This is a genomic window from Sphingorhabdus sp. Alg231-15, assembly GCF_900149705.1.
Lineage (GTDB): Bacteria > Pseudomonadota > Alphaproteobacteria > Sphingomonadales > Sphingomonadaceae > Parasphingorhabdus.
Genome location: NZ_LT703001.1, coordinates 861,096 through 918,425, shown reverse-complemented (window position 1 = coordinate 918,425; position 57,330 = coordinate 861,096). Strand labels below are relative to the sequence as shown.

59 protein-coding genes and 2 tRNA genes (2 of these 61 running past the window's edge) are annotated in these 57,330 nt (G+C 51.6%); 22 read left to right on the top strand and 39 right to left on the bottom strand.

Annotated features, from left to right (window positions below; genetic code table 11):
• The 3 genes in view from DG177_RS04435 to DG177_RS04425 are tightly spaced (at most 54 nt apart) and all read right to left on the bottom strand, a layout consistent with a single transcriptional unit that may run on beyond the window.
• A protein-coding gene (locus tag DG177_RS04435; RefSeq protein ID WP_108810392.1) for an alpha/beta fold hydrolase crosses the window boundary here: on the bottom strand, positions 1-938 show its 5' portion. The gene continues 106 nt to the left of window position 1, outside the view; only the first 938 of its 1,044 coding nucleotides appear in the window; it begins with the start codon at positions 936-938; its stop codon lies beyond the left edge, outside the window.
• 48 nt (positions 939-986) lie between these two features.
• The gene (locus tag DG177_RS04430; RefSeq protein WP_108810391.1) at positions 987-1,601 is read right to left on the bottom strand and encodes a glutathione S-transferase N-terminal domain-containing protein; all 615 of its coding nucleotides are present in this window, start codon (positions 1,599-1,601) and stop codon (positions 987-989) included.
• Between the two features lie 54 nt (positions 1,602-1,655).
• Positions 1,656-2,315, bottom strand: a complete 660-nt coding sequence (locus tag DG177_RS04425; protein WP_108810390.1) for a redoxin domain-containing protein — start codon at positions 2,313-2,315, stop codon at positions 1,656-1,658.
• Between the two features lie 130 nt (positions 2,316-2,445).
• On the opposite strand from DG177_RS04425, the gene DG177_RS04420 reads away from it, so the two are divergent.
• The 4 genes from DG177_RS04420 to DG177_RS04405 all read left to right on the top strand — a co-directional run bounded on the left by DG177_RS04420 (position 2,446) and on the right by DG177_RS04405 (position 5,103).
• On the top strand, positions 2,446-3,345 hold the full coding sequence (locus DG177_RS04420; protein ID WP_108810389.1) for a LysR substrate-binding domain-containing protein: 900 nt from the start codon (positions 2,446-2,448) through the stop codon (positions 3,343-3,345).
• 159 nt (positions 3,346-3,504) lie between these two features.
• Positions 3,505-3,930 carry an MAPEG family protein gene (locus DG177_RS04415; protein WP_108810388.1) on the top strand — a complete coding sequence of 142 codons (426 nt, stop codon included), beginning with the start codon at positions 3,505-3,507 and terminating at the stop codon, positions 3,928-3,930.
• Between the two features lie 66 nt (positions 3,931-3,996).
• Positions 3,997-4,521, top strand: coding sequence for a DUF1330 domain-containing protein (locus tag DG177_RS04410; protein ID WP_337658499.1), 525 nt, complete (start codon positions 3,997-3,999; stop codon positions 4,519-4,521).
• A 63-nt stretch (positions 4,522-4,584) separates the two neighbouring features.
• Entirely contained in the window at positions 4,585-5,103 is a 519-nt protein-coding gene (locus DG177_RS04405; protein ID WP_108810387.1) for a DUF1330 domain-containing protein, read from the top strand.
• 39 nt (positions 5,104-5,142) lie between these two features.
• On the opposite strand, the gene DG177_RS04400 is transcribed toward DG177_RS04405, so the two are convergent.
• The 7 genes from DG177_RS04400 to DG177_RS04370 form a co-directional block, all read right to left on the bottom strand.
• Positions 5,143-5,931, bottom strand: coding sequence for a phosphoadenylyl-sulfate reductase (locus DG177_RS04400; protein ID WP_108810386.1), 789 nt, complete (start codon positions 5,929-5,931; stop codon positions 5,143-5,145).
• Positions 5,924-6,349 carry a DUF934 domain-containing protein gene (locus DG177_RS04395; protein WP_108810385.1) on the bottom strand — a complete coding sequence of 142 codons (426 nt, stop codon included), beginning with the start codon at positions 6,347-6,349 and terminating at the stop codon, positions 5,924-5,926. The genes DG177_RS04400 and DG177_RS04395 overlap by 8 nt, the downstream gene beginning before the upstream one ends.
• Complete coding sequence (locus tag DG177_RS04390; RefSeq protein ID WP_108810384.1) at positions 6,342-7,973, bottom strand: nitrite/sulfite reductase; 1,632 nt, start codon at positions 7,971-7,973, stop codon at positions 6,342-6,344. The genes DG177_RS04395 and DG177_RS04390 overlap by 8 nt, the downstream gene beginning before the upstream one ends.
• A 2-nt stretch (positions 7,974-7,975) precedes the next feature.
• Positions 7,976-8,272, bottom strand: a complete 297-nt coding sequence (locus DG177_RS04385; protein WP_108810383.1) for a DUF2849 domain-containing protein — start codon at positions 8,270-8,272, stop codon at positions 7,976-7,978.
• The gene (gene cobA, locus DG177_RS04380; RefSeq protein WP_337658498.1) at positions 8,269-9,072 is read right to left on the bottom strand and encodes a uroporphyrinogen-III C-methyltransferase; all 804 of its coding nucleotides are present in this window, start codon (positions 9,070-9,072) and stop codon (positions 8,269-8,271) included. The genes DG177_RS04385 and cobA overlap by 4 nt, the downstream gene beginning before the upstream one ends.
• 93 nt (positions 9,073-9,165) lie before the next feature.
• On the bottom strand, positions 9,166-10,581 hold the full coding sequence (gene astD, locus DG177_RS04375; RefSeq protein WP_108810382.1) for a succinylglutamate-semialdehyde dehydrogenase: 1,416 nt from the start codon (positions 10,579-10,581) through the stop codon (positions 9,166-9,168).
• 141 nt (positions 10,582-10,722) lie between these two features.
• On the bottom strand, positions 10,723-12,123 hold the full coding sequence (locus tag DG177_RS04370; protein WP_108810381.1) for a protein adenylyltransferase SelO family protein: 1,401 nt from the start codon (positions 12,121-12,123) through the stop codon (positions 10,723-10,725).
• A gap of 71 nt (positions 12,124-12,194) precedes the next feature.
• On the opposite strand from DG177_RS04370, the gene DG177_RS04365 reads away from it, so the two are divergent.
• The 7 genes from DG177_RS04365 (at position 12,195) to DG177_RS04335 (ending at position 18,120) form a co-directional block, all read left to right on the top strand.
• Positions 12,195-13,049, top strand: coding sequence for an alpha/beta fold hydrolase (locus DG177_RS04365; protein WP_108812764.1), 855 nt, complete (start codon positions 12,195-12,197; stop codon positions 13,047-13,049).
• Positions 13,050-13,082: 33 nt separating this feature from the next.
• A complete protein-coding gene (locus tag DG177_RS04360; RefSeq protein WP_108810380.1) occupies positions 13,083-14,222 on the top strand; it encodes a glycosyltransferase in 1,140 nt (379 codons plus the stop codon).
• Positions 14,223-14,320: 98 nt separating this feature from the next.
• Positions 14,321-15,724, top strand: a complete 1,404-nt coding sequence (locus DG177_RS04355) for a nitronate monooxygenase (protein WP_108810379.1) — start codon at positions 14,321-14,323, stop codon at positions 15,722-15,724.
• Positions 15,725-15,809: 85 nt separating this feature from the next.
• Positions 15,810-16,139, top strand: coding sequence for a PilZ domain-containing protein (locus tag DG177_RS04350; protein WP_337658497.1), 330 nt, complete (start codon positions 15,810-15,812; stop codon positions 16,137-16,139).
• A gap of 317 nt (positions 16,140-16,456) precedes the next feature.
• Positions 16,457-16,912, top strand: coding sequence for a GNAT family N-acetyltransferase (locus DG177_RS04345; protein ID WP_108810377.1), 456 nt, complete (start codon positions 16,457-16,459; stop codon positions 16,910-16,912).
• A gap of 12 nt (positions 16,913-16,924) precedes the next feature.
• The gene (locus tag DG177_RS04340) at positions 16,925-17,287 is read left to right on the top strand and encodes a hypothetical protein (RefSeq protein WP_337658496.1); all 363 of its coding nucleotides are present in this window, start codon (positions 16,925-16,927) and stop codon (positions 17,285-17,287) included.
• A 170-nt stretch (positions 17,288-17,457) separates the two neighbouring features.
• Complete coding sequence (locus DG177_RS04335; protein ID WP_337659019.1) at positions 17,458-18,120, top strand: FkbM family methyltransferase; 663 nt, start codon at positions 17,458-17,460, stop codon at positions 18,118-18,120.
• A 17-nt stretch (positions 18,121-18,137) separates the two neighbouring features.
• Here DG177_RS04335 and DG177_RS04330 read toward each other — a convergent pair whose 3' ends face one another.
• Both DG177_RS04330 and DG177_RS04325 read right to left on the bottom strand, forming a co-directional pair.
• Entirely contained in the window at positions 18,138-19,451 is a 1,314-nt protein-coding gene (locus tag DG177_RS04330; protein WP_108810374.1) for an ammonium transporter, read from the bottom strand.
• Between the two features lie 139 nt (positions 19,452-19,590).
• The gene (locus DG177_RS04325) at positions 19,591-20,604 is read right to left on the bottom strand and encodes an NAD(P)-dependent oxidoreductase (protein ID WP_108810373.1); all 1,014 of its coding nucleotides are present in this window, start codon (positions 20,602-20,604) and stop codon (positions 19,591-19,593) included.
• A 112-nt stretch (positions 20,605-20,716) separates the two neighbouring features.
• Between DG177_RS04325 and DG177_RS04320 the strand changes: the two genes are divergently transcribed.
• Together DG177_RS04320 and DG177_RS04315 are read left to right on the top strand one after the other, a co-directional pair.
• A complete protein-coding gene (locus DG177_RS04320) occupies positions 20,717-21,208 on the top strand; it encodes an SH3 domain-containing protein (protein ID WP_108810372.1) in 492 nt (163 codons plus the stop codon).
• A gap of 334 nt (positions 21,209-21,542) precedes the next feature.
• Entirely contained in the window at positions 21,543-22,232 is a 690-nt protein-coding gene (locus tag DG177_RS04315) for a PEPxxWA-CTERM sorting domain-containing protein (protein ID WP_337658495.1), read from the top strand.
• 76 nt (positions 22,233-22,308) lie between these two features.
• Here DG177_RS04315 and DG177_RS04310 read toward each other — a convergent pair whose 3' ends face one another.
• On the bottom strand, positions 22,309-23,499 hold the full coding sequence (locus DG177_RS04310) for an acetyl-CoA C-acyltransferase (protein ID WP_108810370.1): 1,191 nt from the start codon (positions 23,497-23,499) through the stop codon (positions 22,309-22,311).
• 151 nt (positions 23,500-23,650) lie between these two features.
• Between DG177_RS04310 and DG177_RS04305 the strand changes: the two genes are divergently transcribed.
• The 4 genes from DG177_RS04305 (at position 23,651) to DG177_RS04290 (ending at position 30,434) form a co-directional block, all read left to right on the top strand.
• Positions 23,651-24,412: a prepilin peptidase gene (locus DG177_RS04305; RefSeq protein ID WP_108812763.1), complete on the top strand. Its 762-nt coding sequence runs from the start codon at positions 23,651-23,653 to the stop codon at positions 24,410-24,412.
• Between the two features lie 92 nt (positions 24,413-24,504).
• Positions 24,505-24,589 (top strand) — tRNA-Leu (locus DG177_RS04300).
• Positions 24,590-24,781: 192 nt separating this feature from the next.
• A complete protein-coding gene (locus DG177_RS04295; RefSeq protein WP_108810369.1) occupies positions 24,782-27,340 on the top strand; it encodes a TonB-dependent receptor domain-containing protein in 2,559 nt (852 codons plus the stop codon).
• A gap of 223 nt (positions 27,341-27,563) precedes the next feature.
• On the top strand, positions 27,564-30,434 hold the full coding sequence (locus DG177_RS04290) for a TonB-dependent receptor domain-containing protein (RefSeq protein WP_108810368.1): 2,871 nt from the start codon (positions 27,564-27,566) through the stop codon (positions 30,432-30,434).
• Between the two features lie 230 nt (positions 30,435-30,664).
• Here DG177_RS04290 and DG177_RS04285 read toward each other — a convergent pair.
• The 7 genes from DG177_RS04285 to DG177_RS04255 form a co-directional block, all read right to left on the bottom strand.
• Positions 30,665-30,740 (bottom strand) — tRNA-Thr (locus DG177_RS04285).
• Positions 30,741-30,781: 41 nt separating this feature from the next.
• Entirely contained in the window at positions 30,782-31,654 is an 873-nt protein-coding gene (locus DG177_RS04280) for a hypothetical protein (RefSeq protein WP_108810367.1), read from the bottom strand.
• 84 nt (positions 31,655-31,738) lie between these two features.
• The gene (locus DG177_RS04275; protein WP_108810366.1) at positions 31,739-32,965 is read right to left on the bottom strand and encodes a mechanosensitive ion channel; all 1,227 of its coding nucleotides are present in this window, start codon (positions 32,963-32,965) and stop codon (positions 31,739-31,741) included.
• A 121-nt stretch (positions 32,966-33,086) separates the two neighbouring features.
• Positions 33,087-34,079, bottom strand: a complete 993-nt coding sequence (locus tag DG177_RS04270) for a zinc-binding dehydrogenase (RefSeq protein ID WP_108810365.1) — start codon at positions 34,077-34,079, stop codon at positions 33,087-33,089.
• A complete protein-coding gene (locus DG177_RS04265) occupies positions 34,076-35,425 on the bottom strand; it encodes a serine hydrolase (protein ID WP_108810364.1) in 1,350 nt (449 codons plus the stop codon). Before DG177_RS04265 ends, DG177_RS04270 begins: the two co-directional genes overlap by 4 nt.
• Positions 35,425-35,961 (bottom strand): hypothetical protein, encoded by a 537-nt coding sequence (locus DG177_RS04260; RefSeq protein WP_108810363.1) that lies wholly within the window; start codon positions 35,959-35,961, stop codon positions 35,425-35,427. The genes DG177_RS04265 and DG177_RS04260 overlap by 1 nt, the downstream gene beginning before the upstream one ends.
• Entirely contained in the window at positions 35,954-37,273 is a 1,320-nt protein-coding gene (locus tag DG177_RS04255) for an AAA family ATPase (RefSeq protein ID WP_108810362.1), read from the bottom strand. The genes DG177_RS04260 and DG177_RS04255 overlap by 8 nt, the downstream gene beginning before the upstream one ends.
• A gap of 136 nt (positions 37,274-37,409) precedes the next feature.
• Here DG177_RS04255 and DG177_RS04250 point away from each other — a divergent pair, with 136 nt between their 5' ends.
• Positions 37,410-37,850, top strand: a complete 441-nt coding sequence (locus DG177_RS04250) for a hypothetical protein (protein WP_337658494.1) — start codon at positions 37,410-37,412, stop codon at positions 37,848-37,850.
• Between the two features lie 5 nt (positions 37,851-37,855).
• Here DG177_RS04250 and DG177_RS04245 read toward each other — a convergent pair whose 3' ends face one another.
• Positions 37,856-39,037 carry a glycosyltransferase gene (locus DG177_RS04245; protein ID WP_108810361.1) on the bottom strand — a complete coding sequence of 394 codons (1,182 nt, stop codon included), beginning with the start codon at positions 39,035-39,037 and terminating at the stop codon, positions 37,856-37,858.
• A 64-nt stretch (positions 39,038-39,101) separates the two neighbouring features.
• Between DG177_RS04245 and DG177_RS04240 the strand changes: the two genes are divergently transcribed.
• A complete protein-coding gene (locus DG177_RS04240) occupies positions 39,102-39,764 on the top strand; it encodes an MOSC domain-containing protein (RefSeq protein ID WP_108810360.1) in 663 nt (220 codons plus the stop codon).
• Here the strand turns inward: DG177_RS04240 and DG177_RS04235 are convergent.
• From DG177_RS04235 to DG177_RS04185, 11 genes are all read right to left on the bottom strand, one after another.
• Positions 39,752-40,714: a hemolysin family protein gene (locus tag DG177_RS04235; RefSeq protein WP_108810359.1), complete on the bottom strand. Its 963-nt coding sequence runs from the start codon at positions 40,712-40,714 to the stop codon at positions 39,752-39,754. The genes DG177_RS04240 and DG177_RS04235 overlap by 13 nt on opposite strands.
• 21 nt (positions 40,715-40,735) lie before the next feature.
• Positions 40,736-41,245: an rRNA maturation RNase YbeY gene (ybeY, locus tag DG177_RS04230; RefSeq protein ID WP_108812761.1), complete on the bottom strand. Its 510-nt coding sequence runs from the start codon at positions 41,243-41,245 to the stop codon at positions 40,736-40,738.
• Positions 41,232-42,260: a PhoH family protein gene (locus tag DG177_RS04225; protein WP_108810358.1), complete on the bottom strand. Its 1,029-nt coding sequence runs from the start codon at positions 42,258-42,260 to the stop codon at positions 41,232-41,234. The genes ybeY and DG177_RS04225 overlap by 14 nt, the downstream gene beginning before the upstream one ends.
• Positions 42,260-43,597, bottom strand: a complete 1,338-nt coding sequence (miaB, locus tag DG177_RS04220) for a tRNA (N6-isopentenyl adenosine(37)-C2)-methylthiotransferase MiaB (protein ID WP_108810357.1) — start codon at positions 43,595-43,597, stop codon at positions 42,260-42,262. The genes DG177_RS04225 and miaB overlap by 1 nt, the downstream gene beginning before the upstream one ends.
• Positions 43,598-43,606: 9 nt before the next feature.
• The gene (locus DG177_RS04215; protein ID WP_337658493.1) at positions 43,607-44,407 is read right to left on the bottom strand and encodes a lysophospholipid acyltransferase family protein; all 801 of its coding nucleotides are present in this window, start codon (positions 44,405-44,407) and stop codon (positions 43,607-43,609) included.
• Positions 44,379-44,801, bottom strand: coding sequence for a transcriptional repressor (locus DG177_RS04210; protein ID WP_108810355.1), 423 nt, complete (start codon positions 44,799-44,801; stop codon positions 44,379-44,381). Before DG177_RS04210 ends, DG177_RS04215 begins: the two co-directional genes overlap by 29 nt.
• Before the next feature lie 115 nt (positions 44,802-44,916).
• Positions 44,917-45,330, bottom strand: coding sequence for a MucR family transcriptional regulator (locus DG177_RS04205; protein WP_108810354.1), 414 nt, complete (start codon positions 45,328-45,330; stop codon positions 44,917-44,919).
• A 126-nt stretch (positions 45,331-45,456) separates the two neighbouring features.
• Positions 45,457-45,969, bottom strand: a complete 513-nt coding sequence (gene rimI / locus DG177_RS04200; protein ID WP_337658492.1) for a ribosomal protein S18-alanine N-acetyltransferase — start codon at positions 45,967-45,969, stop codon at positions 45,457-45,459.
• A gap of 4 nt (positions 45,970-45,973) precedes the next feature.
• Positions 45,974-46,600 (bottom strand): tRNA (adenosine(37)-N6)-threonylcarbamoyltransferase complex dimerization subunit type 1 TsaB, encoded by a 627-nt coding sequence (gene tsaB, locus DG177_RS04195; protein ID WP_108810353.1) that lies wholly within the window; start codon positions 46,598-46,600, stop codon positions 45,974-45,976.
• Positions 46,601-46,617: 17 nt separating this feature from the next.
• The gene (locus DG177_RS04190; protein ID WP_108810352.1) at positions 46,618-47,211 is read right to left on the bottom strand and encodes a malonic semialdehyde reductase; all 594 of its coding nucleotides are present in this window, start codon (positions 47,209-47,211) and stop codon (positions 46,618-46,620) included.
• A gap of 33 nt (positions 47,212-47,244) precedes the next feature.
• Positions 47,245-47,817: a NifU N-terminal domain-containing protein gene (locus DG177_RS04185; RefSeq protein ID WP_108810351.1), complete on the bottom strand. Its 573-nt coding sequence runs from the start codon at positions 47,815-47,817 to the stop codon at positions 47,245-47,247.
• Positions 47,818-47,968: 151 nt separating this feature from the next.
• On the opposite strand from DG177_RS04185, the gene DG177_RS04180 reads away from it, so the two are divergent.
• The gene (locus DG177_RS04180; RefSeq protein ID WP_108810350.1) at positions 47,969-50,890 is read left to right on the top strand and encodes an insulinase family protein; all 2,922 of its coding nucleotides are present in this window, start codon (positions 47,969-47,971) and stop codon (positions 50,888-50,890) included.
• Between the two features lie 2 nt (positions 50,891-50,892).
• Here DG177_RS04180 and DG177_RS04175 read toward each other — a convergent pair whose 3' ends face one another.
• The 7 genes from DG177_RS04175 to DG177_RS04140 form a co-directional block, all read right to left on the bottom strand.
• A complete protein-coding gene (locus DG177_RS04175; protein ID WP_108810349.1) occupies positions 50,893-51,522 on the bottom strand; it encodes a redoxin domain-containing protein in 630 nt (209 codons plus the stop codon).
• A 66-nt stretch (positions 51,523-51,588) separates the two neighbouring features.
• Complete coding sequence (locus DG177_RS04170; protein WP_108810348.1) at positions 51,589-51,990, bottom strand: GFA family protein; 402 nt, start codon at positions 51,988-51,990, stop codon at positions 51,589-51,591.
• A gap of 29 nt (positions 51,991-52,019) precedes the next feature.
• Positions 52,020-53,321, bottom strand: a complete 1,302-nt coding sequence (hslU, locus tag DG177_RS04165) for an ATP-dependent protease ATPase subunit HslU (protein ID WP_108810347.1) — start codon at positions 53,319-53,321, stop codon at positions 52,020-52,022.
• Positions 53,322-53,378: 57 nt separating this feature from the next.
• The gene (locus DG177_RS04160; RefSeq protein ID WP_108810346.1) at positions 53,379-53,642 is read right to left on the bottom strand and encodes a hypothetical protein; all 264 of its coding nucleotides are present in this window, start codon (positions 53,640-53,642) and stop codon (positions 53,379-53,381) included.
• 18 nt (positions 53,643-53,660) lie between these two features.
• Complete coding sequence (gene hslV / locus DG177_RS04155; protein ID WP_108812759.1) at positions 53,661-54,227, bottom strand: ATP-dependent protease subunit HslV; 567 nt, start codon at positions 54,225-54,227, stop codon at positions 53,661-53,663.
• 136 nt (positions 54,228-54,363) lie between these two features.
• Positions 54,364-54,612: a hypothetical protein gene (locus DG177_RS04150; RefSeq protein WP_108810345.1), complete on the bottom strand. Its 249-nt coding sequence runs from the start codon at positions 54,610-54,612 to the stop codon at positions 54,364-54,366.
• 605 nt (positions 54,613-55,217) lie between these two features.
• The gene (locus tag DG177_RS04140) at positions 55,218-56,504 is read right to left on the bottom strand and encodes an MFS transporter (RefSeq protein WP_108810343.1); all 1,287 of its coding nucleotides are present in this window, start codon (positions 56,502-56,504) and stop codon (positions 55,218-55,220) included.
• 175 nt (positions 56,505-56,679) lie between these two features.
• Between DG177_RS04140 and pgsA the strand changes: the two genes are divergently transcribed.
• Both pgsA and moaD read left to right on the top strand, forming a co-directional pair.
• Positions 56,680-57,231: a CDP-diacylglycerol--glycerol-3-phosphate 3-phosphatidyltransferase gene (gene pgsA, locus DG177_RS04135; protein WP_108810342.1), complete on the top strand. Its 552-nt coding sequence runs from the start codon at positions 56,680-56,682 to the stop codon at positions 57,229-57,231.
• Positions 57,232-57,243: 12 nt separating this feature from the next.
• Positions 57,244-57,330: the 5' end (the start) of a molybdopterin converting factor subunit 1 gene (gene moaD, locus DG177_RS04130; RefSeq protein ID WP_108810341.1), read on the top strand. Its footprint extends 177 nt past the window's final position; the window shows 87 of its 264 coding nt (coding positions 1-87); its start codon is at positions 57,244-57,246; its stop codon lies off the right edge, out of view.

The following is a 57,330-nucleotide window of genomic DNA, read 5'->3' as shown; positions in this document are numbered from 1 at the left end:
ACGACCGCATTGGGGAAATTCTTTTTCATGTCCGACAGTCTTTTAGCCAAAATGGAATCCTGCATTCCCCAAACTATTTCCGTCGGAAACTCGCGTCCCTGATAATATTCTTCCAGTTCTCGATACTGTTTTGAACTGGGGTGATCCGGGCCGTCTGGGGACATGCGCATCATCGCCAATATGCCCTTGGCATTACCGCTATCCCGCACCGGTTTTTCATAAAGCTGGATGACGTCTTCCGGCATCGAGGCAGGGTCTGCCTGAAAGGACGGTAGTTGCCCAAATATGGATACAAGGCCCTCAAACAAAATCTCACCAGCCACAGGCGTATTCGCGACGACAAGAGGGGGCGCCAGATCTCGTTCTTCTTTAGCCGAATCGAGTACGGTATTCAGGATCACTGCGCCCTTCAATAATTCAGGAGAACGGGCAAGCGCGCCCATGCCAATGGGACCGCCCCAATCATGGCCGACAAAAATGGCTTCTTCGATCGCCAATCCATTCAAGGTCGCGTTCATCCAGCTGATATGATTCTCAAGCGTGTGCTGGCCGGCTGGAATCTTGCTTGAAAAACCCAGCCCGACGATAGTGGGCATGATGATACGGAATTGGTCCCGCGGCAATTCATCTGCAACCTTGCGATAAAGGAACCCGGATGTGGGAAGACCGTGCTGCATATAAACAGGATAGCCAGAGCCAACCTCCAACACGTGGACTTTGATGTTGGGCTCTACCTCGACGAAGTAGCTTTTATAGTCGTCTCCGACAAACTTGGCGGCATAGTCAGGCAAAGGAAATGCTTCAAAATTACCATTCTCTAAGGCTACCATGCCCTCTCCAGTAGGCGTTTTCAATTCTCCATCACGGGTTAAAACAATGCCCGCAATTGCCACGGCAAGAACAGCTATCCCCAATATACTCAGCAATATTTTCTTCACTATCTTACTCCCGTTTAGAATTGTCGCGCCACAATGCGCGAATATGAACTAGACGTCCGGAACCGCCATACCCGCCTGAACTGCTGGCCGAGCCGCCATGGTTTCATGCCAGGTTTCCAGATTTTTGAATGAAGTTCCGATTAAGGCTTTTGCACCGTCATAGGCGGCCGATGACCACGGATAGATGGCCATATCCGCAATGGAATAATCGCCTGCCACATTTTCATGCTTCGCCAGTTGCTTATCGAGAACACCAAGAAGTCTGATCATTTCATCCGAGAAGCGTTTTATCGCGTAGGGGAGTTTTTCATCGGCGACATTGAGGAAGTGATTTAATTGCCCAAGCATCGGTCCCAGCCCAGCTGTTTGCCAAGCAAGCCATTCCAGAACTTCTATCCTTGCAGGTGTATCGGTGGGCAAAAACTGACCTGTCTTCTCTGCCAGATATGTGAGGATTGCACCCGATTCAAAAACGCTCACGCCATTATCACTATCCACAATGGCTGGTATTTTGTTGTTTGGGCTTATTTTTAGAAAATCTGGCGCATACTGCTCATCATTTTGAAGGTTAATGGCGTGAACCTGATAAGGCAGCCCCATTTCCTCCAACGCTATTGATATCTTACGGCCATTTGGTGTCGTTGAAGTATATAGATCAATCATCGCATGCTCCCTTTATGTTATGCGTGATGATCATTGAGTAGAATTTGAAAGCATTCAAGCTGTTGCAGCGGTTAAGGACTTTAACGCGGCGAGTGCCTCCGATGGTTCAAGTCTGCGGGTATATTTTATATCAACATCGGCAAGAACTATCTGGCCATTGCCGCCCACTACAAATGTTGCCGGGATAGGAAGCGCCCAACCGGTTTCGGCATTTAGTCCATCCAGATTCATGCCAAAATTTGTGAATAGCTGCTGCAGTTCCGCGGGTAACTCGAATGCAATTCCTAGGGCTTTGGCAAGTCGATTTCCGGTGTCCGTTAAAACCGGAAATGTGAGAGCATTTTTTTCGATGGTCGTCAGCGAATTGTCTGGCTTCTCGGGTGAAATTGCAATCAGTTGACCGCCAAGGCCGGTGATCTCGCCAAGAATATTCTGATACGCCTTAAGCTCCAGATTGCAGTAGGGACACCATCCGCCTCGATAAAAGGTTATGATGAGGGGACCTTCCTCGTTGAGGCTAGACAATGAAACAGCGTTTCCAGTTGCATCACTGAGCGTTGCATAAGGCAGAAAATCTCCAACCTTTAGCGCATCTGCACCAACCTTCCGTTCTTTAAGTTCGTCGTCTGCGGCGCGCATGACCTCGAGTGCTTCAGGTGGGATTTGCGTGACAGAGTTTGCCATTTGCGCCTGAAGCAAGGATTGAAGCGACATGTTGGAAATTCTCCATAGGCTAATGATCTAGATCGTGCTGATATCGTTTCACCAGTGAGCCGTCAGCAATTCACATCGCACCTTGCTGTTGCATCAGATAGCCACTACGAGTTGCTGAGGGAGACAATGCATGCTGGGCGCACAACATCTGGATTGGGAAGAGGTGAAAAGCTTCGCCGTAGTTGCGGATGCTGGATCGGTCCGACGGGCTGCTCGGGCGCTTGGCGTTCATCATTCCACAGTGAGCCGCCGGATAGATAGTCTCGAATACGCACTGGGTACAAAGCTCTTTGATCGACAGCCTGAAGGCTTTGTCCTGAACGCCGCCGGCGAGGAATTTGTCACCGCTGTACAAGATTGCGGGGGGCGGCTGAATAGCGCCGAACGATCAATATCAGGGCAGGATGGCGATATGAGCGGTGTCGTGACCGTAACAATGGCGGAGCCGATTGCCGTTCATACATTTGGCCCCAGATTGTCAGAATTTACCGACATGCATCCGGGCATCGAAGTGCATATGATCGCGACGACCAGTATATTGGATGTTTCGAGAAGGGAGGCTGATATAGCGATCCGCATTGATAACAATCCACCGCAATCGCTCGTGGGAAAACGCATCATCACCTATAATCAAACCGTATACGCAACTCAGGAATATCTGGATTCTCAGGATTTCGAAAATGATCCGGAAGCTGCAAGATGGGTTGCGTGGGATGCTGATGATAACAAATTCCCGGAATGGACGAAGGAAACAGAGTTTAGCAAAGTGCCGATGTGGGGATGTTTTCCGGGAGCGGCGATGCAATTGTCAGCGGCTAAGGGCGGCCTAGGTCTAGCCATGATCCCCTGTTTTATAGGAGACCGCGAACCGCAACTGGTCCGGGCCACAAAAAAGAAACCGATCAAGGCACGTGATATCTGGCTGCTGACGCACAGTGATCTAAAGCGGACGGCGCGGATCAAGGCGTTCATGACTTTTGCCGAAAAGGTCCTTCGTGATGCCAAACATGAGTTCCTGGGGATCATTTAGATCAACGGCAAATAACGCTTGAGCAAAATTCAATGGCGCATGAGTAAGCCACCAAGTTGCACAACTACCAAATGACAACAGATTAGTGCACCGCCAATAACGGATGAACGATCCTCGGTGATCATTCAAATCAAACCACAAAAATGGCGGAGTACTAAAATGGTCTATCCTCTTACCACAGCAATGGCAGGCGCTTTCCTGATAATATTGCAGCAGTGTTTGATGATGAATGCGGGCTCGCACCGGGCAAAGGCCAAAATTGGTGTTGGCTATTCTGAAGACCGGGAGCTTGAACGGAAGGTTCGGCGTCATGGCAATCTTGCTGAGAATGGAGCGCTGTTTCTTGTCATCCTTGCACTGGTCGAAGGAATTACAGGCGGAGGCACCGCCGTGACTATTTTTGCGGCTATTTTTGTGATTGCACGCATATCGCATGCAGTTGGGTTCTCATCGCTTTCCGGCTCTCATGCCGATGGCAGTTCATTCACGCCATTTGTATTTTTCAGAATGATCGGTGCGATGGGTACTGGATTAACCGGCATCGCACTCGGTCTGTATCTTGCCTACCTTCTTGCAACACTTTGAAAACAGGCGTCATCAATAACCACAATTAGCAAGTTTTCGACCGAATTCTCTAAAGGTGCTCACATTATGAAATTCATCATCAAACTCATCACTTCGATCATGGCCTCCTCTTTGGTTCTATCCACTGCAGCACCAGCCGCTGCGGAACACCACCAGGCGGCAGCGAACCACGGTCATATCGATGCCAACCCAAAGGCGCTGGGCGAAATGTTCAAGCTGCCGATGGATGAAGAAATTCATATGCTCAATATGATCAAGCTAAAGGACAAAGCAGAATATCCGGATGGCAGTGAATTTGCGAAGAAAGGCTGGACTGGCGCTCAGGCCTATGCGGAATATCGCCGCCACGCAGGGCCAATTGTGGCGCGGCTGGGTGGCAGCACACACTATACCGGTGTACCGCAGCTTACTTTAATCGGCCCGGAAGACGAGCAATGGGACTCGATCTTCATCATCTACTATCCCGATGTGACCATTTTACAGGCTCTTTTTGAAGATCCGGAGTATCAGAAACATGCCTTTCATCGGAAGGCCGGGGTCGCGGATTCCAGACTAATTCGCATGGCTCCTGCGCCTGCTCCAAAACAGTAACTGCTTATTCTTTAGTGCAAGGGAATCGTCAATTCAGTCAAACATTTGAAAGGTATCTGAACCATGAAAATATTTACCGCCCAGGTCACATCCATTGTGACATTAACGATGGCCTCATTATTGGCCTTGCCCGTCGGTGCCAAAGACAATGAAACGGCACCCGCAACATACGTAAACTCCGATGCAAAAGCCTATGCTGCCATGCAGAAGCTTCCTGCAGATGAACCGCTGCACATGCTCAATATGATCCGGTTCAAAGACAAAGCGAGCTATGAAGACGGTAGCGCATTTGCAGTCAAGGGTTGGACCGGCCAGCAGGCTTACGCGGAATATAGTCGCCATTCAGGTCCTATTGCCAATCGGGCTGGTGGAAAGGTAGTGTATTTCGGAATGCCCCAGCTTACCTTGATCGGACCAGAACATGAAAAATGGGATGCAGTTTTCATTGTCTCTTATCCCAATCTTGCATCCTTTTTAGCGCTCGTCGGTGATCCGGAATATAAAAAACACGCCTTCCATCGTAGCGCTGCGGTTGCGGATTCACGGCTGGTGCGCATGGCATCTGCTCCCGTGCCCAATTAACGTCCGCTTTCGGGATGAAGCAGATGACAATCAATCCCACTAAAAGATCGGATCGTTTGCGCCACTTTCATCATCATCCGCGATTGGCAGAGGTGTGACTTCGTCATGAATACCACATTCGGTTTTGTCCCAACCGCGCCACCGGCCTGCGCGGGGGTCTTCGCCGGGTTTCACCTTTGAGGTGCACGGCGCACAGCCGACGGAGAGATATCCTTGCGCCTCCAGGGGGTGCCGGGGCAGGTCATGTTCTTCAAAATAAGCTTCGAGATCATCTTTGACCCAATCGCCCAGCGGGTTGATTTTCAGGCGACCGTCTTCGACTTCAAAGCGCGGCAGATTTTGCCGGGTGACAGATTGAAAAGCCTTGCGGCCGGAAATCCAGCTGTTGAGATCAGCTTTGGCGCGTGCCAAAGGCTCGACCTTGCGGATTTCACAGCAGCCATCCGGGTCAAATGACCAGCGTAATTCGTTCCCGTCCTTTGCGGCGAGAACGACAGGGTCGGGCTTCACCACATTTCCATTTTGAATGCCCAACGTCTTGATAAGAGTCTCACGATATTCCAGCGTTTCTGGAAACATCTTCAACGTATCGACAAAGGTCACGGGAATCGAAGGGTCGGCCGTTGCAACTAAGTGCAGCAGGACCGCGCTTTCTGTACCAAATGATGAAACAACAGCGACTTCGCCGAGATTGCCTTCCTCGAACAGCGTTTTGAGCATGGCTGATGCATGCACGCCTTCAAAGCGTGCGTTCAGCGCATCTGCATCCGCCTGCGTAAAGTCTGGACGTGCATCGATAATGTCAATTTTGCGAGCTGGTTCACCCATGGCGCAAATTCCATATTGGGGCACGGGAATCGGTTGTGCCCTGATAGACCTCATCATAGAGGTCCAGCGCTTTTTTCATGACCTTGGCATCGATCGGAGCATCAGGTGCGAACGCGTCAAAGCCGCAGCGGCGCATATAGGCGATCTGATCGACCAGCACGTCTCCGCTGGCGCGCAATTCTCCTTTATAACCTGCTTCGCGCAAAATCTGTGCTGCAGAATAGCCGCGACCATCACCGAAGACAGGAAAATCGATCTCTATTAGTGCCAGACGGTCTAGTAACGGCAGCAACAGCCGGGCATCTTCGCCGGCTTCGATCCGCACAGCGGTGGCATTGGATTGATCCAGAAAGGCATCCAGCGAAACCGCTGGCTCTTCGTGGACGTCGTCATCGCGAAAACGGATTGCCTCAACCATAAATAGCCTCCTTGAACGCTGCCATGCCAACACGCCGATAAGTGTCGATAAACCGCTCATCCTCCTGCCGTTCCTTCAGATACAAATCGGTCACCGTCTCGATCGCGTCGATCACGCCATCTTCGTCAAAGCCGGGGCCGGTTATTTTGGCAAGGCTGGTGTCTTCGGCAGCTGATCCGCCAAGCAGTAACTGGTAATTTTCTGTACCTTTCCGATCGACACCCAATATACCGATATGACCCGCATGATGGTGCCCGCAGGCATTTATGCAGCCAGATATTTTGAGTTTCAGTTCGCCCAGTTCGCGTTGGCGACCGAGATCAGCAAAGCGCTCGCTGATCTTCTGTGCCAGCGGAATGGAACGTGCATTGGCAAGGCTGCAATAATCCAGACCAGGGCAGGCAATGCTGTCAGTGATCAAATCGAGATTGGCTGGCGCCAGGCCCGCTTCATCCAGCTTCTGCCAGAGGGCATAAAGATCGCTCTTTTTGACGTGAGGCAAAACGATATTCTGACTGTGCGTAACCCGCATCTCATCAAAGCTATATTGTTCCGCCAGATCAGCCATCAGGTCAATCTGCGCAGAGGATGCGTCGCCCGGAATACCGCTTTTTGGCTTCAGGCTGATTGTAGCAATGGCATAGCCGGGCTGTTTGTGTGCGACCGTATTCTGGTCGACCCAAAGGTTGAAGTCGGGATCCGAGAGATCGAGATCATCGCTGGCGTCTTTGTCAAATGCCGGATCAGCAAAATACTCGGTGATCCGCGCAAGCTCTTCCACTGGCGGATTGAGGCCCAGCGTTTTCATATGGGCGAATTCTTCTTCGACCTGGCGGGTATATTCTTCCTTGCCGAGTTCATGGACGAGGATTTTGATCCGCGCTTTATATTTGTTGTCGCGCCGCCCGTAGCGATTATAGACCCGCAGGCAGGCTTCGGCATAGCTGATCAACTCGTCTGCCGGGACGAAATCACGGATTTCAGGAGCGATCATTGGCGTCCGGCCCATGCCGCCACCGACAAAGAATTTCGCTCCCAGTTCGCCGTCCTTGTGAACAAGCTGGATCCCGATATCATGAAGGCGCATCGCCGCGCGGTCTTCGTCGCTGGCAATGACCGCGATCTTGAACTTGCGAGGCAGGTAAGAAAATTCAGGGTGGAAACTCGACCATTGACGGAGGATTTCCGCCCAAGGACGCGGATCCGCAATCTCGTCAGCCGCCGCACCTGCATATTGGTCAGATGAGATATTGCGGATGCAATTGCCGCTGGTCTGGATTGCGTGCATTTCAACCGATGCCAGATCGGTGAGAATATCAGGCGCATCTTCCAGCTTGATCCAGTTATATTGAATATTCTGGCGCGTAGTAAAATGCCCGTAGTCGCGGTCATATTTGCGTGCGATGTGACCCAGCATCCGCATCTGCTTGCCGTTCAATGTGCCATAAGGAATGGCGACGCGCAGCATGTAAGCGTGCAACTGGAGATAAAGTCCATTCATCAGACGGAGCGGTTTGAACTGGTCTTCAGTCAGTTCACCGGCCAGGCGGCGTTCGACCTGATCGCGAAATTCCGCAACCCGTGTATCGACCATCTGCTGGTCATATTTGTCATATTGATACATGCTTATATCACCCAGTTTCCAGCCTCGGGATCGGCTGGCTTTAATGTTAAATCCGGTCTTACAGTCGGGCCAAGCGCTCTTACGCGGTCCTTGATATGGGCAGGGCGAGGGCCATCGTCGGTCATTTCCGCTTCAATGGCATAGGGAACGTTGACCCGGCGGGAGGCTTCCTCCTCATGCAGGATGGATTCGAAATTTTCACCCACATCAACAGCATCTTCGACATGGCGGGACCAGTCGTTTCCAGTCCACCAGGTTACATCACCTGTTTTCAAATCATTTCCAGTTAGTATCTTCAAAATTCCACTCCCGCCATTTGGGCATATTCACGAAACTTGTCATTTGCATTGCCGTAACGCGCGACCTCGCCGACGACCAACAGGGCCGGGCTTTTGACATTCTCACGCAGCACGAGATCACCGAGATCGGTCAACAGAGTCTGCAAGGCGCGAAAATTGTCTCGCGTCCCATTTTCCAAAACGGCAACCGGCAAATCTGGCGACGCACCGTCGGCAATCAATTTCTCAACAATCGCTTCGGCATTGGCGACACCCATGTAGATCACCAACGTTCTTCCTTTGCCGGCCAATCCTGACCAGTTTTGATCCGAAAGGCCTTTGCATTGACCCGCAACAAACGAAACCGCGCTGGATGCGTCGCGATGAGTGAGCGGCATTTTTGCCTGAGCAGCACAGCCTAATGCGGCGCTGATTCCAGGAACAACCTCGACTCTTATGCCCGCTTTGATGCAATCACTGGCTTCTTCTCCGCCGCGCCCAAAAATGAAAGGGTCTCCGCCCTTTAGGCGGACGACCTTATGTCCCTTTTGGGCTTCCGCAACCAGTAGCGCATTAATGGCGTCCTGCGCCATGCTATGTCGAGATCGCTGCTTGGCGACAGAAATTTTCGTGGTTGTTTCGGGTGCCATGGCCAGGATATCAGAGCTAACCAGTCCATCATGAACGATTATATCGGCCTCAGCCAGCAAGCGGGCAGCACGGAGTGTCAGCAGTTCCGGATCGCCCGGGCCGGCACCGACCAGATAGACAATGCCGCTATTCGGCATATTTTCGGTTGCAAGGTGATCAAATTTTTCCATGGCACCGATATGCGATGTTAAGGCGCCGTGATCAAAGCAGAAGTTTTTTCATCGACCTAAGATATACTATTCGCTTCTGATCCGCGGCTTTGCCTATTCTTCGTCTTTCAAGCCAACGCCTATTGATGCGCGGGTCTGTTCCGCTTCCATCGAAACGACTGGATAGGCACAATAATCGGCTGCATAATAGGCACTCGGGCGATGATTGCCGGAGAGTCCGATGCCGCCAAATGGTGCCTCTGATGACGCGCCGACGGTCATCTTGTTCCAGTTCACAATACCGGCTCTGCTGTTGGACCAGAATTGATCATATTGCGTGGCGGTGCCGCCAATCAGAGCGGCCGAAAGGCCATATCGGGTGTTGTTGGCTTCCGCGATGGCCGTTTCGAAATCTTCTACACGAATGATCTGTAATATCGGGCCAAATAATTCGATATCAGGCCGTTCTTCCATATCGGTGACATCGATAATGCCGGGTGTCAGGAACGGGCGATCATCAATCGGGCGAGCCATATGCTTGATAGGGCGGCCACCGTGGCTCATCAGTGCCAGGAAGCTTTCGGTCAGGCCATCCGCAACATCATTGTCGATGACCGGGCCCATAAATGGTGCGGGTTTGCTAAAAGGTTCATCGATGATCAAGCGATCTGAGATGCGTTTCACTTCCTTCACTACGCGATCGTAAAGCTCATCTTTTACGATCATCCGGCTTGCGGCGGAACAGCGCTGTCCGGCGGAGAGAAATGCCGATTGAACCACCAGCACTGCAGCGCTGTGGATATCATCAGTATCCCAGACAATGATCGGGTTGTTGCCGCCCATTTCCAGCGCAAGAATGACATCGGGCCGCGCCGCGAACTGGCGATTGAGCGCAATGCCGGTCTGCGCTGACCCGGTAAACAGAACGCCATCAATGTCTTGATTGGCGGTCAATTTTTTGCCAACTTCTGGACCGCCATGCAGGATGTTTACAACCCCATCTGGCAGGCCGGATTTGGCGAGTGCATCAACGAGAAACTGCCCAACAGCGGGCGTTTTTTCGGAGGGTTTGAAAACAACCACATTACCCGCGATCAACGCCGGAACGATGTGACCATTTGGCAGGTGGGCCGGGAAATTATAAGGCCCTAGCACGGCCATTACACCGTGGGGTTTGTGTCGCATCGCCGCCCGCATGTTAGGCTGGCTTGATAGTTGCCGCTGTGAGGTTCGTTCAGCATAAGCTTTGATCGAAATATCGACCTTTTTGATGACCGCTTCGGCTTCGGTTCTCGACTCCCAGATCGGTTTTCCTGTTTCTCTGGCGATCAATTCGGCCAACTGTTCGGACTTGGTTCTAATGCGATTGGCATATCGGCGCACCGCTTCAATCCGTTTGGTGAGCGGCAGGGCGGCCCATGTCGGCCAGGCTTTTCGTGCTTTGGCAACGGCTGCATCTGCATCGCCGGCATTGCCTTTCCATAAAGTCGCACCGGTTGCCGGTTCTATCGAAATTAGTTGTGTCAAAATTGGTCCGTTATTTTAGTTGTCTGAGTCCAGCCCACATAGCGCTCTTGTCAGTTCAATCCTAACTAGCTGATACAGCTTAAAAATCCAGTAACTATAAAGTCCTTTTCTTATGTTTATCCTCTTACTGGGCGTTACTTTTTGTTACAAATTCCTGAGTGCCTGACCCATATTTCTGATTGCCTCAATCTTTCTGGTTAACGGTTGCCAATCATCATCACGGGCAATCGCATCCCAAATTGCTTCGACTTCTTCGATATGCATCGAACAGGGGGCTTTTGATCGCCAATAGTCGTGTTTTGACTGTCTTGCACGCTTTCGTTGACTTATCTCTTTGGCAAAGGCGTCGAACTCATCTGACTCGTAACATTTCATGTTGGTCGGCGTGCCGCAACCCCAGTCGAAAAAGAACTGGTCAATAGTGACTGTTTTCAGGCTCAATGCCTGTTCAGCAGCGACAACAAGCGGTTTGTCCTTTTCAAAACCTTCGCTTTCGACTCCCAACCGCCAGCAGAAATGTTCGGTAAAAGCTTCGCCATATGACCTAGGAAATCCTTCAAGCGTGGTGACTAACGGATCACTGTCGCAAATCAGCCTTAACGCGCTGGCCAACTGCGCAAGGTTCCAATGCAAAGCTTCTGGCTGCCTGGCAAAACAGTAAAGGCCTTCCTGATCAAAATAGGCGGCCGTAAAGCCGGGTTCCCAATAAGGCGTGAAGCGCCAGGGTCCGTAGTCAAAACTTTCACCGGTTATGTTGATATTGTCTGTATTCAGTACACCATGAACAAAGCCTGCCGTCATATAGCTGGCGGCCAGTTGTGCGGCTTTCTTGGAAACATGCTGGAAAAGCTCAATAGCGGGATTGTCGGTTTTTGCGCCGCCGTAAAATTGGGTCAGACAATAGTCCACCAGCGCATGCATCAGTTCCTCATTCTGTTCTGCTGCGATCCTTTGGAAAGTACCAAACCGGATGTGACTATGGCTAAGCCGCGTCATGACCGCGGATCGCGTTGGGGACGGTTCGTCACCACGTTCCAATGCCTCACCCGTTTCAACGAGCGCAAAGGTTTTGGATGTATCGACGCCCAGCGCTTCTAGCATCTCTGTGGCCAGAACTTCGCGGACACCGCCTTTCAGAGTCAATCGCCCATCGCCCGATCGGCTCCAGGGCGTAGTGCCGGAGCCTTTGGTGGCCAAATCCATCAATCGGTCCTCATGATCACGCATTTGGCCAAACAGAAAGCCGCGGCCATCACCGATTTCTGGATTATAGTTGCGAAATTGATGGCCGTGATAGCGCAGGGCCAGAGGCGGATCCAAATTGTCCGGTAAAGGGGCGAAACGGCCAAAATGATTGAGCCATTCTTCGTCGCTCAGATCAGACAGACCAACTGTCTGGCCCCATCGATCATTGCGGAAGCGCAAGATATGTTCGGGAAATTGTGCTGCCTGAACCGGATCGCCAATTTTCTCTCCCAGATCAGTTATCTTGACATCCGCACGATAGGGTGATGGGACGGGTTCGGCTTGCGGTTTATATGGCATTTTCTGATAGTGGGGACTAATCGGGTTCGCGGCAAGTCAGAACCGGGGGATGAATGACAAATATGACCGAAGTGAAAAACTATCAGGATCAATTTTGGCAGTCAGAAGATGACCTGAGTCTGCATTATCGGGATTACGCTTCCAATAGCACGAAGACGCCGATCATTTGCGTACCAGGTCTGACGCGCAATAGTCGGGATTTCGAACATCTGGGTGCGCTGTTATGCGGCGATCGCCGAGTCATCATGGTCAACCTGCGCGGTCGCGGCCAGAGCGACTATGCGAAGGATAGCACAACATATAATCCGAAAACCTATGTAGCGGATATTGTCCGGCTCATGGACGAAATTGATCTGCCGAAAGCTGTTTTTTTTGGAACGTCTCTGGGCGGTATTGTGACGATGCTGATGGCGTCCATGCATTCAGGCCGTGTTGCTGGGGCGTTGCTGAACGATATTGGGCCCGAAATAGATCAGCGCGGTTTAGACCGGATCGGCGAATATGTGGGGCAGGGGCGCAGTTTTGACACATGGGCACATGCTGCACGTGACCTTGCCGAATCCAGCGCTAACATCTTCCCTGACTATACCCTGAAAGAATGGATAAGCTTCGCCAAGAAACTCTATCGGATGAACAGCTCCGGTCGGATCAAGCTGGATTATGATATGAAGATATCAGAGCCATTTGATCGCAAAGGGAATGGCAGCGATGCCATGTGGCGGGCGTTGGAAGCCTTCAAGGACCTGCCAACACTGATCTTGCGGGGGGAGACATCAGACCTGTTTAGCGAAGCGACAGCAACAAAGATGTTAGGCATGATGCAAAACGGGGAGCTCGTGACCGTGCCGCGTGTCGGGCATGCTCCCACATTAGAAGAACCCCAATCGCTTGACGCAATTGCCGCATTGCTTCAACGGGTCGAGTAATTATTCCATATTTGAAATAGCCGAATATATCCGATGAAATCTTCCAAAATCCTGCATCTGCACAGCACGTTCAATCTGGGCGGAAAAGAAGCGCGCGCCGTGCGTCTGATGAATCATTTCGGTGATCAGGCGGAGCACACGATCCTGTCTGCAGAGCCGCAGAGCCTCTCGGCGCGGGATGCCATTGATGGCAAAATCAAAGTAAATTTTCCTGATGACGCTCCATCCCTCGCTGGCAAGCCTTCATTGGGTCGGTATAAGGAACTGGTCTCCTATTTTCGGCAGTTCGACCTGATCCTGTCCTACAATTGGGGCTCGATGGATGGGGTGATGGCACGAACCTTGTTTTCCCGGGTGGAAGGATTGCCGCCGCTTATTCATCATGAAGATGGATTCAATGAAGACGAACGCAAGAAACTAAACTGGAAACGAAATTTCTTCCGAAAATTCGCATTAGGCGGCAGCCAGTCGCTGGTCGTTCCCTCTGAGCGTCTGGAAGATATTGCGACATCCGTCTGGAAACAACCGGCTGAGAAGATTCATCGGATTCCCAATGGTATTGACGTGAAGCTGTTTGAGAAAAAACCGCAACGCGGCGCGCTGACGGGATTCAAGAAAAACAAGGGTGAAGTTGTCGTCGGAACTCTGGCAGGCCTGCGAGCGATCAAGAACCTACCACGTTTGGTGCGTGCCTGTGCAGCGGCCGGAGATAATGTCCGGCTGGTCATTGTTGGCGAAGGGCCGGAAAAGGAAGCGATCCTGTCCGAGGCAAAAAACTGCGGTATGGAAGATCGCTTGTTGATGCCGGGTTTTCTAGCAAGGCCATCGCGATATGTCGGTCTTTTCGATATTTTTGCGCTCTCTTCCGATAGCGAGCAATTCCCGATATCGCTTATCGAGGCGATGGCGGCCGGTTTGCCGGTAGCCGCGACCGATGTCGGTGACGTAAAATCTATGGTATGTCAGGCCAATCACGGCCTGATTAAGCCCGTGGATGACGAAGCGCAGTTTACTGAAGCACTGACCACATTGGTCCAACATGAACAGCTTCGAGAGGAAATCGGCACACTGAACCAGATGAAAGCGCAAGCAGAGTATAATGAAAACAAGATGTTGGCACGTTATGCTTTACTATATGGTCATGCCCTTGGGCGACCAAAATTTGGTCAGTAGTTAGCGACTCAAAATAGTTTGAATATTTACAGATTTTTTTCGCACAAATTTGCCATGCGCTGTCTATAAGGCAGACTTGGGGTCTATAGGAGAGTATATTGTTTAAAGGGGTGAAGCCAATCCAGTATAACGGTCGCGAAGTCTGGCCGTTGATAGAGGGTGGCAAAGGCGTTGCTGCGACCAATCATGCCAGTTCCGGTGCATGGGCAGCTGCTGGTGGTATCGGCACAGTTTCCGCCGTCAATGCGGACAGTTATGACGCCGAGGGTAACGTCATCCCACAGATTTATCACGGCAAGACCCGTGGTGCCCGGCATGAAGAACTCGTCAAATATGCAATTGATGGGGCGGTAGCGCAGGTTACTCGTGCCTTTGAAATGTCCAATGGCAAGGGTGCGATCAACATCAACGTTCTTTGGGAAATGGGCGGTGCCCAGCAGGTCTTGCACGGTGTGCTTGAGCAGACCAAGGGTATGGTAGCTGGTGTTACTTGCGGCGCTGGTATGCCGTATAAACTGTCTGAGATTGCCCAGCAATATGGTGTGAGTTACTTACCGATCATCAGTTCGGCTCGGGCGTTCCGTGCCTTGTGGAAGAGAGCCTATCACAAGGTTTCGGATCTCATGGCAGCCGTCGTCTACGAGGATCCGTGGCTTGCCGGCGGGCACAATGGACTCAGCAATGCCGAAGATCCGCGTAAGCCGGAAGATCCCTATCCTCGCGTTAAAGCCCTGCGCGACACAATGCGCGGCGAAGGCATTGATGACAGCGTGCCAATCATCATGGCTGGCGGTGTCTGGGCATTGAAGGATTGGGACAACTGGATCGACAATGACGAGCTTGGCCAGATCGCCTTCCAATTTGGCACACGCCCCTTGCTGACCAAAGAAAGCCCGATCCCAGACAGCTGGAAAAACGAGTTGACCAAGATCAAGGAAGGCGATGTGCTGCTGCATAAATTTTCGCCGACCGGTTTCTATTCATCCGCTGTCCGCAACGAGTTTCTGCGTAGTCTCGAAGCGCGTTCGGAGCGTCAGATACCTTACTCCACTGAAAAAGCAGGAGAGCACACCCATCAGCTGGATGTCGGTGTAAAGGGCAAGAATTTCTGGGTAACGCGCAACGATTTGTTACGCGCACGCGAATGGGATGGTCTTGGCTTCACCATGGCGCTGAAAACGCCGGATAACACAATAGTGTTCACAACGCCGGAAGAGGCGAAGATGATCCGCAAGGATCAGGCTGACTGCATGGGTTGTCTTTCCCATTGCGGATTCTCTTCGTGGAAAGACCATGATAATTACAGCACCGGGCGGCTCGCTGATCCTCGCAGTTTCTGCATTCAAAAGTCCTTGCAGGAAATTGTCCATGGTTCGCCAATCGAGGAACATTTAATGTTCGCCGGACATGGCGCCTATAATTTCGGTAAAGATCCATTTTATTCCAATGGCTTTGTGCCAACCGTGAAGCAGTTGGTGGATCGTATTCTGACTGGCGAATAGACATGCTTTCGTGCCGTTAACCTTTTGATACCTTTTTCCATTTACTTGTCGATACAGGTGGGTTGATATTAGGCAGGAGGTAGGCGTGGCGTTGAAGTCGACAAGATACCGCAAAGTGGAGCCAGCAGCATTGAACCGGCGGGCGGTTCCGCGTCATGAAGTGACCGTGTCCAGCGCATCTTTAAAACGCCGAGGCGATAAATCCATAGTCGCCACATTGCTGGATATTTCGATCTACGGGTGCCGGTTTGAAGCAGACGCTGTGTTTCAGGAAGGCGAAAAAGTCACCGTCACCGTCAATCAACAGGCGCCTATGAAAGCGACATTGGTCTGGCAAAAAACAAAGCAGGCCGGTTGCCGCTTTGCCGACGCTCTCGATACCGAGATATTACGGACTCTGACACTGGCTTCCTAAGACGGATCAACCCGATCCGCTTTCAAAGTTCACATGGTTCACATATGATCTTTGCTGATCATGCTATCAAAATGACAAGAGCTGAGCGTTCAAAGTTCACACATATCATACTGTCTTTTTGTCGATCATAAGAAGACGTCTTCCGTTACTCGGCTTTCCAAAGTTCACACAAATCACACGCGCTTTTCGCTTCTCGTGGCGCAAAGCGGCTCGTGTTCGCGAACATGGTGTAACAAACAGATAGAAAAGATTTAAATTGTCAAAGAGCCAAGTCGACATATAGCATCTTGGGAGGGCTGTAGGAAAGAGCAAGGCCGATGGATATTCGATTAGATGATCTCACCGGTAAACCGGTTCAGGCGCTACTGGCCGCTCATCTTTCCGGCATGCAGAGCAATTCTCCGCCCGGAAGTGTTTATGCGTTGGACCTCTCCGGACTGAAGACACCCGATGTCTCTGTCTGGACTGCTTGGGACAGCGGTCATCTGATGGGAGTTGGGGCGCTGAAACAACTGTCTGATACGGCCGGTGAAATCAAATCCATGCGCACCGATTCGGCGCATCTGCGCAAAGGTGTTGGCCTGTCAATTCTCAACCACATAATTGAGGAGGCGCGGCGGCGAGGATATAAACGGATAAGCCTGGAAACAGGGTCAGGTGATGAATTCGAGCCAGCACTTCGCCTTTACCGCAAGCGCGGTTTTGAAAATGGTGAAGCTTTTGGCAATTACGAAGCGAGTGCATTCAACCAATTTCTGCACAAGAGCCTTTGACGAAGGGGATATATGATGGGGGAGCGAATTTGCTGGATTATTCTGGGACTTATTCACCTGCCGCCTTTTGCAGCATTTTTTGTGCCGTCGCTGATCACTCGTCTCTATAACGTAGCCTCTGATGATGTGAATTTTGCGCTTCTGCAGCACCGTGCCGCTTTGTTTGGGGTCGTCCTCATCGCTTGCCTTTGGTCAGCTTTTGATCCGAGTACACGCAAGCTCGCGGTTACGATTGTTGCGCTCTCCATGATCAGCTTTCTTCTGATATTTGCTCTATATGGACAGCCCGTTTCCTTGCGCTCGATTGCCGTGGCAGATCTTGCGGGATTGCCGTTCCTGGCTTTTGTCGGATGGCGGGCCTTTCTCGCCAGCTGACGCCGCCGTCGCTGGTTTCCTAACGAAGATGGTTACAGGATTTCAGTTTGTTTGACAGCTGTAGCATTTCTCGCAATAGCCCGAACATGTCATCGCCTTCCATAGCTCAACGCATTATCGGCCGTCTGTTTCGGACGGGTTCGCCAACTCTTCAAAGGCATGTGGCCGACATGGTTGCACGGGCTTCTGAAGAAATTGTCTATCACCGCCTGGTCGAAAATGGTTTCAAGCCAGGTGCAATTATTGATGTGGGTGCCTTCAAAGGCGATTGGACACGGCTGGCAGGACAGATTTTCGGTCCCATGCCGATGCTGATGGTGGAAGCGCAACCATCGCTGCGTGCTGGCCTTGATGCGCTGACGCAAGAATTGCCGCATGTTAAATGCGAAACAGCGGTTCTCGGTGCAAAAGCAGGGCAGGAGGTTACCTTTTACGAAATGGGAACCGGATCATCCTTCATGCCCGAGGCGAGCGATGCGCCGCGCAAGGAGCTGAAGCTGCAAACGCGGACGCTGGACGACGTGGTTGACGAGCATCTCGAACCCGCTGATGATATCTTCCTGAAAATAGACGTTCAAGGAGCAGAACTTCAAGTGTTGCAGGGTGCCGACAAGGTGCTGGAGCGCGCTGGTTTAGTGCAGCTCGAAACCGCGATGCTGCAATATAATGAAGGCGCACCTCTGTTGCCGGAAGTCGTTTCATTCATGGCCGAACGCGGGCTCTATCCGACCGAAGTGTCCGGTTTCAGCCGACCACGCAATCATCTGGTGCAAATTGATCTGCTCTTTGCCCGTGCCGGATCAGTGCTCCGGCCGGAGTTTTTCAACTTTTAGACGTTGGTTTCAGGCCGCTAGTCTAGATCCCATGCCCGTTCGCCATGGCTGGCAATGTCCAGGCCATCACGTTCATCATCTTCATTGACCCGCATCGGCAGGATGAAGCTGATACCATAGCCCAGAATTGCCGTCGCAACCGCGGACCAGATGGCTACAGCGCCGACACCGATGAGCTGCGCGACAAACTGGCTACCAAAGGCCATGCCTTCGGGATAGCCGGTGCCTTCGAAGCCTTCGCTGATGAACAGCGCGAGCAGCAACGAACCAAGCATTCCTCCGACACCGTGCACCGCAAAAACATCGAGGCTGTCATCAATCTTGAAGCCATTTTTGACCAGTCCGACGGCAAAGAAACAGACGAGACCGGCAACACCGCCGATAATGATAGATGCGCCAGGGCCAACAAATCCGGCCGCAGGCGTGATCGTTGCCAAACCTGCAATAGCGCCAGTTGCAACGCCCACCGCGGTTGACTTCCCAACCTTAATCCGCTCGATCAAAATCCAAACCAATGCGGCCATGGAGGCGGCAATATGGGTGTTGATGATTGCAGATGAAGCGTCATCGGTTGCAGTTAGGGCTGAGCCACCGTTAAAGCCGAACCAGCCGACCCAGAGCAGGCCTGCACCCGCAACGGTCAGGGCAGGGCTATGAGGCAACATAAGCGTCTTGGGCCAGCCGATACGCTTGCCCATCATCATGGCCACGACAAGTGCGGATACACCGGCTGTGGTGTGAACGACAATGCCGCCAGCAAAATCGAGAACACCCATGCTGGCAAGCCATCCACCGCCCCATACCCAGTGGGTTACGGGCGCATATACGACGAGCAACCAAAGCGAACAGAAAGCTACGACCCAACCGAAGCGGGCGCGGTCTACCCATGCGCCCACCATGAGAGCGGGGGTGATCACAGCAAAGGTCATTTGGAACATCGCAAAAGCGGATTCGGGAATGGTCGTATCTTCACGAACATTCCCAAGATTCTGGAACATCCAGTTGATTCCATTACCTAATATACCGTTGGTAACAGTTCCGAACGCCAATGTGTAACCAACCACAACCCACAGGACTGAGGCGATCGCGGCAACGGCCATGCATTGCACCAGCACCGAAAGGAAGTTCTTGGAACGGACCAGGCCGCCGTAAAACAGGGCAAGGCCGGGAAGGGTCATCAGCAGCACCAAGGCGGTTGATGTTAATATCCAGGCGGTGTCACCGCTATTGGCAACATCCGTGGTTTGATCAACTACATCCTGCGCGGTGGCGGGTACCGATGCCAATATCGCAACACTGATAGTGGCAAGAAACTTACTCAGATATTTCATCAAATCCCCCGAGGATATAATTATATTACGCATGAACGTCTGGACGAATCATATTTTGGCGGGTTTCTAGTCGAGAGCCGCTTGAGACACAACCGGCAACCCGTCGCTTATACGCTGAGTTGAGCTTTAGTGGCTATTCTCAGGCCCAGCCTTCCAGCACTTGATCCGGGGGGCGGTGTCCGTCGGCCCATACGCGTATGTTGGCGATGACCCGCTCACCTGATGCTTCGCGTCCTTCAAAGGTGGCGCTGCCCATATGCGGCAGAAGCACAACATTTTTAAGCTTGAGCAGGCGTTCGTCTACTGCCGGTTCATGGGTATAGACATCCAAGCCGGCTCCACCGATCTTCTCCTGCTGCAATGCTTCGATCATGGCATTCTCATCGATCAGTTCACCGCGTGCTGTGTTGATCAAATAGGTAGACGGCTTCATCATCTCGATCCGCTCGGCGTTAATCAGCTCATGGGTTTCCGGCGTATGCGGACAATGGATAGTGATGATATCGCAGGTCTGGATCAGCTCATCCAGATTTTCAATATAGCTGGCGTTGAACGATTCTTCGACTGCGGGAGGCAATTGCCGCCGGTTATGATAAACAATCGAAAGGCCGAATCCCGAGGCGCGGCGCGCGACGGCCTGACCGATGCGGCCCATGCCGATTATGCCCAGTTTCTTTCCGCCAATACAGTGGCCAAGCATGCCAGAGGGTTTCCATCCTTCCCACTGACCAGAGCGCATCAATTTCTCGCCTTCCGCCAAGCGGCGTGGAACCGAGAGGATCAGTGCCATGGTCATATCGGCCGTGTCTTCAGTGAAGACGCCAGGTGTGTTGGTCACCAAAATTTTGCGTGCGCGCGCAGCAGCAAGATCGATATGATCAACGCCTGCTCCAAAGCTTGCAATGAGCTTCAATCGGTCTGGCGCACCGGCGATCATCTCTGCATCAATATGGTCGGTGACGGTGGGAACGAGGACATCGCAGTCAGCCATGGCCGCTATCAAATCATCGCGAGAAAAGGCGCGATCGGTTAAATTTGGTACGACATCAAACAGTTCACCCATCCGATCATGAATGGCATCCGCCAGCTCTCGTGTTACGATGACGCGCGGTTTCGCCGGGCGATCTTCTTCAGGTCGGGGTGTTTCAGCCATGGGGGATTGCTATGCCTGAATTTTACATCAGGTCAAGCAGGTGGCGCTTGATGCGCTCTTGGCTTTCAGTTTATGGCTTTGTGTTGTCGAGGGAATGAATAAGTTTTGAAATATGTATAAAAATATATCCGAAATAATCGCGTCTTTTGCTTTTGTGGTGTTCATTTTGACCGGTACTGCTCCCGCTATGGCACAGCAGGACCCGCCTTATTGGGCTTCGATCGATGAACCAGAGGCGCGGATGCGGACCGGACCGAGTACCGAATATCCGACAATGTGGATTTATAAACGGGAGCGTTTGCCGATTAAGATTTTGGCGCGTTACAAGGCATGGCGCAAGGTTGAAGATCCTGATGGCGCGCAGGGCTGGATGCATGCCCGGCTGTTAAGTGCAACGCAGACCGCGATGGTGCTTGGGGAAAAGGGATTAGCGCAACCGCTGCGATCCAATCCACAAAGTGATGCCAGAATTATCTGGCGCGTGGAGCCTGGAGTGGTTGGCAAGATCACACAATGTGAAGATAGTTGGTGTTTGCTCGATGTCACCGGAAGACGCGGATATATTGATCGGAAACTGATTTGGGGTGATGATCCGCTGAAATAGCGATCTGCACCGTTGGATATCAGGGTGCATAGTTAATAGCGGCTGTGTCAAAATGACACATGCGGGGTCATGGACGCCAGACGGTGTAGCGCTTTTCGGTGATGTTAATGTCAATATTGGTAAATTTTGCAGATTTCAGCCGATAGGCATTTGCCTGGAAGGTTAACAATGTTCTAATATCCCCTCGGATCGGTCGCAGGAGTGAGTTTGCGATACGAACAGGCGAAAGCCTGATGAAGTCTGGATCCAATCTTTAACATTCCTGGAATGTTGTTGATAGTCGCAGCATTCGCTGCTTCGGGGCCGGGTCCGCATGAATATTGGGGCAATTAGAATGAAGAATATCAAGAATTTGACGATGTCTGCTTTGGCATTGGCTGCATCGGGGATGATGGCAACCACTGCATCTGCCGAAATACTGGTTTTCAACGCAAGCAACTACACCAGCGGCAACAATAAGCACGGCCTTTGGACAAACAATACGAATACCGGCTCAGACCGTTTCTATGCATTTCAAACGGGCACAATCTTCACTGTCGATACGACGGCGGGTACCGCAACCCTGACCGGCACCGCAATTAACGGATCGAACAATGTTGCTGACATCAACCTGAGCTTTGGCGGTTTTCTCGAAACAACCCAAGGATCTGCCTTCACCTATAAAAAGGAAGGTGGCTTGGCTTATGATCCGCTGACCGACACGCAGGACGTGGATTTTTTCACCACCGCGACCGGATCCATCGCGATTGATGGCTATTCCTATATGCTGCAATCTGATCCTTTTGCTGGCAATCATGCGTTTCAATATGGCGTAGGGGCAAATGCCAAAAACGGAGCCTTCGGAGCGTCATCTTGGCTGCTGGTTGAAGGCGAAGGTGGCGAACGGCCGCGGCACTGGGATATCAATGTTAATCTGGCAGCTGTGCCAGAGCCAGCCACATGGGCCTTCATGATCTTTGGCTTTGGCGCTGTTGGCGGCGCCTTGCGTCGCAAGAAGTCCCGGCAAGCGGTTAGTTTCGCTTAAGCTGCATTGGAAATACAAAAAGGGGTCGGAGAGCATTGCTTCTCCGACCCCTTTTTTTTGATTTTAATGGCTTGATCTAGTCAGCAAGCTCGACAGCGACCGCTGTTGCTTCACCGCCGCCGATGCATAGCGCTGCAACGCCTTTCTTGAGTCCCTGCTTCTTCAAGGCAGCGATCAGGGTGACCATGATCCGTGCACCACTGGCCCCGATAGGATGGCCTAAAGCAGTGGCGCCGCCATTAATGTTCAGCTTGTCTCGCGATATGCCAATATCCTGCATCGCAAACATGGCAACACAGGCGAACGCTTCATTGACTTCCCAGAGATCAACTTCGTCAACGCTCCAGTTCGCTTTCTCGAGAACTTTCTGGATTGCCGAAACCGGCGCAGTGGTGAACTTGGCAGGCGCATGGGCATGGGCGGCATGGGCTACAATATGTGCAACCGGCTTCAGGCCCTTGGCATCGGCGACGCTGGCGCGGGTCAGGACCATTGCTGCTGAGCCATCGGAGATAGAGGAAGCATTGGCTGCCGTGATGGTGCCATCCTTGGCAAATGCAGGGCGCAATTGTGGAATTTTGTCCGGATTGCCTTTCAGAGGTTGCTCGTCTTTGTCCACAGTGACGCTGCCCTTGCGTGTTTTGACTTCAACCGCGACAACCTCGTCATTAAATGCATCACCTTCGACCGCAGCTTTGGCCCGGGCGAGGGATTCGATCGCATATTCATCCTGCGCTTCGCGGGTCAACTGATACTCGCCAGCGGTTTCTTCAGCAAAGCTGCCCATGGCCCGGCCTTTATCATAGGCATCCTCCAGACCATCGAGAAACATGTGGTCCATGGCCTGTGCATGCCCCAGTCGCGCACCGCCACGCATTTTTGGCAACAGATAGGGCGCGTTGGTCATGCTCTCCATCCCGCCAGTGACGATGATATCAACCGAGCCGGCAGCCAGCGCTTCTGCGCCCATGATCGCGGTTTGCATGCCTGATCCACACATCTTGTTTACAGTCGTGGCTTCAACCGATTCCGGCAGACCGCCCAATATCGCGGCCTGGCGGGCAGGGGCCTGACCTTGTCCGGCGGACAGGACATTGCCCATATAAATGCGTTCAACGTCAGCGCCGTCAATACCTGCACGCTCAACTGCAGCGCGAACCGCCACGGCACCGAGGTCCGGTGCGCTCACATCACCCAAGGCGCCTTGCATGCCGCCCATCGGCGTACGGGCATAGGACAGAATGACGACGGGATCGGTTTGAGACATTAGGCTTACCTTTCAAAGGATATCTGGGCCGCATTGGCATATTGAATCTTGGTTCTCCACATAGTGGTGGCCGGCTGCTTTTTCAATCGCAGCATTGAACATCTATGCACACCATGCCAATCGGCTTTCTTGTGTTTTTCCGGAGCTGATATTGCCAGATCATGTCTATCCTCTTGTTGGTGCCATTTTCGGGCTCATAATCGGTAGTTTTCTGGCAACTATTGTTGTTCGATGGCCGAAGGGTCAATCAGTGATGTCAGGGCGTTCGCGCTGCGACAGCTGCGATCAGCAGCTCCGGGCGATAGATCTGATCCCAGTGATCAGCTATTTGCTGCGTTCTGGAAAATGCGCCAGATGCGGCGCCACAATAAACCCCGATCATTTGATGATAGAGCTCGGTGCTGCTTTGATTGGTGGTCTGGCTTTTCTGGTCGACCCTGGAAGTGCAGGATTGGTGGGCGCGATTTTTGGCTGGCTTTTGATCGCATTGGCAGCGTTGGATGCACAGCATCACTGGTTGCCGGACCGGCTTACTTTGACATTGGCAATAAGCGGCTTGGCCGCATCATTTTTCATTGATACCCCCGATATTATTGACCGGTTGATTGGCGGTGCTGCCGGCTTTGCAGCGCTTTTTATCATTGGTTGGAGCTATCGGTTGCTTCGCGGCCGCGAAGGTTTGGGGGGCGGTGATCCGAAAATGCTGGGGGCTATTGGCTGCTGGCTGGGGTGGTCAGCGCTTCCATTGGTGATTTTGGGGGCAGCGCTGGTCGGATTGCTGTCTGCGTTGACCATGCGCGTCCGCGGCCAAACGGTTACGACAGATAGCGCTCTACCGCTTGGTAGCTTTATGGCGATCACTGCCTTTCCTTTGTGGATCGTCCAGACAATGATGGGCGGAAATCTACTCTAGCAGGAAATGGCACGCAGAGGGTTGCCAGCAAAATTTTACTCCGCTAACAGAGCGTCGATTTCGCAAGTGCCAGTCTGCGGCAACGCAAATCAGCCCCTGTGGTGGAATTGGTAGACGCGCTCGACTCAAAATCGAGTTCCGCAAGGAGTGCCCGTTCGAGTCGGGCCAGGGGCACCATTCCTTACATTCACGTGCCATCTGTTGCTTGGTTGCAACGTTTTTGGGCCCTTTCGTGCAATAATAATACTTACTGGTCTGTAAAGCATGAGAAGCGGTGGACTAATGCCATGAATTCTCTCAATGCGGGCTTAGTTGGAGGGTCGTTCTAGTTTACTAGATCTCCGCACTAAAAGTTTTCGGGAGTAGATAATGAAGATAACCAAATTTTTGACCGCTACCGCTCTAGGTGGCCTGATGTCTGCTGTGCCTGCTTATGCGCAGGACGTGCAAGACGAAGAATTCGTTGACGATAATGTCATCATCGTGACAGCGACCAAACGCGCGCAGTCGCTGCAAGAGACCCCGATTTCGGTCTCGGTAACAACCGGAGAAACGCTCGAAGCTGCGCAAATCCGAGATGTGCTCGACCTGCAGACAGTTACGCCTTCACTGCGCGTCAGCCAGCTCCAGACCTCTTCGGCTTCAACCTTCATCATTCGCGGTTTCGGTAATGGCGATAACAACTTTGGCATCGAGCCGTCAGTTGGTGTCTTTATCGATGGTGTTTTCCGCTCACGTTCGGCTGCTGCTTTGTCAGATCTTCCCAACGTCCAGCGCATCGAGGTTCTGAACGGCCCGCAATCGACGCTGTTTGGTAAGAACGCATCCGCAGGCGTTATTTCGGTTATTACGCGTGAGCCACAATTTGAATTCGGCGGTGCGGTTGAGGCCAGCTACGGTAATTTCAATTCGGTCGTCCTTAAGGCTGATGTAACCGGCCCTATCACCGAAAACATCGCATTCTCTGTCGACGGCAGCTATAACCGCCGCGACGGTTACTCCACCATCATTAATCTTGATGAAGAGCAGAATGATCGCAACCGCTGGTCCGCACGTGGACAGTTGCTGATTGAGCCAACGCCAGATTTACGTATCCGTGCGATTGCAGATTACTCGCGTATCGATGAGGTCTGCTGTCAGGTGAGCACGGTTGTTTCCGGGCCTGTTACCGGCGCACTCAATCTAGTGGGCGGACAGCTAAACACTGATTTCTTTAGTGATGAAGTGTTCCTCAACTTTGTGCCGACCAACGAAGTCGACAATTATGGCGGTTCGATACAAGTCGATTGGGATACCGGCCCGATCTCGGTTACATCGATCACCTCTTATCGTGAACTGAAGAACTTCTTCCTGTCAGATATTGATTACACCAGTGCTTCCCTCGCGACGGAAACGCGTGATCAGGATGTCGAAACCTTCACACAGGAAATCCGAATTACTTCGGATTTCGATGGTCCGATCAACTTCCTGCTTGGTGGTTTCTATTTTGATGAGTCCATTTCACAGGACAGCGCTATTCAGAACGGCAGCGATATCCGCGACGTGTTCGAAATTCTCGCTGGCGGCAACCCTGCCGACGTGCTGGCCGGCCTGCCATCCGTGTTCAACGGTGTAGAAGCTGGTCTCGGCTTGCCACAAGAGAGCATCTTCAACACGCCTCTGCTGACTTCTGAGCAGTTCAGCATGGACAACACCTCTTGGTCGATCTTCGGTACAGTCGATTTCGAACCACTTGATGGCCTCGTGTTTACCGGCGGATTTAACTACACCGACGATTCAAAGGACTTCGCGCTTGCGCAGCAGTCTTTCGACCCGCTTGGTCAAGTTAACCTGGTTGATGCCTTTATCGTTGGTGCGACTGCTGGCGCCGTCACTAATCGTGACCAGTTCCAGGCATTGCCGGCTGCGAACCAGGCCGCTCTGCTTGCTGCGGCAACCGATCCAACCGTAAACCCGTTGATCGGTCTTGCGGCATTCCAGTTCCAGCCGCCATTTGTGACCATTCCAAACGCGGTTGAAGATGGTCGGACAAACGACGACAAGTTCACATACTTGCTGCGCGCTTCTTATGAAATTTCACCGGAAGTGAACGTCTACGCCAGCTATGCGACCGGTTTTAAAGCGAGCTCGATCAACCTGTCGCGCGATAGCCGTCCGTCGAATGCAGACTTCACGGCGGGGCCGGGTGGATCAACCTTCGCGGCTCCATCGTCGCCAATCCTGGATGCGGGCTTGGCAGTACCAAATCTGGTCACGGGTTCACGCTTTGCCGGGCCAGAAGAAGCCGAAGTCTATGAAGTCGGCATCAAGGCGCAATGGCCAGGAATTGGAGTCAACCTTGCTCTGTTCGATCAGACAATTGAGGGCTTCCAGAGCTTTGCTTTCACCGGAACCGGTTTTGCGCTGCGTAACGCTGGTGAGCAGTCGGTGCAGGGTTTTGAGCTGGATGTTAACGTTCAGCCAACCGACGGTCTGGTGTTTACATTCGCGATGACCCACCTTGATCCGTTGTTCGATGATTTCCCAGGCAGTGTGCTTGGTGATCTTACCGGTGCACGCCCAGGTGGTATTCCAGCGTGGGCAATCGCAACTTCGGCGACATATACCCACGAATTCGGAGCTTCGGGCAATCGTCTGATCACGCGCGTGGACTTCAATCACGAGAGCAACACGGATATCAACAACGGTTTGCCAGAGTTTAATACGAATGTGGGCAACACCGAGATCTTCCGCCGCGAAGTAAATCTTGTGAATGCTTCGATGACGCTTGCTCTCGACAATGGTCTTGAAGTTGGCGTGTATGCGCGTAACTTGCTCGATGACCGGTATATTGCGACGGTATTCGATGGTGTGGCACAGTCTGGTACCGTCTCAGGTTACCCAAGCCCACCGCGCACTTACGGCGGTGTTGTTCGCTTTAAATTCTAAGCGAAGCCAGAATCCAAAAAAGAGCCCTGCCAGGAAACTGGCGGGGCTTTTTTTATGTTTAATTTCCGCCAATTTCAGAAATATAGGTGCAAAAATGTAACGTGCTGGTGCAATTTTATCATTTCAGTCTGGACTTAATCGATCGATTAGTTGAAGATTAGGACATCTGGGGGGATGAGCAAAAGCTTCACTCTCCAGAATGATGGTTCGGGATTGGGAGAGAATGATGCGTAAATCGTTACTATTAGCCGCCACAGCTATATCTGCTGTGGCTACACCAGCATGGGCGCAAGCAGATCAGGCGAATGATGACTTTGATGACAATGTCATTATCGTGACCGCACAGCGTCAGGCGCAAAGCCTACAAGAAGTACCGATTGCTGTTTCGGCATTTGACTCAAAAGCGCTCGAGGCACAGCAGATCGAGAATGCATCGGATCTACAACTAACGCTGCCCAATGTCTCGTTCACCAAAAGTAACTTTACCGCGTCGAGCTTTACCATCCGTGGTATTGGCGACCTTTGCGTCGGTGTGTCCTGTGACTCCGCCACGGCGATTCACTTGAATGATTCGCCGCTGTTCAACACGCGATTGTTCGAAACCGAATATTTCGATCTTGAACGGGTTGAAGTGCTGCGCGGTCCGCAAGGCACGCTATTTGGACGCAACGCTACTTCGGGTGTGGTCAATGTTGTGACCGCTAAGCCTGACCTCAGCGAATTCGGCGCGTCGGTTGATGGCGAATATGGCAATTTCCAGTCAATCAAGCTGAAGGGCATGATCAATGTACCGCTTGGGGACACGCTTGGCGTTCGGGTTGCTGGCTTTTACCTGAACCGGGACGGCTATACTGAAAACCTGTTCGACAACAGTCGGATCGACGGGCGTGACATGTACGCTGTGCGCGCATCAATAAAATGGGAGCCAACGCCTGATACCTCTATCGACCTGATGGCATATTATTTCCGCGAGGATGATGACCGAGCCCGTATTCAAAAGCAGCTGTGTCAACGTGACCCGACCGGTGTGCTTGGTTGTCTCAACTCGCGCCGCGACTTTGACAAGGTCAATACCAATGCAACCTTCACCGGGACGCTCGGTTCTGCTGAATTTTTCGCCATTAACGGTTTGCCTGGCGCACTGGGGCTGAACAGTCTTTACGGTCCCGATGGCCATGCTGGATTTGTTGAACCTAATGACGTTCGCCAAGTCCGGACGGATTTCACGCCGGAATATTTTACTGACGAGCTGCAGTTGCAGGCCCATTTCGAGCATGATTTTGGCCCGATCAATGTTGCATTAACCGGCACCTATCAGGAAACTGAGGTCGACTCCCGGCAAGACTATAACACTTCGGTCCTGACCCGGACGGACATTGATGCTGCCCTAGCGACTTTTAATGCACTGTCTGCCGGCGGCGCCGGACCACTGGGTGCATTTCAGCCAGTTCTTGATGCGGTGACCTCTGGTACACAGCTATGTACTTCGGATACTGACCCAACCGGTCTAGGCAGTTTCGGCGGCAACCGTATATGTGCCGATACGCCGATTTCGCTCGACCGGTCTGATCAGGACAATACGTCATGGTCGGTTGAGGGCATTGTCAGTTCCGATCTTGATGGCCCATTTAATTTCCTTCTTGGCGGGATTTATGCGGAGAATGATCTCGGGCAAAACAGCTATTATGTGAACACATTTGCGATTGACTATATCTCTGGTGTTCTTGGTGGCGGAGCCGGATATCTTGGTACACCGTTCTTCCGCAACAACACCCAGGACTTCAGACTAAAATCTTACGGTATTTTTGGTGAGGCCTATTTTGATCTGTCCGACACACTGAAAATTACTGGTGGTTTGCGTTATAATAATGACAAGAAATCGGTCACGGCACGCTCGACACTAGCCAGCTTCCTGGTGCCTTTTAACCAGACCGGAGATGTCTTTGATTCGCCTTTCGTCGGGGCCTTTGATGCGGACCCGGGGACACCGGGCAATCAGCTCGTTCAGTCACGCAACGTGTCCTTCGATGAGATTACTGGCCGTTTCGTTGTCGATTGGCAATTCTCGCCGGATAACCTGATCTATGCATCCTATTCTCGGGGCTATAAGTCCGGCGGTATCAATCCGCCGCTGCAGCCGATTTTCGCGGTGCCAGAATCATTCGATCCTGAGCAGATTGATGCTTTTGAAATCGGTTCGAAAAACACCATCGCAGGTGGTATGCTCCAGCTGAATGCGACTGCGTTCTACTATAAATACAAGGACTTGCAGCTGAGCCGGATTATCGCAAGGACATCGGTCAATGACACAATTGATGCCGATATTTACGGTGTCGAGATTGAAGCGATCGTGCGGCCCGACCCTGACTGGGTGATCAATATGGGCTTCAGCTATCTGAACACCGAAGTGAAGGGCGATCAGCTGTTTTCAAACCCACGTGATCCAGGCGGTGGCCGAGCAGATGCCGTGATCATCAAGGATATCACCAATGGCGCAAATTGTGCGGTCGTGCCTGGAACGGCAGGCAATAGCGCTGGTACCAATGCCTTCGTCAATGCCATTAACGGCGGACTTGGGCTACAACCAACCACGCCTTTCCCGACAGATGGCGGGATCGCATCTACTGGTGCGTTCGGCATTTGCGGTGTGTTGGAAGCTCAGGCTGCCGCGATCGGTGCTGGTTTTGATGCTGCCGGCATTCAGGTGCTGAGCCCTGGTGTTCAGGTTAACCTGCGCGGCAATGATCTGCCACAGGCTCCGAATGTGAAGGTATCGGCCGGCGTCCAGTACACGCATAACTTTGACAGTGGCTGGACCCTCGTTCCGCGCGTCGATATTGCTTATACCGGTGATCAGACGGGCAGCGTCTTTAACGGTAATGTCAACAAGATCGAAGGCTTCACCCAAGCCAATGCGCAGATCCAGCTAAATGGTGGGGATGACCGCTGGTATGTCCGGGCCTTTGTCCAGAATATCTTCGACAGCAACTCGACGACAGGTCTCTATCTGACTGATGCGTCTTCGGGATTGTTCACGAATATCTTTACGCTGGACCCACGCCGCTATGGCATTGGAGCTGGCATCAGGTTCTAAAGAGATCGTCACGTGGAAAGGAGCCCTGCCGGGAAACTGGCAGGGCTTTTTTTGTGGGTGCGGTGAGGTTATGGCGAGTTTCATCTGGAAACTGAATGAGATGTTGAGGAGGGTGTTCAGGCCGCTCGGGGAGGTTTTGGCGGTCGTTGCTGTTATTTGCGGCCACCCTTGCTTATGCTGCGGGGTTTTTGCGGGCGTTCGTCCCCCGGACGAACTTTGATCCGCAAAAATGGTGCCGAATATCCGACTCGAACGGATGACCTACCGCTTACAAGGCGGTTGCTCTACCAGCTGAGCTAATTCGGCGCTGGTTTGATGGCCTTAGCCACGAACGAGCGCTCTTTGCTTCAAAAAACACCAAAGGTCCAGCCCTCTTTTTGCGCTATTTCATCTGTCAGCTTTGGTGGGCACCACAAGCGCCTGTCTGCACTGGCATTCTTCATCCATGCCGCAGTTATCAGTGCGTCTGTACTATGATCATCATAGCGTTCCAATTTGGCCGGTAACTGTGTTGCCAGATTATGTAGAGCTGTCTCCAGTCCCTCGCGATCCCGTATCTTGCTTTTTCCTTTGGGCAATCCAGCGGCCAGCGCCGCAATGGTCGTGTAAATCTCGACAATCATTGGTCCGCTTTGCGGTACCGGATCGAAAGGCCAGACCGGTATGACGCGATTGAGCTGATTCAGCATCCGCATCCCGGTAAGGCTGGATTTGCCAACTTGTGCCGCGCCAACCAGATTGAAGCAACTGGCGCTATTGGCTTGACCGGTTTCGCGTTGATGGTGCTCAACCACGCGTAGTCGTCCCGTCCCGCCAGTAAATAAGTCGCCAACATGGTCACGGCTGTGGCGGAAATGGCGCGCGGCTTGCGGGTGTTCGAGAAAGGAGAGAATATTCAAATGCGGATCGGTAGCGGACAAGCGCTCTACCAATTTCCACAATTCAGATGCATCGGAGGGACTGTCATCCCATTGCGGGAAATAGCCGCCAATGTCGTGAAAAGGCAGAGCCATGGACAGGTCAAATCCGATCAGCATGTCCTGCTTCGCAGCGGCAATCTGCAGCAACCAGTCGCGTACATCTGCACGAGACCATCTCGGTTCGGGGCGGAGAAGGGCAGGCGGTCCCTCCGGTCCAATAGTGGCGGCGGCAATGCCATTGGGCCGCTCGGTCTTCGCGCCAGACCAGTCAACACAGGTAAAATGAGTGAAACGGCGCATGGATATTCTCTAACCCATCAACTGGACAAAAGAAAAGGGCAGGTCCAACCGGACCCGCCCTTGTTCTTTACGGTCTGCGTTGGTTTATTTGTCAGCCGCAGGCTTCCGCGCAGCGCTTTTCCGTGCCGCTGGCGCTTTTGGCTTATTGGACCGCATATCTTCCAGCGTTTTTGCTGCTGCGTCGCGTCCGCCCAGTCCGAAGGCCAGGGCTGCAGCAACGCCGCCGCCAATGACCAGTGCACCGAACGCCATATTGATGATGCTATCAGCGAGACCCATATATTTGAGGCCCATGGCGACGAACAGGACGATTGTCGCATATTTGACAATCTGGCTACCCATACTGCCTTCAGATGCACCGCCGACTATTCTTGCCAATATGTTGGCGATCATGAAGCCGAGGCCAATAATCACCCCACCAAATATGACCTTGCCGCCAAGCGCCAATACCTCGTTCAGGATGTTGGTCAGTTCTGGGAATTGCAGCATGCGTGTTGCCGCGATCGCCGCGAAAAGCATGATCGCAATGATCACAACTTTTGAAACGACGGATGAAACGGTTGTCTTCTCGGGAAGAATTCCAAGCGCATCAACCGAACGGTCAACACCAAGACCAGGCAATACTTCTTCAATCAAACCGCCAACCCAGCGGGCAATCATATAGGCGATGCCAAGCAATATTGCCGCGCCGATAACCAGTGGAATTGAGGTGAAGATTGTATTGAGCAGCGATGTCGCTGGCTCGGTAATGCTCGACATGTTGAGTGCATCCAGCGCCAATATGGCGATCGGAATGATGATCAGTACATAGACAATCGTACCAATAGTCTTGCTGATGGTACTGTTACCGGTAACCTCTTCAGCACCGGCTTTATTAGCCCATTTGTCCAGATTCACCGTCATCATGGCAGTTTCAACAATCTGCTTCACGATGTTCGCAACAATCGAACCGACAAAGAAGATAATACCTGCACCAATAATGTTAGGAATAAAGCCCATCACATCATCCAGCAGGGTTTGCAGGGGTTCAATGACGCTGTTCAGTCCAAAGGTGGAAAGCACCGCAATGAGACCGAAAAGCCAAATGAGTAGCGAAACAATCTTACCCAGCGACATGCCAATTGACTCGCCAGAGCCGGTGTCGCGTTGCAGTAAGCTGATGTTATCGACAAGTTTGGCAAAAGCCCATTTGGCGGCTTTCGCAACGATCCATGTGAGCAGGAGAATGATAAGCGCAACGCCGATCTTTTCTCCCCATTCCATCATAAGCTCTGTATCGAGCGCATAGTTGCCTATTCTCAATCCATCCATTTTGTTTCCCCTATTGTGAACAATTATGAGTCCACCGAAGGTTAACACGTTCCCTATGTGAGATATAGAGTGGAGTGGCCGTTATTCAGCGCAATTATGTAATCATGTGTAACGCAGAAAGTCAGAGCGTCATGTCAATGACAGCTCGACCAATAACAGCACGCTGTTCGAGCACCTTCAAGGCAGCTGTTGCATCATCCAAAGCAAAGCTATGCGAGATATGCGGCCGCATCACGCCTTGTTCGGCCAAGCCGCGTAGTGCCTGTTCACCGCGTTTCGCCAGTTCCGGATCACGCCGCGCACTTTCTCCAGCGCGCAATCCGATAAGGCTATAGCCTTTTATCAACGCATGATTGGCCGGGAAGGAAGGTATATTACCGCTGGCGAAACCGACGATCAGATAACGACCGCCCCAGCTAATGGACCGGGTTGCGGTTATTGCCAGTTCGCCGCCGACCGGATCAAACACAACATCGACGCCCTTGCCATCGGTCAGCGCTTTTACTTTGGCGGCCAGTTCTGAGTCGGCGGGGTCCAGACAATGGTCAGCGCCTGCATTCTGAAGCGCCTGGCGCTTCTCTTCACTGGAGCCGGTAGCGATCACGACCGCGCCTTTGTGCTCTGCCAATTTGACGGCAGCCATGCCGACGCCGCCGCTGGCACCAAGGATGAGAATGCTCTCGCCCTGCTGCAGCATGGCTTTGTCGTTCAAGGCATGCCAGGCGGTTATTGCCGCACCATGCCAGCAGGCTCCTTCAGTAAAGGACAAGGCTGCGGGTAAAGGTCTTACAGCTGTGTCGGGCAAGACTATCTGCTGCGCAAAACCATTTCCTTTGCTGCCACCCATGACGCGATCTCCGGTTGAGAAAGCGGTCACGTCTGGTGCAATCTCGATGATCTCCCCAGCAACTTCGAGCCCAGGGATGAAAGGCGGGTCGGGACGAAATTGATATTTGCCATAGGTCATCAGCAGATCAGGAAAGTTAAGACCCGCAGCTTTTGCCGCGATACGAATTTGACCGGCTTGTAGCGGTTCTGCCTGTTTCTCTTCCAGACGAATTGAATCCGGTCCGGTCAATGCCGTGCAGACAGCTGCGCGATAGAAATTGCTCATTCTGCAGTGGCTTTCAGAACATCACGCGTAAAGGCCGAGATATCAAAGCGATTTTCGCGGGTGTCATAGCCGCGTCTGACGATCACCAGATCGCGGGAGGGGATGATCACGAGATATTGACCACGATTACCGAAGGCGGCAAATGTGCTGGCCGGAACGCCGTCGGTCTTGTTCATTAGCCAGAAGGTTGCGCCATAGCCAAACTCCCGGTCCGGCTGCGGTCCGGATGGCGTGCTGACATAGTCACGCCAGTTTTTGGGAAGCAAGCGCTCACCATTCCAGACACCATTGTTGAGATAGAGCATGCCCATGCGGCCAAGGTCGCGGGCTGTTGTCCATACTTGACTGGATAATATATAGTTATCCTGCCAGTCGGTTTCTGCGTAGGTCCTAGTCATACCAACTTTCTCGAAGAAAAAATCGGGATTGAAACGACCAGAACGCGTGGCATGGATTGCCAGAAGCGTGTCATTATTGGCATAGCGAAACCGCGTACCCGGCTTGTAGAGTAAGGGCCAACTGGTGGTGCGCTCGGTCACGCTGGCACCGCCCATATAGATGGGATCAGTTCGATTTCCGGCGGTATCGCTTGTCAATCCGCTGGACATCCGCATGAGATGATCAAGTGTTATGCTGCTGCGTGGGTCGCCAAATTTCATCCATTCTAGGATTTTGGCCGGGGCATTCACGTCGGAAAAACCCTCCTGAACGCTGTGTCCGATAAGCGTGCCAGCAATCGATTTGGCAACCGACCAGGTGCGTTGAGCGGTGTGAAGATCATGCCCATTCTTGTATTTCTCGGTCAGTATCTTGCCGTTCTTGATCACCAGAACCGCGCTGGTTTTACCTCCATATTGGCTATTATCTGACGCACGCGACGTGATCTGTTGCAAAGCCTCGTTTGCTGCAGCTTGTGTCAGGACTGCGTTGCGGTCTCCCATAGGCCATGGCAGATCATCTTTAAACTCACGCAATTTTACGGGTTTGCCAATTTTTATTCCGGTAAAACCAATAGGCATTGAAGTGCAACCGGTCCGGCGGTTCCAAATCGCCGTGCGTGGCGGCATGCCGTCAGTATAGCTGACGCGGACCTGCCGCTCTTCCTCATCAATTTCAGCTGCCAATGTGGGGACAAGTTTTCCGATACGATCATAGATGCCGCTTAACTCATCCGCCTCGATGTCCTGCAACGACTTTCCGCCATTCCACAGTCCCGAACAGATGAACTGGGCTTTATAGCCGGCCGCCAACGCCTTTTCATACTCACTGGGTTTGTCACTAATCTGCGCCGCAACCGGAGCCGACAGCAAGGTAAAAGCGATCGCTAATAGGGTTCGAAAATTCACTATTTGCTCCAATCTGCGCTCAGGTAAGCTTTGAGCGATGTCAAAGGTTGAATATGACCGGGAAATTCTTGCGAGCCAAATTGCTTGTCGGGTTCACAGACAAATCTGAAAACACTAACATATCCGGAATTTGCATAAGGTAGTATCCATTTTGTAGATTCCCTGGACTGGGTCTCTGATCGGATCAGGGTCTCGTTTCCGTCAAATTCGGAAAGCTCCGTGACGCCATAGATATGCCTGTTGCAATCAACCAATATTATCGAACGAATATCTCTGATCTTGGAGATGTCGTCAGCACCCTTATTGGATTCAGCCAAGACGATCTGAGAGATGGAAACCGAAACGAGGTCATCTATCCTCTCAATACTGGTTTTGTCTGCAAAGAAGATGTCCGAGCGATAGTCCGGGGCTTCATCCACAATGACTTCGTCAACGAGATACCAGTCGGGTGAATTGGTTTTGTCTTTTGCTTTTGCAGCTTGAGTGAAAGACAACGCAAATATGATCAATGACAGAAATACGAGATATCTAGTCATTTTTCTCACCTCTCAGTTGCTGCCAATAGTCCAATCGTTCCCGAATTTTATGCTCAAAACCACGATCGACTGGTTGGTAGAATAGTTCAGGATTCATCTCTTCCGGCCAATAATTGTCCCCGGAAAAACCTTCGTCACTTTCATGATCATAGCTATAGCCTTTGCCATAGCCGATATCTTTCATCAGGGCAGTGGGTGCATTGAGAATGTTCTGCGGAGGCATCAGCGATCCGGTTTGCTTTGCCGATTTCCAGGCGGATTTTTGCGCCTTGTAGGCTGCATTGGATTTGGGGGCGGTGGCGCAATAAAGGCAAGCTTGTACTATCGCCAATTCGCCTTCCGGACTGCCCAGAAAATCATAGGCGTCTTTGGCGGCCAGCGCCTGTACCAGCGCCTGGGGATCTGCCAGACCGATATCTTCGCTGGCAAAGCGGACAATGCGCCGCAGGACGTAGAGCGGTTCTTCGCCTGCCACCAACATCCGGGCGAGATAGTAGAGCGCAGCCTGAGGATCCGATCCGCGTAGTGATTTATGCAGGGCTGATATTAGATTATAATGTCCCTCCCGATCCTTGTCGTAAACGGCCATGCGCCGATGAAGCAGTTTCGCCAAGGCAGCGGAATCGAGCGGTTCGGCAATATCCAGTGAAAATAGCGTTTCGGCCTGATTGAGCAGGAAGCGTCCATCACCATCGGCGCTGGCAATCAATGCCTCGCGCGCTTCGTCGGTGACCGGCAGCGGGCTATCCTTCAATGCTTCTGCCTTGATCAACAGCTGATCCAATGCTGCGCTATCCAGGCGATTGAGTATCAATACCTGTGTCCGACTGAGCAGGGCAGCGTTAAGCTCAAAGGATGGGTTTTCCGTTGTCGCTCCGACCAGTATCACTGTGCCTTTCTCGACATAGGGCAAGAAGCTATCTTGCTGAGAGCGATTGAAGCGGTGGATTTCATCCACGAATAACAGGGTTTGTTTGCCTATCCGTTGCCGTTGCTCGGCCTCTGCAAAAACCTTTTTTAGATCAGCAACTCCAGAGAATACGGCTGATATTGCGTGGAAATGTAGATCTGTTTCATTGGCGAGCAATCGTGCCAAGCTGGTCTTCCCGGTTCCCGGTGGCCCCCAGAATATGATTGATGACAGCTTGCCCGCAACGATCATACGTTTGAGCGCGCCGTCTTTCCCTACCAGATGATCCTGACCAACGACATCGTCGAGACCTTGCGGTCTGAGTCGCTCGGCAAGCGGTGCATTGGCAGGAGTATCTTCCTGTTGCTGCTGCTGGCCGTCCGTGGTGAAGAAATCATCCATCGTGCGATGTTATGGGACTTTTTTTCCGAAAACCAGCACGTTCATCGGCTTCGTGCCAGATTTTGTGATCCGCAATTGCGATGCTATGATATTGTCGGAGAATAGGGAGGAAAAAATGTCTGGAACAGGGGAATCTGTGACTGAAAGTGGCGGCAAGCCAGCAACGCCTTGGCATCTCTGGGTGGTCGGTGTCATTGCCGTGATCTGGAATTCTGGCGGTGCGGTGGATTATACGATGACCCAGATGCGCAATGAATCTTACATGAGCGCTTTTACACCGGAACAGCTGGATTATTTTTATGCTTTTCCAGCCTGGGCTGATGCAGTCTGGGCTTTGGGTGTGTGGGGGGCGTTTATCGGCTCCTTGCTGCTATTGCTGCGCAGCCGCCATGCGGTCGTTGCTTTCGGAATATCTCTGGTCGGGTTGCTGGGTTCGACCATTTACCAGATGACCGTGGATATGCCGGTGAGTCTCATTACTCCCGGTATCTGGATCTTTACAGCAGCCATCTGGCTGTCAGTGATTTTGCTGATCTGGTATGCACGTATGATGACAAATAAGGGAGTATTGCGCTAACTTCCTTAGCGAATAGCCGCTTGCTTGATCGGACTCTGTCCTGACTGTCTTTGCCGGATGAGGCGAAGGTAGGTTTCGGCCACAGTGTGATTGATCTGATCCCAACTAAATTCATCGGCGCGTTTTTCGCCTGCAGTTCCATGGGCATTGCGGATGGCTTCATCCTCGCAATAGATTTGCAAAACATCGGCAAAGTCACGAATAGCACCGGGTGTAACCAGCCGTCCGGATTGTTTGTCCTTCACAAGGCTTTGGCTGCCAGTCGCTTTTGCCGCAACCACCGGTAAACCGCATGCCATAGCTTCAAGAGTAACGTTGCCAAAGGTCTCGGTGACCGACGGATTGAATAATATGTCCATGCTTGCAACACCGCGTCCCAGATCGGAACCTTGCTGAAATCCGGCAAAGACGGCATCCGGTATTCTGTCTTCAAACCACTGCTGAGCCGGGCCTTCGCCGATAACCAGAATGCGATGTTTGACGCCGCGGCGGCGCAATTCGTCGATCGTGTCGGCAAAAACATCCAGGCCTTTTTCCATCACCAACCGGCCAAGAAAGCCGATCACAAGTTCATCATCGGCGATTCCGAGAGATTGGCGCCAGACCTTGTCATGACGAGAGGGATTGAAAATCTCTTTGTCGACGCCGCGCGACCAAATCCCGACATCATAGTTCATCCGTTGCTGGCGAAGCACTTGTGCCATCGATTCTGACGGGGCAACCAGCGCATCGCAGCGACGATACAAGCGTCGTAAAATGGCCTCGATCACGGGTTCCAGGAAGGCGAGATTGTAATAGCGTGGATAGGTCTCAAATCGCGTATGAACCGAGGCAAGTACCGGTACATCATGTTTTCTCGCCCAGTGCACCATACGATGGCCAACACGGTCAGGACTTGAAATTTGCATGATATTGGGATTGAAAGCTTCAAGGTCTCGCTTTGCGCTGCTGGAGAGATGGGTTGGGAAGCGATATTCTCCGCGTCCGGGAAAGGCGATAGAAGGCACGCTGATCAAGTCGCCGGTCGGCTCAAATGCGGGGGTGTCAGTGGTTGGCGAATAGACGCGCACTGCAGCGCCTTGCCGCAAAAGATATTCCGCTAAGCGGTTCAACGCTTGATTGGCGCCATCGCGTACGAAATTATAGTTGCCGCTATACAAGGCAATGCGAAGGTCACTGATTTCCATTCCCGCCTTGAAGCATAATAAATCGCAAATTGCCAATATGAACTTGGACCGTTAATTATTGCAAATGATTGAAACTACGCTCGATAAGCTGCTCATTGGTAAACCGAAACCATTTCGTGATGATGGTGAAATGAGCGCGATCGTAAAGCGACCGGTATCGGACGCCGTGGAGCTTGGACTGTTTGGGCTAGCCGGCAATCAGGTTGCCGATCCGGTGCATCATGGAGGACGCGACAAAGCGATCCATCTTTATCCGATTGAGCATTATACCTTCTGGCGAAGCAAATATCCCGACCTGGGAATACTCGATCATCCGGGCGCTTTTGGCGAGAACTTAAGCTGTGTCGGACTTACCGAGGACACATTATGTCTTGGCGATATATTCCGGCTTGGCGAGGCGTTGATTGAGTGTAGCCATGCCCGTCAGCCATGTTGGAAGCTCAATCATCATTTCGGACAATCCGATGTTCTGAAAACCGTGATTAAGACAACCAAATCCGGCAGTTATTTCAGAGTGCTGGAACCAGGTAAGGTGCGAGCCGGTGATCGCATCATTCAGCAGGATCGATCATATCCTGAATGGCCGCTGGAACGCCTGTTTGCTATGATCATAGGTGGTAAACACAAAGGGCAGGGCACGAACCTCTTAGCGCTCTCAAATATGGCGGTTCTGGCGGAAACCTGGCGCAAGCGCGCCGCTCAACTGGCCGAAACTCAGTCTGCCTGATGGGTAGCAGCGCTGACAGGATCGGGCGGAAGCAAGCGTAGCCTCGTAACCCGGCGGTCATCCGCTTCCAGAATTTTGAGTTGCCAACCGCTGGGATGTTCCAGCATCTCACCGGTCTTGGGAATATGACCAGCCAGGACGAAAGACAGGCCGCCAATCGTATCGACGTCCTCGTCAATCTCCGCCAGTGCGGGATCAATTTCTTCGCCGACATCGTCCAACTCTGCGCGCGCATCCGCTTCCCAAATGCCGCCGTCCAGTTGTTTCAGCATTTGTACCGGCTCATCATCATGCTCATCTTCGATATCGCCGACAATTTCCTCAACAATATCTTCAATGGTTACCAAGCCCTCGGTACCATTATACTCGTCGAAAATAATCGCCAGATGGGTGCGAGTGGCGCGCATTTCCGCCAATAAGTCGAGAACTCCCATCGATTCGGGTACAAAGCGAGGCTGGCGCAGATAAGGCGTGATATCTGTGGGCGGATTTCCGCCTTTTGCGACCAATGCAAAAATATCCTTGATATGGATCATGCCGATAATTGTATCGAGATTTTCGCGAAAAACCGGAATGCGGCTGTGACCATGTTCTGAGAATATCTCTACATATTCACTGAACGGAGCGCTTTCTTCGATCGCGACAATATCTGCCCGCGGAACAGCAATATCATCTACCCGATGATCACTAAAATTGAGCAGGTTACGCAGCATTTCCAGTTCGACCGGAGAGATGTCCGGGTTGCCATTTTTGTCGGCCTCTGCGTCATTTTCATGTTCATCAATGACTTCTTCGAGCTGCGCGCGCAGCGAACTATCTTCCGTTTCTCCGAACAGCATCGCTTTCAGATTGCGCCATAATTGCCCGGGTTCGTCATCCTCGCCGCGAGGCGTAGATGAAGATCGGCCGCTCGCCCCGTTTGTGTTGTTGGTTTTGTTATCGTCTGACATTTTTTCGTTCTTGGTTATAAATTATATATGTGGTTCTGCATAGGGATTGGCAATGCCCAATTGATCAAGGGCATTAACTTCCAATGCCTCCATCACGAGCGCATCGGCCTCTGTTTCATGATCATAGCCCAGCAAGTGCAAGGTACCGTGAGTTAACAGATGCGATACATGATCTGGCATGGATATAGCTTTTTCTGCCGCCTCAGCGTTACAAACATCGTGCGCCAGGATAATATCGCCAAGCAGCACCTCGCCGTCATCACTATTCGACAAAGAGCCGAGCAAATCATGTGGCACCAAAGGAAAAGACAGTACGTTTGTCGGCTTGTCCTTGTCGCGATAGTCCGCATTAAGCTGTTGGACTTCGTCATTGTTAGATAGTTTGACGCTGACTTCCAATGCGAATTTCCCTTTGGTCAGCTCGCCATAGGGGGAAACCGAAAGCGCGGCTGCAATCGCTTTTTCACTGCGCTTTTGCCAATCGCTTCCGTCTTGCCATTCTCGGCCCACGCTGAGTTCAATCTGCAGCATCTTTGCCTTCATAGGCTTCAACAATTTTTCCGACCAGGGGATGACGAACAACATCAGATGCCCCGAACTTGACGGTGCTCACACTGTCGACACGATTAAGCTTTTGAACGGCATCGGCAAGACCGGAAGTGGCTCCGCCAGGCAAATCAACTTGCTTGGGATCGCCGCAAATGACCATCCGGCTGTTCATACCAAAACGGGTGAGGAACATTTTCATTTGGGCGGTGGTTGTGTTCTGTGCCTCATCGAGAATGACAAAGGCATCCGCTAGCGTTCGGCCACGCATGAATGCAATGGGTGCAATTTCAATTTCGCCGCTTTCAATCCGTCGCTCGACTTGTTCCGCCGGCAAAGTGTCGTAAAGCGCATCGTAAAGCGGTCGCAGGAATGGATCGACCTTTTCCTTCATATCGCCAGGCAGGAAGCCAATTTTCTCGCCGGCTTCAACCGCGGGCCGTGATAATATCAAACGATCAACCGATCCGGTAATCAACTGCGAAACCGCCTGCGCCACCGCCAGATAGGTTTTGCCGGTACCAGCGGGGCCCAGCGCAAAGATCATGTCGTCACGGGCCAATTTTTCCATATAATCAGCCTGTCGGACCGAGCGCGGAAAGATTGTCTTCTTCCGGGTTTTGATCATGACCTTGGGGGGTGCGGAGGCGTCAGTTTTGGTTGTCTTTTTGGTGACGCCGGGTTTTTCTGCTTTTGAAACGCGCGGATCGGCGACCATTCCGATTATTGCTTCAACCACGGCAGCATCGATTTCCTGACCTTCTTCCAAGCGGTTGTAGATGCCCGTCAAAACGTCGCGCGCTTGCGTGGCAGCCTCTTCCTCGCCTTCGATTTTGAGTTTGGTTCCGCGGGCGGCAATATAGACACCAAGGCGGTTTTCTATCGCAACAATGTTGCGATCATATTCCCCAAACAAATCACCCAATATTTGCGGATCATCAAATTCTACATCCAGCGTCACAAGATTGATTTTGTCTGCGGCGATGCCTTTTTTTGCCATTAAGCAGCTTCTCTCTGTGTCAATTTGCCTTGCAGGCTGTTGGGTCCGGCACTTTCGATGGTAACATCGACCATGTCGCCAATCGCAAGGTCTGGTGCAATGATATGAACCGATTGGAGCCAAGGCGTCTTGCCGACCAACTGGCCTTCCAGCTTCCCATTGCGCTCGAGCAGAATATCGGTGCGCCGTCCAAGCGCCTGCTTGTTAAACTCATGCTGTTGTTCGTTCAACAATGCTTGCAGCCGTTGCAACCGTTCATCCATGACTTCCGGAGCGATCTGATTGTCCATTACCGCTGCTGGTGTTCCCGGTCGCGGTGAATATTTAAACGAATAGGCTTGCGCATAATTGGCTTCGCGAACAACCGCTAAGGTCTCTTCGAAATCTGCATCACTCTCTCCTGGGAAACCGACAATGAAATCACCGGAAATGGCAATGTCAGGTCTGACGCGGCGCATTTTCGAAAGGATTTCCAGATAACTGTCCGTTGTGTGAGATCTATTCATCGCTTTGAGAATGCGATCGCTTCCTGATTGAACCGGAAGATGCAGATAAGGCATCAGCGATGCTATCTCGCCATGGGCGGCGATCAACGCTTCAGTCATGTCATTGGGGTGGCTGGTCGTATATCTGACGCGATGCAGGCCATCAATCTTGTCCAGCGCACGGATCAGGCCTTCAAGACCTTGCTTCTGGCCCTTATCATCCTCACTCGTCCATGCATTCACATTCTGACCGAGTAGAGTGATCTCTTTCACACCGCCATCGACCAAAGCTTGGGCTTCGCTGATCAAATCACTCCAGGGACGGGAAATTTCTGCACCGCGTGTATAGGGAACGACACAATAGGTGCAAAATTTGTCGCACCCTTCCTGCACGGTCAAGAAAGCGCTTGGCCGAGCCTGCTTTTTACGGGTTGGCAACGCATCAAATTTCGACGCTGCTGGCATATCGGTATCCAGTGCCTTTTTGCCGGTTTTTGCGCGCTCTACCAGCGCGGGTAGCCGGTGATAGGCTTGCGGGCCAACAACAATATCCACGCTGGGCGCACGCCGGGAAATCTCTTTGCCCTCCGCTTGGGCAACACAGCCAGCAACAGCGATCATCGGGCTTTTGCCATCTTTCCCGCGCAGCCGACCGATGTCGGAATAGACTTTCTCGGCCGCTTTCTCGCGAATATGACAGGTGTTGAGCACCACCAGATCGGCATCTTCACCATCTGCGGCGCTGGTCATGCCTTGATCGACGAGCATTTCGGACATGCGCTCGCCATCATAGACATTCATCTGGCAGCCAAATGACTTGACGCGGAATTTCTTGGGATCGGATCGATTCATAACCGCGGCCTATACAACGGGCTCTCCAGACAAGGAAGCGGAAAGCGCAACAGCAATCCGCCGTTCAGCCTCAGCACAAATCGCCTTGCGGTCGCCATAATGAGCAGGATCAAAAGGTTCGAGAAAATACAAGGTTGCTGGGATAATTCCTAAGCGCGCAAATAGCCGTTTTGCATTGTCCGTAGCGGACTCCTCGCCAACCCATGCGATTTCTTTGCTGACCTTGCCATAGTCGAGCAACATCGGTTGGACCATGGTGGGTTTCGGTGGTGGAGCCATTGCTTGAAAAAGCGAAGGTTTGAAGGGCAGCAAGCTGTGTCCGTCGGTCGTCGTGCCTTCCGGAAACACAGTGATCGGATATTTTTCCTCAATCGCCTCGCGGATGATATCGATCTGACCACCGACCTGCATCCGGTCGGTTCGTGAGACGAATATCGTCTTGTTTATGCGACACAACCACCCGATTATCGGCCAACTGGCAATGCCATCCTGTGCCACAAAAGTGCAGCCAGTCAGACCTGCAATAACGGGAATATCAAACCAACTAATATGGTTTGAGACATAGAAAACATCTTGTTTAAGTCGATCACCCTTTGTCTTGACTGTCGCTCCGCAATTGGTGGCGACAAGCCAAAGGAAGAATCGAGGCCATGGTGATGGCAGTCGGAAGAACCGCCACAGATAGTGCATGGGAAGACAAAGAACCAAGCTGAGTAAAATACCCAGAGCACGTATAACAATAAGCAGTAATCCCATGACTGAAATCGAACGCTGTTCCGTCTCAGCTTTTCCGGTCAGAGGATACGCCATATAGCTCCATGCGATGGTCGACCAAGCGATAGCCAAGCTTCTCGGCTATTTGTTTTTGCAATGCTTCCAGCTCGGGATCGACAAATTCGATGACCTTGCCGGTTTCGACATCAATCAGGTGATCATGATGTGACTCTGGAACCGCTTCATAGCGTGCACGGCCATCACCAAAGTCATGGCGGTCGAGAATGCCGGCTTCCTCAAACAGGCGGACGGTACGATAGACGGTTGCGATGGATATCCGCGAATCAACGGCAGAAGCCCGCTCATGCATGGTCTCCACATCGGGATGGTCATCTGCGTCCGATATCACGCGTGCAATGACCCGGCGCTGCTCGGTTATCCGCAGCCCTTTTTCAGCACATAGCTTTTCGAGATCAATTTTGTCCGGCATCTGCTCCATTCCGCGTTATCGATAATACCCTATTATCGGGAAGCAATAAAGCAAAGGGAAAATTGCGTAAACTCACGCAATTTTCCCTTTGTCGGAAGCCAATCAAGTTGAGTGCTTAACGTTTCTTCTTTTTCTTGCCCAAACCAATGGCTTTGGCCAACTCCCGCCGTTGTTCTGCATAGTTAGGCGAGACCATGGGATAGTTGCTAGGGAGTCCCCATTTCACCCGGTACTCATCCGGTGTCATGCCATAGTGCGTCATCAGATGCCGTTTCAGCATTTTCAGCTTTTTGCCATCTTCAAGGCAAACAATATAATCTGGTTTGATCGACGATTTTATGGGGACAGCTGGCTCTGGCCGGGCTTGCTCTGCCGCTTTTCCGGACAGACCGGATAGCGCGCCATGCACATTATTGATGATCAGCGGCAAGTCTGAAACCGCAACGCTGTTATTGCTGACATGCGCAGCAACTATATCTGAAGTGAGGGTTATCAATGTCTCATTCAGAGCAACATCTTCCTCTGTCATATCCACCTCTTTGTACGACTATTCTGTAGTTTTGAGCAATTATATGCTGTGTCGCTATTTTCATGGACATGTCGGATTATCAACGATCAAACTATATCATGTGTTGATTTTACGTTGCTTTCATCCTCAGAGCGATTTTTTGTAGGTAATGGCATCAAATTTTTCTTCTGTGTCGCCTGTATAATATGCCGGTCGAAGTCCAATTTTCTGAAAACCAAGTCTTTTGTAGAGGCCTTGTGCAGGATTGTTGGATCTCACCTCTAAAAAAATTGCTGTGACGCCGTTTTTCATAGCGTCTTCGACGAGCCGTCGCATCATGGCGAGGCCGATACCAGTATTTTGATACTGAGGATCCACCGCAATCATTAGTAATTCTTCCTCTCCGGCTACTTCTCTACTGATTGTAAAGCCGCAGGGGCGATCTGCATTGCTTGCAATCAACAATTGCGTGCCGGGCAATGCAAGCATTGAGCGGCATTGATGCTCGTTCCAAGATTCTCCGTAAAGCGGGGAAAATGCCGATCCCATGATGCGCATAATGACTTTCAGATCGCCAAAACTTCCATGTTCCAGATCGATCATGGCGCCCGCGTCAGGCTTTGCCTCTTTGCTTTCCAGATGGCGCGCGCCGTCAGCCATATTTCTATACCTGTTGTGCGGGCTGTGCATCGGGCGCACGACCATAAACAGGAGTGGGCGGCAGATACCCATATGTTTTGGGCAACAGATCAAAATTTGCTGCATTGGGTAAGACGCTATGCTCGGTTACGCCACTGGTCAGTGCGCTCAATGAAAGTGCGGCGGAGCCAGCGAAATGCTTTGCCTTCGTATTGAGAAGAGCGGCCTCGGGGGCTAGAGAAAGCAAATCATCCATAGAGTTTCCATGCTCATCAAAATTCTGAACAAAATATTCTCCATGCCCGCCTAACATAGTGACAAAAACAGGAGAGGGGTGTTCCATTTCGTTCAACGCCTGCGCCGCGACCAGATGCAGAGACTGATATCCGCATATTTCGGCTTGCCAAGCCATCGCCAGTGCCTTTGCGGCAGATAAACCGATGCGTACGCCAGTAAAACTGCCTGGGCCGCAATTGACGATAATCTGTTTTGCATGCCCTTTGTTCGGCAGCTGTGCAATCATCGGAACCAGTTTTTCGGCGTGCCCGCGACCGATTTCCTCATAGTCGTTAGCGATGAGTTTGCCATCTTCAAACAAGGCCACCGAGCAAGCCGAAGTTGCAGTGTCTATCGTTAGAGTACGGCTGCCCATAAATTTGTTACTGACCTTTAGATGATGGCGTTAAATTTTTCGAATGCGGGCCGTGGACTTCGGTCGAAAATAGTCGAAGGATCACCATAGCCAAGTGTCGAGATGAAATTCGACTTTACGCTGGGCTGGTCGCTGAAAAAAACTTCATCCGCGGCTGCATTGTCAAATCCCGACATCGGTCCGGTATCCAGTCCAATCGCGCGGGCAGCCAGAATAAAATATGCGCCTTGTAAGGAGCTGTTGCGCATTGCGCCTTGAATTCTGCCTTCTAGGTCGCCGTCAAACCAGCTTTTGGCATCGGTATGCGGAAATAGTTCAGGGAGATATTCATGAAAATTCTGATCCATGCCGATAACCACTGCGACGGGGGCCTCTATAATCTTCTCTTTATTTCCCTCTCCGGCACAGTCGGCGAGACGCTGTTTTGCTGCGGAGCTATGACACCAGACCAATCGAGCCGGTAACATGTTCGCGCTTGTCGGGCCCATTTTCATCAGGTCCCAGATCGCATGAAGCTGCTCTGTAGTAACGGGTTTATCGTAATATCCGTTATAGGTGCGCGCATTTCGGAACAACTGATCCAGTGCAGCATCATCAAGTGGCTGATTCATAAGCTTTCCGTTTTCTGTTATAGTTGAAGCGCGTTATGCGGCCCGAACTTCAATCACTTCTGGGACATAATGTTTGAGCAGTGATTCAATGCCATGTTTCAATGTCGCCGTCGATGACGGGCATCCGGCACACGCGCCTTGCATTTTCAGGAACACAACACCGCGGTTAAAACCGCGATAGATAATATCTCCACCATCATTGGCGACGGCAGGGCGAACACGCGTTTCGATCAGTTCCCTAATCTGCGCGACAATATCAGCATCTTCCGGATCATCATGGACTTCTTCTTCGGGCGGGATATGAATCTCGCCCGCCGATCCGGGTTTGAACAATGGCAGTCCAGCAGAGAAATGGTCCAGCAAGATGCTCAATACTTGCGGTTTGACTTCAGACCATTCTGATCCCGGTCCTGCGGTGACCGAAACAAAATCTGATCCAAAGAAAACGCCGGAAACGTCGCCAAGTGTGAACAGCGCTTCGGCAAGGGGAGAAATCTCAGCATCTTCTGGCGAAGCAAAATCTCGGGTTCCGTCGGCCATGACCGTCTGGCCCAACAAGAATTTGAGGGTGGACGGATTGGGGGTCTTTTCAGTTTCTATAAGCATATTTGATATGTGGGAGTATTTGGCCGGCCTATCAAGTTTAAATTGCGCTCACTCAGTCATATTATGCGATGTTCGCCATCTAAATTTTGCATGTTGCTCTGATGCCTTATTCACTGGCCAGTAAGATAAGGCCTGCGTATAACATGCTCCCATGGATAAATTTATCAGCGCTTCTGGTCGCGTTCTAACTACACTTGCCCTTTTAACTGGACTGACATTGGCGCCGCCAATGGTCCTGGCGCAATCCAAGGATGCCCAGGTTGAAAAGGGCAGCGAGCAACCTTGGTTGTACAAGGGCAGCGATGTTCCGGTCGACAAAAGCTGGACTTTTGGGGTGCTCGATAACGGATTGCGTTACGCCGTCAAAAAGAATGGCGTTCCGCCAGGCCAGGTTTCGATTCGGGTGCGGATCGATGTCGGATCGTTGATGGAACAGAATCATGAACAGGGTTTTGCCCATTTCATGGAGCATCTGTCCTTTCGCGGTTCGGAATATGTGCCCGACGGCGAAGCCAAGAGAGTTTGGCAGCGATTGGGTGCGACGTTCGGCAGCGACAGCAATGCCGAAACCACACCAACGCAGACGGTGTACAAACTGGACTTGCCGAATGCGAATCCGACGAGTTTGGATGAGAGCATAAAGATTATCTCCGGCATGATCAGCGCACCTGGTCTGAATGCTACTGCAGTAAATGCGGAGCGGCCGGTTGTCCTCGCAGAATTGCAAGAACGCAGAGGGCCGCAAACGAAAGTGCAGGATGCCACTCGTGAATTGTTCTTTGCAAACCAGCGGCTGGCCAGCCGAGCCCCGATCGGGACGCCAGAGACGTTGGGAGCGGCAACACCGCAGATGCTGCAGCTTTTTCATCAGCGCTGGTATCGCCCTGAAAACACCGTTGTGGTGATTGCTGGTGACGGTGATCCTGCGGAGTTTGAGGCGCTACTCAAAAAGCACTTTTCTGATTGGAACGGAAAAGGCGAACCCGGGATTGCTCCTGATTTCGGTGATCCTGTCGCTGATGCGGATAGCAGCCGTTTGGTTATCGAACCAACATTGCCGCGTTTTATCTCGCTGGCGACAGTGCGCCCTTGGGAACAGGTTGATGATACAATTGTCTATAATCAGCAGCTGTTGATTGACCTGTTGGCCTTGCAGATGATCAATCGTCGATTGGAATCGCGAGCAAGGGCAGGGGGAAGCTATCTTCAAGCCAATGTTAATCAGGATGATGTCAGTCGTTCAGTTGACGGAACATTCGTCAATATTGTGCCATTGACGGATGACTGGGCCGCAGCGTTGAAAGATGTCCGCGCAGTTATTGCCGACGCTACGACTCAAGCGCCGTCGGAAGCGGATATTGCGAGAGAAATAGCAGAATTTGATGCGGCTCTTGCGATTGGGGTCGAGGGCTACGCAACGGAAGCTGCACGTAAGCAGGCCGATGATATCGTCAATGCCGTTGATATTCGCGAAACCGTCGCGACACCGCAGACAGCGCTTGATGTATTCCGTGACATGCGTGACCTCTACACGCCCCAACGATTGCTGGAATCGACACAGAAACTCTTTAGCGGCGTTGCCACACGAGCGCTGCTCACTTCACCGACAGTGGTGGACGATGGAAAAAACAAGTTGGCCGCTGCGCTTGGCGAAGATGTTAAGGCGGCAAGCAATGCACGGGTACGCCAGGCCAGTCTTGGCTTCGATGCATTGCCGCGTATCGGGCGCAAAGGCCGGGTGCGGTCGTCCGAGAAGGTCAAACGCTTTGATATGGAAAAGCTGGTTCTTTCAAATGGCGTTCGGGTTTTGCTTTTTCCGAACAAAGCCGAACGCAACAAGATCATGGTCAATGCCCGGTTTGGGAAAGGCTATAGCGGTCTGAATCCAGATGATGAAGGATTGGCCTGGACCGGAGCAATGGCTTTGATGGCCAGCGGCGTCGGCAAACTTGGACAAGAAGAACTCGACAAAATAACCACCGGTCGCCGGATCGGGCTGGGCTTTGAAATTGATGACGATGCCTATGAAATTAAGGCGGATACACGGGCGGCAGATCTTAAAGATCAGCTCCATCTGATCGCCGCCAAATTGCAGCAGCCGCGTTGGGACGATGCTCCGGTCATTCGTGGACGCGCTGCTTCCCTGATTGGCTATGACAGTTTTTCTGCGTCTCCCCAGGCGGTATTGCAGCGTGATCTGGAATGGCTTGTGCGCGGAAAGGATCCCCGTTGGAAAACGCCCGACAAGGATGATTTCAACGCGCTTACACCCAAGGAATTCAAGAAGTTCTGGAAGCCCATATTGGCGAGTGGACCAATTGAGTTGATGCTATTTGGTGATTTTGACCGGGATAAGGCGGTTGAAGCGGTGCTAAAAACTTTTGGCGCGCTGCGGAAACGCAAGCCGGACGATATGCCTGATGGCGGTCGGTCACCTGTATTTCCAGAACCAAAACAGGGCCCAGAAATTTTGGTGCACAAGGGCGATAATGAACGCGCGGCGGCTCTGATTGCTTGGCCAACAGGCGGTGGGCTGGAAAATATTCGTGAAAGTCGCAAGCTGGAGGTTCTGGTTTCGATCTTTAATGATCGGATGTTTGAGATATTGCGCTCCAAAGAGGGAGCAAGCTATAGTCCGCAAGTCATAAACAGCTGGCCCGTCGCCTTCCAAACCGGCGGCTACATAAGCGCATCCAGCCAACTCACGCCTTCCAATGTCGACCGTTTCTATGGTGTCGCTGAATTGATCGCGAAAGACCTGCGCGAGAATCCGGTCAGCCCAGATGAGATGAAACGGATTGTGGAGCCACTGCGTCAATTGATTTCGCGAGCAAGCAGCGGAAACAGTTTCTGGATGAGTCAATTGGAAGGCGCGAGTTTCAATCCCAAGAAGTTTACTGTTCTACGCACATTGCTGACCGACTATACGGTGATAACACCCGAAGAAGTCCAGCAGTTGGCGATAAAATATCTGAAAGATTCAACCAAATGGAAATTGGTTGTCTTGCCTGAAGGGAATAAAAAAGCCGCGACGATGAGAACCGACGCGGCTTCTGCTGTGGGATCCAGATAAATCTAGATCGCGTCAACTATAGCTAGCAATTGGTCGTTGGTGGGGCGCTTCTTGAAGTCGCCCGATACTGACTTGGCCGTAACCTTGCCGTCCTTGTCGATAACCACCACCGAAGCATAAGGAACGCCGAGCGCCTTGCCTTCGGTATATTGTGGATCACGCAGTCCAAATGCATCAATGGCAGTGGAACTCTCATCTGACAGCATCTTATAGTCCAGCATCTGGTTCTTCGAAAAGCGGCCCTGGCTATCGACACTGTCATAGCTCACGCCGTATAGCTTATAGCCACGTTCTTGCAGATCACCGACTATGGCATTGATGCCTTTCAGTTGGGTTTGGCAGAACGGGCACCATTCCACTGATCGCGTAAATACCAGGATTGCGGCCCCGTCTTCCAAGATCGTGGCCAACGTTTTTTCACCATCTGCGGTTTTAAAATTTGCGTCCAAAGGCACGGTCGCTCCAACCGCAATACCAGCATCAATGCTGGGCACTTCAGCGATTTCTTCGACCATCTCAGATTCTGCGTTCTCGCTGGTTTCAATTCCTTCTTCGGGCTGACCCTGGGGTTCAGAGCAACTCGCAAAAGCGAGTGCAGGGGCCAAAGCCAATAAAGATGTTTTCCGTTTCAATTTTATACTCCTATGGGTTTCACCGCTTATTCGTCGTGCAACGAGATCCGGTTACAGAGGTTGAAATTATTCCTGAGGTGGAAAACGATCAAAGCTTGGCATTTCGTGTGCGACTTTTTCCCACGAAATCTGTTCGGCAGTCTGAATATTCATTTCCGGGATATAATTATCAGGTTGATCGAGGGTGGCCGTCTGCACATCAATCATGCCCGGCAAAATATTGGCGTTTTTATAGGCAATACCGGTGCCGCAATCTGCGCAAAAATGGCGTTCGGCGCCGCCTTGGCCATCTACAGTCTTGAGCGCGCCAGTGGTTAGCGAAAACTCATCCTGATCCAGCATGATCCAGGCGACCGAGGCTGCACCGCTGCTTTTCTGGCAGTCCCTGCAATGGCAAATGGACTGATTAATCGGCTCCCCAGAAATTTCATATCGCACCGATCCGCAATAACACCCACCTTCAGCCATTTTTCCCTCCATTAGATCAATATGATACCCTACAGCACATATTTCGACAAATCCGTGTCTTTTGCAACATCGGAAAGTTGGCTGTCGACATAGGCCGCATCTACCAAAATTGTCTCACCCTTGCGATCTTCTGCATCAAAGCTGATGTCTTCCAGAAGCTTTTCCATCACGGTCTGCAATCGCCGTGCCCCGATATTTTCAACCGTTTCGTTCACGTTTGCGGCGATCTGGGCGAGTTTCTCAATAGCATCCTTGGTGACATCTATGGTGACGTCTTCAGTCCCCAACAACGCAATATATTGCTTCGGCAGATTGGCTTTTGTTTCGGTAAGAATGCGGACGAAATCCTCTTCTGTAAGGGCACGCAGTTCCACACGGATCGGAAGGCGGCCTTGCAACTCCGGCAACATGTCACTGGGTTTGGATATAGAAAAAGCGCCTGATGCGATAAACAGAATATGATCGGTTTTCATCGGACCATATTTGGTTGCCACGGTCGTTCCCTCAATAAGAGGTAACAGATCGCGCTGCACGCCTTCACGGCTGACGGAGCCGCCGCGAACATCACTGACGGCGATCTTGTCAATTTCGTCAAGAAAGACGATACCATTGGACTCTGCATCGGAGAGGGCGGCCCGAGCAATGTCATCATCGTCAAGACGCTTATCTGATTCCTCTTCGATCAGTTTGTCCCATGCATCAGCAACGCGCATCTTGCGGCGTTTCATGGCATTTTGACCAAAGGCTTTGCCCATCATGTCGGACAGGTTTATCATTCCGACCTGGCCAGACATGCCAGGGATATCCATTTGTGTATTTGGTGTATCTTCGACATCAATTTCAATTTCTGTGTCGTTCATGTGATTGTCCACAACGCGCTGACGAAAGCTCTCTCTTGTCGCTTCACTGGCATTTTCGCCGCAGAGGACGTCCAGCAATCGTTTCATCGCAGCATCGCTTGCCGCTTCCCGAACTGCCGAACGCCGACGTTCGCGTTCCAACCTTACCGCTTCCTCCGCGAGGTCACGGGCAATTTGTTCAACATCGCGCCCAACATAGCCGACCTCTGTAAATTTGGTCGCTTCGATCTTGATAAACGGCGCGTCCGCGAGCTTCGCCAATCGGCGTGAGATTTCAGTTTTACCGCAACCGGTGGGGCCGATCATCAATATATTCTTTGGTGTCACCTCTTCACGCAGTTCTGCCGGCAAGTTCTGACGCCGCCAGCGATTCCGTAAAGCCACTGCCACGGCGCGCTTGGCCTCTTTTTGACCTACAATATGTTCATCAAGCGCTTTGACAATGGCCTTGGGAGTGAGTTCGTTGTTCATAAATGTCCAATGTAAGTTTAACTAGAAGAAGCAGATTTGGGGCTTTGTTGTTTTTTATCAAGCACAATGCATTGCATTTGCTATCGCATGATGGCCGCTTATGATCCTGCCTGCAATTTCATGATCGGGTTCCAGGTTGGTTTTCCGCGCTTCGCTCGTTCCGCCAAGAATGATTCCGTTGGAACGAGGAAATATGTACAGGCCATTTGTTGCGGTATAGGCGTAGTCAAGCTCGGGTTGCAGCAGCAGAACGGCAAGCTGTCCACGCAAAGTGCCACCGGCGATTAGCGATCTGCGATTGAGAGGCGTCGTTGCTAACACCGCCCGAACAATAGGAGGTTATCCGTTGCTGTCCAGTGTTTCGACTGTCACTTGATCATTTGTGTAGACGCAAACATCCGCCGCAATTGCCATAGCTTTTCGAGCAAGCTTTTCCGCGTCTTTTTCATAGTCGATAAGGGCTCTAGCAGCAGCCAAAGCGTAGTTACCACCTGAACCGATGGCGGCAATCCCTTGGGTTGGTTCGAGCACATCACCATTGCCGGTTAGAATCAGCGTCACGTCCTTATCGGCCACGATCATCAAAGCCTCCAAGTTGCGCAGATACTTGTCTGTGCGCCAGTCTTTCGCCAACTCAACTGCGGCGCGCATTAACTGGCCGTTATGGCGTTCCAGCTTCGCTTCTAAACGCTCGAACAGTGTGAATGCGTCAGCCGTAGCGCCTGCAAAACCGCCAATAACCGATCCATCATGCAATTGCCGAACTTTACGCGCATTGGGTTTCATGACGGTCTGTCCCATGGAGACCTGACCGTCACCAGCGACGATCACTTTCCCATTTTTGCGGACGGAGACTATGGTGGTGCCATGCCATTGTTGCAGGCCATGTTGCTGATTTTCTGTCATAAACCGGATATGGGAAATATGATGGCCATGTGCAACCATTGGTATGCATGGCTAAAGATATTTAAGAATATTCGAAACCAAAGCAAAAAAATGGCGACCAAAAGGCCGCCATTTTAAATTAGATTAGCGCCTGAATTCAGGGGCTTGTTGGATCGTCGTCGCTGCCGTCAGCTGCGATGACGATGCCGCCGATTACTGCGGCAGCGGCGAGAACAGCAATGATGATGCCTGATCCGCCTTGAAGTTTTTCTGCTTCTTCTGAAGATGCATCAGCACGAACAGGCTGAGAAACTTTAGAAACTGGCTGAGCAGCCTGTGCGAAGACAGGTGTAGCAACCAGAGCTGAGGCTGCAACAGCAGCCATACCAATTTTACCGAAACGCATAATATGCTCCTTTAGGGTTTCGCATTTCACTCAATACGAAAGGCCCACTGCCATAACAAATGTTTGAAATCAACCACATTCATCCTTGTGGAATCGAATTTTGGCGGTTGTTGCAAAGATCACACAATCATCAAATTGCGTTGTAATTGAGCCAAATATTGGCTGTCTCGTCTGTGGAATTTGGCAGATTAGACTCAAAAACTGCGAATAGTCCAAAATGGACCTGTTTTTCCACTCGGTGATATCCCGGCCCTTGGACCTCCATTGGGGGTAGCGGCTGCCTTTATCTTGTACCAGATCGGAACAAGCGGATGGTCGATGATTTTTTCGATGGATTTCATAGCTAACAAATTGTTAATAAATACGCATGAAGCAAAAAAGAACACGGTCGCTCGTACTTCGCAATGAGGGTGCAAGACACCCTTTTCGCCTCAGCCTTCCAATGGAAGCTCTGGTCTCATCCCAGCTTGAAGTTGCTGCGGAAGAGACGGCGGCGATGCCAAAAAAATGGCTCAATGAAGATGCAAGTCTCTTCGTGCTAAGCTTTTCAGCGTTTTTTACCGCATTCTATCTATTCATTTTCTGAAGACCGCCGGGATCTCGGTCTAGTCGCAGGCAAGATGTAACTGCTGGCCCAGCCAGGCGGCAACGACACACATACCTGCTACAAGAAGCAATTGTTCGGTTGTCGAAACACCGAGAAGACTAAGTCCTAGTGCGGCAAGGGCGCCCAGGACCATGCATCCGGAATTGACGACATTATTTGCGGCAATTGTTCTTGCGGTCTCGCTAATATCAACTGTGGTGGTCAAAAAGGCATAAAGCGGAACCACGAACATACCGCCAAAAATTGCAACGCCTGCAAGCGTACCCAGCAACGCCCATGCCCCATCATGCATAATGAAAGTGCCGAATGTATATAGCTCGCCATTTGGCAAACCTTCCCAACCCCGCGCAATGAAGAAGAGTATGACGACGAAGCCGCCCATTGCGAGGACGCTAAAGGGCGCATAGCGTGCCGAAACTTCGCTGTTTAGCAATCTGTTTATCAGAATAGATCCAATGGCAATGCCAATGGAGAATACGCCAAGAAACAGGCTGGCGACGGCCGGTGTGGACGTAAGTACATTCTCGACCAGAGGCGGGAATTGAATGATCAACACGGAGCCTATGGTCCAAAAAAAACTGATCGCGATTATCGCAAGAAAGAGTCTCCGGATATGCAGTGTGGCAGAGATGAGCTTGATAGATGACCTGAAAAAATTGAAGTCAATTTTTTCGACTGTTTTTTGTGGCGGTGCGCTAGGCAAATACTGGGCACCAATTCTACCCACAACCGCTACAATAAGAACTGCGATGACAGCCAGTTCAACGCCATTCCCGTCGCGGTCAATAATGATACCTCCCAAAATCGTTCCGGCCAATATCGCAATGTAAGTGCCTGCTTCTACCAGCCCGGTCCCAGCCAACACTTCATCCTTGCCCAGATGTTGAGGTAAAATTGCATATTTGATCGGACCGAAAAATGTGGATTGCAGGCCAAGCAGGAACAGTGCGGTCAACATGATTGGAATTGACTGTATCCAGAGTCCGATGCCGCCAATAATTGCGATTGCAATCTCTAGTGTTTTTACAAGCCTGGTAATGCGTGCCTTGTCATAATTGTCAGCAAGCTGGCCAGCGAGTGAGGAAAACAGGAAAAAGGGCAAAATGAAGATACCCGATGCCAGCGCGTTGAATTGGAAATCCTGCGCTGGATCTTTGTAAATGCCATAGGTGACCAAGATTACCATCGAAAATTTGAACAGATTATCATTAAATGCGCCGAGCAGTTGTGTGACAAATAACGGCCAGAAACGCCGTTTGGCCAATAGTCTTAGGGCTGGTGTCATTTTTGGAGTTTTCCTGTTGTTGAGCGTGGTCAGACAGGGGATTAAACTGGACGCCACCCTAACGATGTTGCCCGATAGCGCAAGGCGTTGAATATACGAAAATTTCGTCGTAAATGCGCTTAGTACAAGGAGGGCATTTAACTTTGCGTCAAACCTCGTTATGGGAGCGGGCAATATGTTGAATCTTCCAAATATTTTGACGCTCTCGCGGATATTCACTGTGCCTTTTCTGGTTGGTCTGCTGTGGTGGCCGGACTGGAAACTCGGTTACTTGCTGGCGACCGTCCTTTATGCATTGATGGCGATCACGGATTACTTTGATGGCTATCTTGCCCGGTCCCAGGGAACAGTCTCAAAGCTTGGAATATTTCTTGATCCGATTGCGGATAAAATCATGGTCGCTTCGGTCATCCTTATCCTTTGTGCGACAGGTGATATAGAAGGCTATAACGTCATTGCCGCATTGATCATATTGTTGCGGGAAATTGCAGTGTCCGGGTTACGCGAATTTTTGGCAGGCTTGCAAGTGAGCGTGCCGGTTTCCCAGCTGGCCAAATGGAAAACCACCTTCCAACTTATATCATTGGGCGCGTTGATATTGGCAGGGGGATTGCCGCATTTTGAGTTTATCCAAACTGTCGGAATCTGGACGCTTTGGGCCGCAGCGATATTGACGCTTATAACTGGCTGGGACTATCTTCGTGTCGGCTTGAAGCACATGGACTAATATTCATCAACAATGTCAAAGCAACTTAACATCGTCTATTTTGCATGGGTAAAGGAACGGCTAGGCCGAGACCATGATATGATCGAATGTCCTGATGGC

Coding starts and splice junctions, on each gene's coding strand:
- DG177_RS04430 (WP_108810391.1), bottom strand. CDS start 1,601: ATGATTGATCTATATACTTCAACGACACCAAATGGCCGTAAGATATCA.
- DG177_RS04425 (WP_108810390.1), bottom strand. CDS start 2,315: ATGTCGCTTCAATCCTTGCTTCAGGCGCAAATGGCAAACTCTGTCACG.
- DG177_RS04420 (WP_108810389.1), top strand. CDS start 2,446: ATGCTGGGCGCACAACATCTGGATTGGGAAGAGGTGAAAAGCTTCGCC.
- DG177_RS04415 (WP_108810388.1), top strand. CDS start 3,505: ATGGTCTATCCTCTTACCACAGCAATGGCAGGCGCTTTCCTGATAATA.
- DG177_RS04410 (WP_337658499.1), top strand. CDS start 3,997: ATGAAATTCATCATCAAACTCATCACTTCGATCATGGCCTCCTCTTTG.
- DG177_RS04405 (WP_108810387.1), top strand. CDS start 4,585: ATGAAAATATTTACCGCCCAGGTCACATCCATTGTGACATTAACGATG.
- DG177_RS04400 (WP_108810386.1), bottom strand. CDS start 5,931: ATGGGTGAACCAGCTCGCAAAATTGACATTATCGATGCACGTCCAGAC.
- DG177_RS04395 (WP_108810385.1), bottom strand. CDS start 6,349: ATGGTTGAGGCAATCCGTTTTCGCGATGACGACGTCCACGAAGAGCCA.
- DG177_RS04390 (WP_108810384.1), bottom strand. CDS start 7,973: ATGTATCAATATGACAAATATGACCAGCAGATGGTCGATACACGGGTT.
- cobA (WP_337658498.1), bottom strand. CDS start 9,072: ATGGAAAAATTTGATCACCTTGCAACCGAAAATATGCCGAATAGCGGC.
- DG177_RS04370 (WP_108810381.1), bottom strand. CDS start 12,123: ATGCCATATAAACCGCAAGCCGAACCCGTCCCATCACCCTATCGTGCG.
- DG177_RS04360 (WP_108810380.1), top strand. CDS start 13,083: ATGAAATCTTCCAAAATCCTGCATCTGCACAGCACGTTCAATCTGGGC.
- DG177_RS04345 (WP_108810377.1), top strand. CDS start 16,457: ATGGATATTCGATTAGATGATCTCACCGGTAAACCGGTTCAGGCGCTA.
- DG177_RS04340 (WP_337658496.1), top strand. CDS start 16,925: ATGATGGGGGAGCGAATTTGCTGGATTATTCTGGGACTTATTCACCTG.
- DG177_RS04335 (WP_337659019.1), top strand. CDS start 17,458: ATGGTTGCACGGGCTTCTGAAGAAATTGTCTATCACCGCCTGGTCGAA.
- DG177_RS04330 (WP_108810374.1), bottom strand. CDS start 19,451: ATGAAATATCTGAGTAAGTTTCTTGCCACTATCAGTGTTGCGATATTG.
- DG177_RS04325 (WP_108810373.1), bottom strand. CDS start 20,604: ATGGCTGAAACACCCCGACCTGAAGAAGATCGCCCGGCGAAACCGCGC.
- DG177_RS04320 (WP_108810372.1), top strand. CDS start 20,717: ATGTATAAAAATATATCCGAAATAATCGCGTCTTTTGCTTTTGTGGTG.
- DG177_RS04315 (WP_337658495.1), top strand. CDS start 21,543: ATGAAGAATATCAAGAATTTGACGATGTCTGCTTTGGCATTGGCTGCA.
- DG177_RS04310 (WP_108810370.1), bottom strand. CDS start 23,499: ATGTCTCAAACCGATCCCGTCGTCATTCTGTCCTATGCCCGTACGCCG.
- DG177_RS04295 (WP_108810369.1), top strand. CDS start 24,782: ATGAAGATAACCAAATTTTTGACCGCTACCGCTCTAGGTGGCCTGATG.
- DG177_RS04290 (WP_108810368.1), top strand. CDS start 27,564: ATGATGCGTAAATCGTTACTATTAGCCGCCACAGCTATATCTGCTGTG.
- DG177_RS04280 (WP_108810367.1), bottom strand. CDS start 31,654: ATGCGCCGTTTCACTCATTTTACCTGTGTTGACTGGTCTGGCGCGAAG.
- DG177_RS04275 (WP_108810366.1), bottom strand. CDS start 32,965: ATGGATGGATTGAGAATAGGCAACTATGCGCTCGATACAGAGCTTATG.
- DG177_RS04270 (WP_108810365.1), bottom strand. CDS start 34,079: ATGAGCAATTTCTATCGCGCAGCTGTCTGCACGGCATTGACCGGACCG.
- DG177_RS04260 (WP_108810363.1), bottom strand. CDS start 35,961: ATGACTAGATATCTCGTATTTCTGTCATTGATCATATTTGCGTTGTCT.
- DG177_RS04255 (WP_108810362.1), bottom strand. CDS start 37,273: ATGGATGATTTCTTCACCACGGACGGCCAGCAGCAGCAACAGGAAGAT.
- DG177_RS04245 (WP_108810361.1), bottom strand. CDS start 39,037: ATGGAAATCAGTGACCTTCGCATTGCCTTGTATAGCGGCAACTATAAT.
- DG177_RS04240 (WP_108810360.1), top strand. CDS start 39,102: ATGATTGAAACTACGCTCGATAAGCTGCTCATTGGTAAACCGAAACCA.
- DG177_RS04235 (WP_108810359.1), bottom strand. CDS start 40,714: ATGTCAGACGATAACAAAACCAACAACACAAACGGGGCGAGCGGCCGA.
- ybeY (WP_108812761.1), bottom strand. CDS start 41,245: ATGCTGCAGATTGAACTCAGCGTGGGCCGAGAATGGCAAGACGGAAGC.
- DG177_RS04225 (WP_108810358.1), bottom strand. CDS start 42,260: ATGGCAAAAAAAGGCATCGCCGCAGACAAAATCAATCTTGTGACGCTG.
- miaB (WP_108810357.1), bottom strand. CDS start 43,597: ATGAATCGATCCGATCCCAAGAAATTCCGCGTCAAGTCATTTGGCTGC.
- DG177_RS04215 (WP_337658493.1), bottom strand. CDS start 44,407: ATGGCGTATCCTCTGACCGGAAAAGCTGAGACGGAACAGCGTTCGATT.
- DG177_RS04210 (WP_108810355.1), bottom strand. CDS start 44,801: ATGCCGGACAAAATTGATCTCGAAAAGCTATGTGCTGAAAAAGGGCTG.
- DG177_RS04205 (WP_108810354.1), bottom strand. CDS start 45,330: ATGACAGAGGAAGATGTTGCTCTGAATGAGACATTGATAACCCTCACT.
- rimI (WP_337658492.1), bottom strand. CDS start 45,969: ATGGCTGACGGCGCGCGCCATCTGGAAAGCAAAGAGGCAAAGCCTGAC.
- tsaB (WP_108810353.1), bottom strand. CDS start 46,600: ATGGGCAGCCGTACTCTAACGATAGACACTGCAACTTCGGCTTGCTCG.
- DG177_RS04190 (WP_108810352.1), bottom strand. CDS start 47,211: ATGAATCAGCCACTTGATGATGCTGCACTGGATCAGTTGTTCCGAAAT.
- DG177_RS04185 (WP_108810351.1), bottom strand. CDS start 47,817: ATGCTTATAGAAACTGAAAAGACCCCCAATCCGTCCACCCTCAAATTC.
- DG177_RS04180 (WP_108810350.1), top strand. CDS start 47,969: ATGGATAAATTTATCAGCGCTTCTGGTCGCGTTCTAACTACACTTGCC.
- DG177_RS04170 (WP_108810348.1), bottom strand. CDS start 51,990: ATGGCTGAAGGTGGGTGTTATTGCGGATCGGTGCGATATGAAATTTCT.
- hslU (WP_108810347.1), bottom strand. CDS start 53,321: ATGAACAACGAACTCACTCCCAAGGCCATTGTCAAAGCGCTTGATGAA.
- hslV (WP_108812759.1), bottom strand. CDS start 54,227: ATGACAGAAAATCAGCAACATGGCCTGCAACAATGGCATGGCACCACC.
- DG177_RS04150 (WP_108810345.1), bottom strand. CDS start 54,612: ATGCGTTTCGGTAAAATTGGTATGGCTGCTGTTGCAGCCTCAGCTCTG.
- DG177_RS04140 (WP_108810343.1), bottom strand. CDS start 56,504: ATGACACCAGCCCTAAGACTATTGGCCAAACGGCGTTTCTGGCCGTTA.
- pgsA (WP_108810342.1), top strand. CDS start 56,680: ATGTTGAATCTTCCAAATATTTTGACGCTCTCGCGGATATTCACTGTG.